The following is a 57,671-nucleotide window of genomic DNA, read 5'->3' as shown; positions in this document are numbered from 1 at the left end:
CACCTAAACTATTTATAATTAACATAATTGATAACCAACCAAATTAAGTAAAAATGAGAACCAATCAACCAAAATGGCTCAACGGCTTACTGTTGGGTTTATGCGTAGTTTTTTTAGCATCGTGTAACAAAGGAGGGAACCTTGTTGAATACAATCCGGTAGACCTTTCCCAGCATAAGTTAACGCCAAAACTTGCCGAAAAGTTAAGTAAACGTTATGTAAAGGACATGGACGAGCTCTTTGCCCAGTCCGATTCGTTGGAATATTACAAGGCACTGGTAAAGCAATTGCAAGAGCAGCAAGCAAATACGGGTAGCGGAAGAAGTATAAAACAAAGCGAACCGGTTACCTTTAAGCCCAAAAAACCAAAGTTTGAACTTTCTGTTTCCAGCTGGTATTCTGTAGATGAATTAATGACATACATTGACAATTCTATGGAAACCGTAGAAAAAAGTGGCGGGAAAGTAGATGGTTTTAGAATATATATTGGGGTGTTCCCCAAAGTGGGGGACGACCGAAAGAAAAATACCCTTACCACTTTTATTACCCCTACCGGACATATGGGCAGTGGAAAAGAGGAGGGAAGCGTACTGCCCAACTTGGCAATACCGTTGTATGCTGCACAAGATATAACGGGTGTGGATCCGTTGGATTATAGTGGAACTGGCGAACCACCATCAAGAACATATCCTCAATAGTAGTAGTGGGAATATAAATGACAGATTTTGAATTCTACCTAAAGAGATCAGTATTGCTTTTAGAAGTAATATCTGTCATTTATGCTTTTATCTTATATAATTTAAATAGAAATAGGGCTTATTTTATTATTTTATTATTACTCTGTATTACAGTTATATCAGAAATTATACAGATGGTGCCAATTATAATATGGAGGTTTCCTAATACCGTTTTTGGCCAATTTTTAAATAATGAGCTACCAAAAACGTCTATATTTAGAGGGAATATATGGATTTCGAACATTCATTCAGTATTAATATTTTATTGCTATTTGTTATTCTATAAAATTGTAAATGACCACAAAAGGGTAAAAAGGACTTTAAATGTTTTTATTATCCTATATAGTGTGTTTGTAGTAATAGAAATATTTGATTTCAAAAACATTTTACAATCTTGGTTACAACCCCATATGTATGCAGGTGTAATATTGACATTATTGGCTATTTTTTTGTATTTAATGACCATATTGAAAAGCGATAAAATATTAACCTTTCATAAAACCTTACCATTTTGGATTACTATGGGGATATTGTTTTTCAATTTGGTAACCATGCCCATATTTATTTTTGCAAAGCAGCTCAATTTTTCGGCATCGGTATATGTGTATATTTTGGTTATTTCCAATTATGTAATGTACGGCAGTTTTATTATCGGGTTTATCATCAATGCCCGGGAACAACGTAAATTGGAGTGAAAGGTTTCAACTCATATTAAGCGGGGTAAAACACTAACCCTAAACTTATATAAATAGATATTTTAATCAATCTTTATGATATTTTAATCTTCAACATTTTTTTTATAACCTACAAACATGTATTTTTATACTATAACCATAAAAATTCATAAATAATGAAAAAACTTTATTACGTTTAAATTTTCTTATGTTGGGTATGATATGTGCTATCATGTTCTGAAGAAGTTTCACCTTCTGAAGCAGAAAAACCAATAAAAAGCAATGCCGAAATTGCTATTGTGAAAGTTGGAGACTACACAACAACGGTGAATAAAGTAGACATTTCTAAAAAGAAGATGTCTTCTGATTTTGCAGAAAATCTAAGCAAGCGATACGTTGGTGAAGTCGAAGATTTATTTTTGGCTAAAGATTCTTTACGTTATCACAAGCTATTGGTAAAAGAATTATTAAAACAAAAAACTCCTGATTTAAAAAAGGCGCAGGCAGCCATAAAAGAGATTCAATTTAAAGAAGAACCGGATTTTAATTTGTCCGTATCGAGTTGGTATTCCAAAGAAGAATTATTCACATATATGACAGAATCAATTGCAACTGTAGAAGAAAACGGAGGCTATGTAGATGGATTTAGGTTTTATATGGCGGCATTTCCAAAAGATGAACAATATGGAGAGAAAAACAATGCATTAACCATATTTATAACACCAACTGGAAGTATGAATGCAACATACGAGCGTGCTTCTGTGTTACCCAACCTTGCAATACCGCTTTATGCCACGCAAGATATAACAGGCGTAGATCCGTTGGAGTATGGAAGCTCTGGAGAACCACCTTCAAGATCATATCCTCAATAAGAAAATCATGACTGATTTTGAATTTTATTTAAAACGGTCAATATTAATAATACGATTGCCAAACTATTAAATGCAAAAATTATAAAGGCTCACATGTGTGGGTCTTTATGCCTTTTTATGGTTTGCTTTTTTGACAACTTGAAACTTGAAACTTGAAACCTCGTTTCTAGTTAACTGATTGACTCATTTTGATAAATTACATTATGCGACTTCTCCATACGTCGAAGTGACTAACCGCTACGCTCTACACTTTAAACTTAAAAAACTGACTAATTATAAGCCTTAATGTCTCCCATGTCGATAGTAAAAAACAAAAACTTGTGTTTTGAAGGTAGGTAAGTGGTGGTTTCCATTACTTTCCAATCGTCCCAAGAGGCCTGTAACCCGCCAATGGGGATAATTTTAACCCACATTTTAAAGCTTTCGGGAAAGCCATTGTCTTTTAGTATCCACAAATAAGAATCTCCCGGTGTAGTTCCCCCTTCGGTATAGGTTACCAACAATGCCGGCTTGCCATTTTCCAGGGTCACTAATTTTCTTTCAACCCCTTTGTCCATTATTTTAAACGGTGCAACCAGCCAAAAAGAATCGTTGTTAAAATACTTTACAGCCTTATCTATAAGTTCTTGGCGGGGTTCGGTATGCATTTTTACGCCGTCTATAAAAACTTCGCTTTTTCCGTAATTTTTAAGGTTGAGTTTTACCTGATTATCATCCCACTTTACATCGGCTTGGTGTTCTTGTTTATCCCATTTATAGTGATGCACATTGTTAAAAGACCATTCTAAATACCTAGTTTTTGTATAATTGGAATAGTTAATGGCTTTTAGCATTTTCTGTGCCAATGCTTCAGCTTCGGGGCCTTGCTTTCCAACAGGAACGGGCTTGTTGTACACATAATAAACGGCAACGCTTATTATTATTAGAAATAGCAATATTCCAATAAATAGTTTAAGTATTTTACGTAGTATGTTCATATTTAAAAGTTTTAAATCATCTTTTAGGGGCAAGTTTACGGATTAAAAGCCAATAGCGGTATCATCTCCACGTTTATCGGCACCGCCTTCTAAAGTGCCGTTTTTTAGCACTAAAATTGCATCGACTAAACCAATTATCCTAGCTTTTGATTCGTTGATTTGATACCCCAATGCTTTTAGGGTTTCTACCTTTTCTTTTTCAAAGCCGTTGGGCTCCATTAAAATTTCATCGGGAAGCCATTGGTGGTGAAACCTTGGCTGGTTAACAGCTTCTTGCATCCCCATATTAAATTCATAAACATTTAAAATGGTTTGCAGCACCGAAGTAATAATGGTAGAACCGCCCGGGGTACCTACAACCATTAACAAGTTACCATTTTTTTCAACAATTGTCGGTGTCATGCTGCTCAGCATACGCTTTTCAGGGGTAATACTATTAGCTTCGGCACCAAGAAGGCCAAACATGTTCGGTACACCGGGCTTGGCACTAAAATCGTCCATTTCGTTGTTGAAGAAAAAGCCCAGCTCTTCAGAATACAATTTCGATCCATAGGCACCGTTGAGCGTAGTGGTTACCGATATGGCATTCCCGGAAGTGTCCACAATGGAAAAATGCGTTGTTTGGTTACTTTCCACAATTTCGATTTCTCCGTGCGATACTTCAGAAGAAGGTGTTGCGGCTTTAAAAGAAAAATCATTCATTCTTTCATTTAAATAATCATCGCTAAGTAATTTTTTTTCAGGAACTTCCACAAAATCAGGGTCTCCTAAAAAATAGGCCCGGTCTGCATAGGCCCGTCGTTCGGCTTCTGTAATTAACTGGATGGCCTTTACCGAGTTGTGCCCTAGTTTATCAACTTTGTATGGAGCTATCATTTTCATTATTTCGGCCAAGGTAATTCCGCCACTGCTCGGTGGGCCCATGGAGATTATCTTTAAGTCTTTATAACTGAACACAACCGGATCCCGCCAAACGGCATTGTAACGTGCCAGGTCTTCTTTTGTTATCAATCCACCGTTTTTTTGAATAAAAGCGGCTATTTTTTCGGCAATATCTCCTTTGTAAAATCCAGCTTCTCCTTTTTCTTTAATAATTTCCAAGGTATGTGCCAAGGCCGTGTATTTTATGGTATCTCCTTCTTTAAAATTATGGGCGAACAAAACGGTATCGCCACTTACTTCTTTAATTAATTTTTGATAATGCTTTAAACGATTGGCCTGCTTTTTTGTAACCACAACTCCGCGGTTTGCCATATTTATTGCGGGCTGAATAAGTTTTTCCATGGGGAGGGTGCCAAATTTCTTATGAATTGCAAAAAGACCGGAAACACTCCCGGGAACCCCAACGGCCGTTGCCCCAACAATGCTTTTATTGGGGATTACATTGCCGAGTGAATCCAGATACATGTTTTTTGTGGCCGCCAGGGGGGCTTTTTCCCTAAAATCCAGGGACCCATTTCGACCGTCATTGAGTCTGTAGACCATAAACCCACCACCGCCAAGGTTTCCTGCAAAGGGATACGCTATCGCAAGGGCAAATTTTGTGGCAATCATGGCATCAAAGGCATTACCGCCCTGTTCCATAATATCCGAGCCTATTTTGGAAGCTTCGGCACGTGCCGAAACTACCATGGCGCTTTTGGCAACAAGCCCTTTTTCCGATTTACAACTGATTATAAGTATGGAGAGAAGGAGTAGTAGTTTTTTCATATATTATTTGGTTAAGGCTGGTTTAAAGCGATTTTAACTTATGGACTGCGAATTCTTGCAGTTCTTCAAAAAACGAAGTAAACTCTGCTTCAAATTCAGTATAATATTTTTCCAGGTCCTGGATGGCAAAATTCATTTTAGATTTATTTTTAGTGCGCCGGTTCATCCCGTCCAATACCTTGGAAATGCCTTCAAGCTTGGCATAATTGAGCAACCAGTTGTCGGCAATCATGTACGGCATCATTTTTTTTACGTTCATGGGGAGTATCTCGTAATATTCGCCCAGTAAATCATAAAAACCGTCTACATAAACTTCCAAGGGCACATCCGAATAATCACTCCAATTTTTTGCCAAAAAATGGTCGTAAAAAATATCAACAATAACCCCGCTGTAATGGCCGTAATTTTTGTGCAGTTTTTTGGTGCTCTGCCTTACTGTTGGGTGTGCATCGGTAAAAGTATCTATTTCACGGTGCAACAAAATACCCTTTTTAAAATCGGGGGGATAACGCTCGTAATTTTTCCCCCGAATGCTATCGGCCATGAAATTGGCCACTTTAATTTTTGGATTGTCTCCGGACAAATAAATATGTGCTAGAAAATTCATTTTCTAAAATTACGATTTATAATGAAACTTTTAAGCGATCGTTTTCATTAAAAAAACATGTAGTTAAACTTTACAACTCCATAAACCTTTATATTTGCTGAAAATAGCGTTTTTATATCCGTTTATGGATAATACAGCGTTATCGATAGAACTTTTTTTAATTTTAATTCAATAAAAAGATAATTAATGACACTTATAAAATCAATTTCAGGAATACGTGGGACCATTGGCGGAAAAACAGGAGAAAACTTAACCCCGGTCGATGCAGTAAAATTTGCCGCCGCTTATGGCAGTTGGCTAAAAAAGCAGCTTCAAAAGGAAAATGTAAAAGTGGTTATTGGCCGCGATGCCCGTATTTCAGGAGAAATGATTCAAAATTTGGTTTCTTCAACCTTAACCGGACTTGGAATTGATGTTATTGATCTGGGTTTATCCACAACTCCCACTGTAGAGATTGCTGTTCCGCTGGAAAAAGCCGATGGCGGCATTATTCTTACGGCAAGCCACAATCCTAAACAATGGAACGCCTTGAAATTGCTGAATAATAAAGGTGAATTTTTAAGCGGTAACGATGGAAAAGAAATACTGAAAATAGCCGAAAGTGAAGATTTTTCTTTTGCTGAAGTAGACAATTTAGGTAAAGTAACCGTAAACGATTCTTATATAGACATCCATATTGACGAAGTTTTAAATCTGGATTTAGTTGATGCTGAAAAAATTAAGGCAGCCAAGTTTAAAGTGGTTGTAGATGGCGTAAACTCCACTGGAGGAATTGCCATCCCTAAATTATTAAAGGAGCTGGGGGTAGAGGTCGTAGAATTGTATTGCGACCCGACCGGGCATTTTCCACACAATCCGGAACCTTTAAAAGAGCATTTAACCGACATTTGTGAGTTGGTTGTAAAAGAAAAAGCCCACTTGGGCATTGTAGTAGACCCCGATGTGGACCGTCTAGCATTTATAAGTAACGATGGCGAAATGTTTGGGGAAGAATATACATTGGTGGCCTGCGCCGACTATGTTTTAGGGAAAACCAAAGGGAACACGGTCTCTAATATGTCATCATCTCGTGCCTTGCGAGATATAACCGAAAAACATGGCGGAAATTATGAAGCATCGGCCGTGGGAGAGGTGAACGTGGTTACCTTAATGAAAAAAAACAATGCCGTTATAGGTGGCGAAGGAAATGGAGGTATTATTTACCCAGAAAGTCACTACGGAAGGGATTCTTTGGTAGGCGTTGCTTTGTTTTTAACTCATTTGGCCGAAAAAGGAATATCCGTAAAAGAATTGCGCGATAGTTACCCATCGTATTATATGAGTAAAAAGAAAATTGAATTGACGCCACAACTGGATGTAGATGCCATTTTAAAAACGATGGAGGAGAAGTATGCCAACGAAAATATAAGCGCCATTGATGGTGTAAAAATAGATTTTCCTGAAAATTGGGTGCACTTGAGAAAATCGAACACCGAACCGATTATTAGGATTTACACCGAAGCAAAATCGCAACAAGAAGCTAATGGACTTGCCGATAAGTTTATTGCCGAAATAGGCAAAATAGCTGGGCTGTAGTTTTAATAATAAATATTAAGCAAAAGGGGCTAAATAAGCATAGAAAAACAAGAATGCCGTACTGAGCCCAGACAAATGTTTTTTGGACTGGGCTCAGTTTGACAGTAGCAGATTATTTTTTAGACCTTTTTAACCTTTCTTCACAAAGAGTAGGTTTAATTGGTGGTAAAGCTCCAAAGGCTGCCTATGGTTACACCGCCTTTGTCGTCTTTAACTATAACTCTCCAATAATACGTAGTATTTGGTTCTAAAGTTGCCTGATAATTATTTTGCTTGGCAGACTCTGAAATTATTGGTAATGAATCCATATGCTTTCCAAAATACAAATCGAAGGTAACGGCATCGTTATCGGGATCTGTTCCTTCCCATTTTAAGGTTATCATATTAGAAGAAACCGATGTGTTATTTGCCGGTGCTATAATTACGGGTTGGTTTGGAACTTGGTTTGTTTCGGCATCACGTTCGGTAAAAAAGCGGGAAGCATTTGTGTATTTGCTTTCTCCTTCATTGTTGTCTGTAGCTTTGACCCTCCAATAAAAAATTTTTCCTTTTGGTAAAGCATATGTTTTATTGAGATCGGGTGTTAAATCGTTGTAAGCCGTTGTAGAAAAGTCAGATTTATTGCTTATCTGTATTTGATACATAATTTTATCGCCATCTTTATCTGTAGAAGCTAGCCATTTAAAATTTACTTCACTGTCTATGCAGACCAAATCTTCGGTAGGATAATCCAAATGTGGAATGCTTGGAATGTTGTTAACAGGTTCAGGTTTTGGCTTCGGCTCTGGATCTGGCCCGTCATCTGAACCGCCGCATGCTATGGTAAATAATGCTATTGTAACTATATATAGAAAATTTAATTTTTTCATTTCTTTATTATTTTAATGGTTTCTACTTCATCTGCATATACTTTAACAAAATACAGTCCGGGACTTAGTGTACTCATATTTATTTCTACCTTATTATGGTTTATGGTATAAGAATTATGAATAATGATTTTTCCGGAACTGTCAATTAGTTCTACGAGTATCTCTTTTGTATTTTTTTGCTGAGAGGCCGGAAAAATAATATTGGTATAATTGCTAACCGGATTTGGATACGCATAAGTTGAGCTGTTGGAAATATATTTTTCTATTTTACCTTCGCATGGAAGGCTAGAATATACTTCCACAAGCCCGTCTTCTGCAATAACTGCGTCGAACGATCTATTGGAATAGGTCCCGACGGTTTTTTCATTGGCTACGACCGTATAAGGAGCCGTTCCGTTTGCAATATAAAATGAAACCCTGTTTTTGAGTATTTAATGTTTTATTGCTCTCTATTTTTCCAGCAATTTCTTCTGCACCACCAACTTGAACCTCGAAACATTGCCCGGATTCTTTTTTCCCGGCTATGGACAAGCATACAGAATAGTTGCCCGGCTCCAGATTTTCCAACAAAAGTTCATTGGTAAATGTATGTGCTTCGTTGTTTACAATAGCTTCATAATTTTGCACAATTATAGGGGTTACTTTAATGGTGCCATTGTTTTTATTCAAGCAGGTTTCGTTGGTAAACTCTATTTTGTAATTATCTTCATCTACGGCATATCTTTCAACGGTAGTAAAACTAAAATCGTTTGAAAAATTTTCACCATTATAGTCGTAGTATTTTAACCTGAAATGATAGGTTGTGTTTTCTACTAATAGACTACCTGGAATGACGGCTTTAACAAAACCTCCTTCGTAAATATAGTCGGGTGTTGTAATAAGGGTATTTCCATATTCGGTGGTCAAACCATATTCAAAAACAATATTTGAAACAGAATTATACCCTGGGTATATGTAGCCTTTTAAGAGTACTGAGTTGTCCTCGTTCTCTATGCCTTCTATGTTGCTTATAGATAGCGTTCTATTAAAATTAAAGGCGTTTATTTCGCTATATACATAGGTGTCCCCCTGTAAAGCTTTTAGCCTATAAAAATAGGTTGAATTTGTATCCAGCCCACTTATTTCGGCATTGACATAATTATTGAATTCATCATTTGCTTTTATGATTGAGGGTGAGGTTACTACTGAGTTCATCATTTCCATAGAAGTGCCATATTCAAAACTAATGTTCTTTAAATCGTCTTCATAGGCATATATTTCGGCTTGCAGTTGGGCGGTTCCGGCCTCATATTGAGATGAGTATGTGTAAAAAGTATAATCGGGTTTTGTTTTAAACTCTTTAATAAAATAACCGGAAATTTTCTTTCCATCATAATTGGCCTTAACGTTAACATAATACTGTGTGTCAGGCATTAACCCGGTAAGTTTAGCTCTAACTTGATGCTCACCTGGACCTACCGCAAGTGAATCAGCCGAAATGCTATATACAAGGGAATCTGCTTGCGTACCGTAAACAAATTCAATATTTGTCACTTTTTTATTAAAACTACTTATATTGGCAATTAACTCTACGGTGTCATTGTCCCTTGCATTAGGATAATCGACTTCTATATCATATTCATCGGGTGTATAAAACGAACTTATCTCGCTTTTATAGACCACCTCATTACTTGTGTCGACCAACTGGAAATTGTAATAATTATTGGCTTCCAACCCAGATAACTCGCTAGTTACGTTTATAGATTGGTTGGCCTTGACAGTTGTAGTTGATGCACTTATTTCTTTGTCTAGGTTTGAGTAGTCTGTACCGTACAAAAATTTAATATCGGTAATTTCGTCTCCATTAGAGGTAACATTTCCTTTAAGTATTACGGGTTCTTTTTCTATATTGTAATAGGAACCTGTAAGAGCAATGCTTACAGTATCGTATTCTACGTTGCTTTTCTTTATCTGTCCATTTCTGGTAGTTATATAAATGGCATCATCATATAATTCGAAAATTGCTTTTTCTGAATAAAAGCTATTTGAATAAACATCTTCCCATGAAATGCCTCCATTTTCTGTCTTAAACAAATTTCCATATGTGCCATACAGGTACCCGATGTTATTGTTGTAAAATTTTAATTTATAACCATAGGCATAATTGTTACTTTTAACAAGGTTCCAGTTTTCACCGCCATCTGTTGTTTTGTATAGGTCGGAAGAATTATTTTTAAGATATCCTGTGTCTTTCTTTATCTATAAAATCGAATGTAGAAATTGAATAGTCATCTTCGTAAATAGAGGTCCATGTTTCTCCACCATCGGAAGTTTTGTAGGTGACTGTATCTTCGTAAGATCCTCCACTTATAATACCTGTATTTTCATCTGCAAAGTCAATACAGAGCAAATTGTCCTGAAAATTTGTTGTAATACCATTGTTTTTTTCTTCCCAAGTTACGCCTCCGTCAGTAGTTTTGTATACAGAACTAAGTGTAATTAAATAGCCAGTATTTTCATTTATAAATTTCAGACTTACAATCCGTTTTTCAAAAGTACTAAGGTATTTCCATGTTTGTCCGCTGTCTTCAGTAGTATACACATCTTTTCCAGAAGCCACAAAGGCAAGTGAAGTACTAACGAACTGTAATTGTTTGATGTCGTCATAAAATGTATATCTGTCCCAATTTTGTCCACTATCGGTTGTTCTATATATTTTCCCATATTTACCTATGGTAAATCCATTAGACTCACTTAAAAAAATAGATGTCTGTATACTGTATAATCTGCATTTTCTTGCGTATGTATTACCTGCCATGTTTCTCCGCCATCTTCGGTTTTGTATGTCGCTCCATAATAATCATTCCCATAGCCTATATTTTCATCAACAAAGTATACGGATTTTAAATGCACGGTATTGTTAACGATTGACCATGAAATACCTCCATCAATTGTTTTATAGATGCCATTTTCATTGGAGGCAATCCCGGTTAAACCATTAAAAAAATGTATAAAAGCATCAGAATTATAATAATATTCAACATTTAATGATTGTGTCCATGTAGCACCTCCATCCTCAGTCATGTATATATCTCCGTTATATAATATTACATAGCCGGAAAGTGCATCTATAAAGTCAAGACCTTGTATGGATACATAATCATCATTTATAGAAAAACTTTCCCATGTATTGCCACTGTTGGTCGTTTTATAAATATAATTTTCTCCTGCAATTACAATGTTATTTTCATCAATGATATCAATTTCGGTAAGACTTTGCCCCGAATTAATATTAATTTTATTCCAGGTAACACCGCTATCGATTATTTTTAATACATAACCATAATCACCTACAATATAACCTGTAGTATTGTAAAAAGCTATGTCGTTACCACTGTCGATATTTTGTTTTAAATTCCACGTAGTGCCACTGTCTTCTGTATATAACAGCTCGCTTTGGTTTATAATAAACCCATCATTATCTGAAGAAAAGGCAATTGCCCTTCCGTCTAGAATGGAAGGCTTTGGATTTAAAAGCTCCCATGTAGACTGGGCAGATAAAAAGTTTGTAGTTGGAATAGACTGAGAATGAGTAGTTTTTTAATCATAAAATTCGTATTACATAGTATATGGGCTAAAATAATAAAATATTTTATATAGACTAAAAATTATATAAGTATTTTTTAATGAATTTAAAATACAGTCTTTTTTTGATTGAATTTTGTAATTTTAGTATTAGAAATATATTTCTTGGATGCAAACAGAGTACATCAATAGCGTAAAAAAACAATTTGCCTATTACAAAAAACTGGGCGAGTTAACCTTTGGGCAAGTGCAGGAAAAGGACTTGTTCTGGAAATACAATGGTGAAAGCAATTCTATTGCCATTATTGTTAATCATTTATGGGGGAATATGTTGTCGCGGTGGACAAATTTCCTTACCGAAGATGGTGAAAAAGAATGGCGGGAGCGTGATTTGGAGTTTGAAGATGTAATAGCTTCAAAAGAAGAAATGTTGCAAAAATGGGATGCCGGCTGGCGCTGTTTGTTCAACGCCCTTGACAGTCTGGACGAAACTAATTTCCATCAGCAAATTTATATCCGCAATCAAGGTCATAGTGTAATGGAGGCCATAAACAGGCAACTGGCGCATTATTCTTATCATATTGGTCAGATTGTATTTCTGGGAACATTGCTAAAAGGCGCCGAATGGAAAAGTTTGTCAATCCCAAAAGGCGCTTCTAAATCTTATAACGATAAAAAATTTTCGAAAGAAAAACACGCAGCACATTTTACAGATGAATATTTAAAGCCCGGTAAGGATAATTAATTCCGACGATGAACAGCTAACTAATCCTTTGGGGCCTTGTCTTTGTGTTTAAAGCGGTTGTGCGTCCATAAATAGTATTCGGGCTGGTTACTTATCTCTTTTTCTAAGTATTCCCAATAAATATCGGTTATTTTATAATCGGGAAAATCCTTGGAACTATCGGTTATGTTTACGATGGTGGTTTCGTAATACCCTCGTTTAACTTTCTTTATGCAAAAGAAAACCACGGCCATGTCGAATTTCTTTGCTAAGGTCTCGGCGGCAGTAAAAACAGGCACTTTTACACCAAAAAATTCCCGCCAGTATTTTGTATGCTGTACCTGCGGGGATTGATCGTTTACAAAACCATACAACGACAAATGGTTTTCTCGTTGATGCTTTAAAATTACCTTGGCTGTATTGTACCTGGAAACGAGCTCGCCGCCATTTTTTTTCCGGGTTTTTTTTATTAGCCTGTCAAAATACTTATTTGTTAAAGGTGAATAAATGCCATAACCATTATGTTTTATGTGGTTCCCAAGAGAGAGCACCCATTCGTAATTGGCATAATGGCCACAAAGCAGGGCAACGCTTTTATTTTCCTCGGCATATTTGTCGAGCAATTCCAAATTGTGGAATACCGCCCTTTTGTCCATTTCTTTGCGCGACATGGTCAACGATTTTATCATCTCCAAGAAAAGATCGCACATATGTTGGTAAAATTTCTTTCTGATAACCAGTAGTTCGGCTTCACTTTTTTCGGGAAAGCAAAGTTCTAAGTTTTTTAAAACCAGTTTTTTTCTATATCCAATTACATGGTACAAAAGCATAAAAATACCATCTGAAACCTTGTAAAATATAGGGAACGGAAGAATAGATATACACCATAAAATGGGGTAGGTAAGCAAATAAATCAGTAATTGCATCCAGTAAGTATTTTGGCAAATGTAAACAAATTTTTTTCGTGGGAAATTTATTAAAAAAATTGGCAGGAAAATTACAGTTCTACTTTTTAGATGAAACCCGGATTTATATTTTTCGCATCAAAATCTCATCCGTTAAAGAGGAAATATAGCTATATTTGATGCTAAACCTTTTTGTTGTTTATGAATTTAAGTATTGCAACCATTGTTATTATTGCCGCCAACGTATTGGTTTCCATAAAAGGCTTTAATGATTTCTCTTTTTTCGAACGTTACAAATTCAACATAGGCGCCATTCGCCGTGGGGAGCACATAAGGGCATTAACCTCGGGGTTTCTGCATGTAGATTTTACGCACCTGCTGTTTAACATGTTGACGCTTTATTTTTTTGCCCCCATTGTAGTCCGCCATTTTGGCGACCCCAAATTTCTGGTAATCTACTTTGTTAGTTTGCTTACGGGTAGTTTATTGTCGCTTAATTTCCATAAAGAAGAATACCATTACAGTGCAGTTGGCGCAAGTGGTGCAGTAACAGGCGTGCTTTATGCCGCTATTTTATTGCAACCCGGCATGCGGTTGGCGTTTTTCTTTATACCCATTCCCATACCGGCCTATATTTTTGGAATTGGCTATTTGCTATATTCTATCTACGGGATGAAGGCGCGCATAGGGAACATAGGTCATACGGCACATTTTGGCGGCGCCATTGGCGGTTATGTAATGACACTTATCTTTAGTCCGTCGCTCGTTACGCAAGAACCTTTAATGGTTGCCTTGCTCGCCATACCGATTATTGTTTTGTTTATACTGGAAAAAACCGGAAAAATATAGTTTGGCACCGTGTTTGGTATGGTATGCTATTATAAAAAGAAACCAAATAATTTATAGTAAAAATCAAAAAGCAAGATTTATGAAAAAAATAATCATTTTAGCAATCGCAATTATGGGTATTACAAATTTACAAGCACAGCAAATGGCAACACCTTCTATTTCTGTTGAAGGGGAAGGCACCATAAAAGTTGTTCCAGATCAAGTATTGATAAAAGTCCGTGTGGAAAGCGAAGGTAATTCGGCACAAAAGGTTAAGACCGATAACGATGCTGCTATTGACAAAGTTTTGAAATATACAAAGTCGATGAAAATCGACGATAAAGATGTAAAGACCGAATATATCAACCTGAACAAAAACTACGATTACCAAACCAAGGAATATAAATACGTGGCCAACCAGTCCATTTCCATTTTATTGAAGGATTTAAGCAAATATGCCGAGTTTACACAAGGGCTCTTGAATGCCGGTATTAATAGGATCGATGGCGTGACTTTCAAGTCCACTAAAATAGATGAACTGAACTCCCAGGCCCGCATTGCCGCGATTAAAGATGCAAAAGAAAAGGCAAATGAATATGCTGCGGCCATTGGCCAGAGCATTGGAAAGGCCATGAATATATCCGAATCGGGATCTATCGCGCCGCCACAGCCTGTATACAGAATGGAAATGATGAAGGCTTCAGACAGTGGCTCGGCCGAAAACACAATAGCAATCGGGGAAATGGTCGTAAAAGCTACCATAAATGCTTCCTTTGAGCTGAAATAACATCAGCTTCATATATAAAAAATAGAAAAGGGATTGCCATTAGGGTAATCCTTTTTTTATTGTGGTGAAGAGTAATCATGTTAAAAAACAGAAATCAGGACATATTCCATTAAAAAACACACTTTTTTAATATCTTAGGCCCTTCTTTTTAAAAATACCAAATGGAATTTGTTTTTCAATATTTCCGCAAAGCGGAGATTTTGCAATACATGTTCTTTAGTAATGTGCAATGGGGCTAAAAATAATATATTTCTTGATGCTTTTGGTGGTGGGATATGGTTATTGCCAAAGTCCGCAAAGCAAATTGATAGACAGTTTAAACCTTACGGAAAACCTTGAGAGAAGAATTGAGCTAAGCCAGCAAATCGCTTTGCAATTTATGGGCACAGACTGGGAAAGGGCCATTACGTATTTGGAACTGGCCGAAAACGAAGCGAAGAAATCCAACGACCCCGAAGCCTTTTTGGCACCTATTTATATTACGGCCGCCAAAATGTATTCATCAAAAGATGTTTTGGATGTAACCTTGGATTATTACCAAAAAGCCTATGCCATTTATAAAAAGCAGGGCAACCATACCGAAATGGCCAAAATGGAAAACAACCTGGCCATTATTTATGCCCAAGGCAACGACAAAGACAGGGCAATGGAATATTTTATGCACGTTTATGCGTATCAGGCAAAGAAAAACGATTCGGTGCAATTGGTAAAGATCCTTAACAATAGGGGACCCTTTATTTAAGCAACGATATTGATTCTTCTTTGTATTACTTCAAAAAAAGCACATTCAATTTCCAAAAAGCTTAAAAACAATACCCTAAATGTGTATGTATATACCAATTTGGCGCGTGCTTATTATTTAAAAAGCGATAGCCTGCAAACAAAATAGTACTTCGAAAAAGCATTGGCCAATACCAAACTCCCTATTGACAGTTCTACCAAAGCATTTGTATATAGCTCCCTTTCTCAATATTATTACATGAGGAACCAAAACGATTCTGCCATCGTGTACGCCGCTAAAACACTCAATTTGGACAAGGATAATTTTTATAGCTTCACCAATGAAAAAGTAACTAATATTTTATACAAATCCTATATTAGTAAAGAAGATTATAAAAAGGCCGCCCAGTATTACGAGCGCTATAATGCCATAAGGGACAGCTTGAACATAGAAGAGAAAGCCGTAAATGTAGAACGGTTAAAATTGGAGCAGGAATACAAAACCCGGTCGCAGATACAAGCCCTGAACGAAGAAAAAAAACGTTTTAAGTATTATGTGGTCGGACTTATACTGGTAGTGGGTATTCTTGTTTTGGCAATACTGCTTATTAGGTAGAGAAACAAAAATGTAAAAAGCCGTCTGGAGCGGGAAATACTAAAGGCTAAACAGCAGGAGCTAAAACAAAACCTCGACGCAAAAAACAAGGTTTTAATAGGGAAGGCGCCTATTATAAAGTTAGGGAGACCGGAAAGGAAGTTGCGGCATTTGGTACCATAACAGAAAATATCCAGCCATTAAGCAGTAGCCCTTCCATTGGCGCAGAAACCGCTTTAAATAAAGCATTGGCGATGGTAAGTGCAAAAAAATATATTTGGGAAAGCACCAAAATGGCTTCAATGCTCGACAAAAAAATAGGCAGTAAGCCTAAAGGAGAGCTGGTGTATGTAGGACCAGAATTTTCTTCGCAGTTAAAAAGCCATCATTTGGCATGGAAATACAACATATATGCGCTACAGCCCCAATCCAGTCAAACAATTTATGTAGATGCCAACTCTGGCAATGTCATTTTAAAACTAGACTTGCAAATGGATACCGATTATTACAGAGGTACGGGTGCTGGTCGTTATTCTGGAAATGTGGAATTTTCAACCCACCGCTTTGAAGAAGGGTTTAAATTAGGCGGAATTACGGGAAAATTCGATACAGAAGTAGTTACATGGAACATGAACAATGCACCGTACCCTTCTGATGAGATCATCACTGAATTTGTTGACGGAGACAACTTATGGAACCTTAACAATCCCTCGCATGATGAAGTCGCTATTGATATTCAATGGGGGCTGGAACAATCTATAAACTATTATGCCGACAAGTTTAACAGAAATAGTGTAGACGATAACGGAATGACCATAATTGGGCTTGCTCATTTAGGCAATAGATACAGCAATGCATCATGGACCGGTGGATGGGCCCAATTTGGAGATGGAAGCAACAACAACCCCTTTACATCATTAGGGATTGTAGGCCACGAGTTAACGCATGCCGTTACACAATTTTCTGCCGGACTAATTTATCAAGGAGAATCAGGGGCGTTAAACGAGGCCTTTAGCGATATGTTTGGTATCGCAATAGAGTTTAATGTAGGAAAAGATACCCCAGAAGACATATGGCAGTTAGGTAATGAAATCTATCAATATGGATCGATGAGAAGTATGTCGAATCCAAACGACTTTAATCAACCGGATACCTACGGAGGCATGAACTGGGCAAATCCCGACGATATGGCCACAGACAATGGAGGAGTACACATAAATAGTGGTATAGCAAACTTTTGGTTTTATTTACTTACTGAAGGTGGGGAAGATGTAAACGATAATGGCGAAAATTACAGCGTAACAGGCATAGGTATAGAGAAAGCAGAAAAAATAGCTTATAAAACCCTTACGGAATACTTAACCCCTTCTTCTCAATTTATCGAAGCCAGGATTGCTTCCTTGCTGGCTACAGAAGATTTGTATGGTATAGGGTCAGAAGAATATATCCAGGTAAGTAATGCATGGCATGCAGTCGGGGTAGGCGGGCCTTACTCTAAAAAGCAAATAAATTTAGTATCCTATGAAGGCCCAACAGCCCAATGTGGAAATTTAAGAGGAATTGTTCGATTTAAATCAACGTAACCGTGTTATTCAATTCTCGATAGGATATTTCTTTAAATAATAAAAAATTGGATTAGCAAGCAAAAACGGGCTACCGATTAAAATTGGCAACCCGTTTTTTTGTTTGAGTATATTCCGTATTACGGTTATTGCAATAAACTTGCTATTTTTTCATTTAAAGCTTCACCGCGAAGGTCTTTTGCTATAATTTTTCCGTCTTCGTCCAAAATATAGGTAGCTGGAATAGAGCGAATATTGTATAACTGGGCTATTGGATCTTGCCAAAATTTTAAATTAGACATGTGCTTCCAAGGTAATTGATCTTCTTCAATGGCCTTTTTCCAATCTTCGGCTTTTCTATCCAGAGAAACCCCAACTACATTTAATCCTTTATCATGGTATTCTTTGTACAATGCTACCAAATTGGGGTTTTCGGCCCGGCAAGGTTTGCACCATGCAGCCCAAAAATCAAGGATGGTAACTTTTCCCAAAGACTCTTTTAAAGAAATTGTTTCTCCGTCGGGGGTGGGCGCAGAAAAATCGGGAGCTATGGCTCCAATGGCCAATTTATCTATATCGCCAAGTTCTTTTGCAATGGATTTTCCCATTTCGGTATTTCGTATGTCTTCTGACAAACCTTTGAACAGCGTGTTTACTTCTTCCGGGGTTTTAGACTTGGTTCGCATCATTTGTTGTATAACTAACAATGAGATGTACGAATCTTTGTTGTTTGCCACAAAATCCTGTTCGTAATCTTTAGCTTCCTGCTGTACTTCTTCAAATGTTTCTTTTAAAGTGTTCAAGGTAACGGTGTCGCCTTTTTGTTGCGCTTCCATGCCTTGTTTTTGAATATCCATCATTTTTTTGCGGATATTTCTTGAGTTTTGTATAAAGGCCGTAAAATCTTCATTAGACGGGGTTCCTTCAATTTTAGAGAAATTAAGGCTGTCTTTGTATGCCGTAACAGAAATATTTCCTTCTTCTAAAATAATAGGCAGAACACCCCGAATGCCTTCAAAATATAAGTAATGCATTTCCGGGCCTTCTGTTTCTCCAGAAAACTCAAAAGAACCTTCTTTAACTTCCAATGTATCAAGAACCTCTGGGCGTTGGCCATCTACCGGTTTTTGTAAATACACTTTCTTTCCGTCTTCAACACCATCTACGTTTACGGTTACTTTGTATGTGTTATCCTTTGTTTTATTACAAGCTACTAATGCAACGAATAATAAAAGAATACTTCCAATTTTTCTCATTAATTTCTATTTATACTGTTTTATTCCCTACAAAGTTAAAATTTCATTCCAATCCTTAAAGACAATTAACAAATAAAAAGCCCTGAACTTTGTATTTTCAGGGCTCTTTGGCTTTTTTTTATTATGTTTTTAGAATTGGTATCGGATACCCAATGCAATATCAAAATCAAAATCATCATCGAAATCTCCAAAGCCAAGTTCAGGCCTAAAGTCCAACGACAATAATAACGGAATATTAAAATTGTATTCCACGCCGACATCCCCGGCCAAAAAACCAAACATTCCGCTGTCATCATAGTCATTACCATCAATATAATCATCGTCATGATCATATCCGCCTAAACCACCACCGGCACCAACGTACCAGTTAAAGTCGCCTTCAATAGGGAATACCCATTGGTACAAGCCCGTAACTTTAAAAGCATCGTAATGGCTATTGTCTTTCCATCCCAAATCAAATTCCAACCGGTTGCTGGCCGCAATGGCTCTTTGATACGAAATTTCCGCACCAAAACCGTCGCCTTGTCCTAAACGGAGACCGAGCGCATTTTTTGAAATTTCCTGGGAAAACCCACTTGTTGCAAATCCTATTGCTAAAACACTAAAAAATATTAGCTTTTTCATAAATTTAGTTTTTGATTTGTAATAAATACGGTACTAATTTAACTTAAAGTTGACACAGTCTTGTTAAATATTCCTAAAAATATGTTAACCGATTTAGAATCAAAGCTTAACGGAAAGCTTTTTTTCGATAAGCTTCACAGAACAATTTATGCAACCGATGCATCGGTATACCGTGCTATTCCTTTTGGAGTGGCTTACCCGGCAAACCTTGAAGACATCAAGCTACTTGTTACGTTTTGCAATGGTAATAATTTGCCAATTATACCGCGTACAGCAGGAACTTCACTGGCGGGACAATGTGTAGGCGAGGGCCTTGTGGTGGATGTTTCCAAATTTTTTACCAAAATCCTTGCAGTCGACGAAAAACAAAAGACCGTTACCGTTGAGCCAGGCGTGATCCGCGATGAGCTCAACTTGTACTTAAAACCCTACGGCTTTTTCTTTGGGCCCAATACATCAACTTCCAATAGATGCATGATAGGGGGTATGACCGGTAATAACTCCAGTGGCACAACATCAATAAAATATGGTGTTACCCGCGATAAGGTTTTAGAAATCGAGGCTGTTTTAAGTGATGGGAGCGAGGCTGTTTTTAAATCTTTGTCCGCAGAAGAATTTCAGCAAAAGCTTGGGCTAAAAACATTGGAAGGAGATATCTACAGAAAAATATATGATGAATTATCTGCTGAAGGCATTAAGGAACAAATACACGAAAATTTCCCGAAACCGGAAATTCACAGAAGAAATACAGGATATGCAGTCGATGAATTGTTGAAACTACAGCCTTTTAGTTCCAATGGCGGTCAGTTTAATATGTGTAAACTCATTGCCGGAAGCGAAGGAACCTTGGTTTTTATCACCAAGCTTAAATTACAGCTCGATGCACCCATGCCCGAAAAGGCGGTAATGATTGCGGCTCATTACAAAAGCGTGTCCGATTGTTGCGGTTCTGTTTACGAAGTAATGCAGCACGACCTATTTACTTGCGAAATGATGGACAAGGTGATTTTGGACTGTACAAAAAACAACAAATCGCAATTGCCCAACCGGTTTTTTATTGAAGGCGACCCACAGGCCATTTTAATGTTGGAATTAAGGGATGATGATAAAAATAAACTGGAAGAAAAAACCGCGGCATTGCTGAAAACACTCGACAATAGCCTAAGTTATGCACATCCGTTGCTTTATGGTGCCGAGATTGACCAGGCACTGGAATTGCGAAAAGCGGGACTGGGTTTGTTGGGTAATATCGTGGGCGATAAAAAAGCAGTTGCCTGTATTGAAGATACCGCCGTAAATATTGAAGATTTAAGCGCTTACATCACAGAATTTTCGGCCATCATGGAAAAATACAAACAAAATGCAGTGTATTATGCACATGCGGGGGCAGGAGAATTGCATTTACGACCCATTTTGGACCTGAAAAAAAGCGAAGATATACAGCTTTTTAGGCAAATTACTACCGATGTTGCCCATTTGGTAAAAAAATATGGAGGATCCATGAGCGGAGAACATGGCGATGGAAGGGTGCGGGCCGAATTTGTGGAGTTGATGATAGGCGAGGGGAACTACCAATTGTTGAAGCGTATTAAAAAGGCTTTTGACCCCAATAATATATTCAATCCGGGGAAAATTGTGGATGCAGCCCCCATGGATACATCTTTGCGTTATGAAGCGGACAGGGAAGAGCCCGAAGTTGAGACCTTGATAGATTTCTCTGATTCCCTTGGGATTCTACGGGCGGCCGAAAAATGTAATGGAAGTGGAGATTGTAGGAAAACACACCTGTCCAACGGGGTGATGTGCCCAAGTTACCACGCTACCAAAAATGAAAAAGATACCACTCGTGCACGCGCCAATGCATTGCGCGAGTACTTAACAACTTCTACCAAACAGAATAAGTTTAACAGCAAAGAGCTAAAAGAAGTTTTTGACTTATGCATAAGCTGTAAGGCCTGTGGAAGCGAATGTCCCAGCAATGTTGATGTGGCCACGTTAAAAGCCGAATTTTTATACCAATATTACAAAGATAATCCGCCGTCTTTGCGCGACAAAGCCTTTGCCTTTAATACGCGTTTGAATAAATTGGGAAGTAGCTTTTCTCTATTGGCAAACAGCAAATTTTCTAGCGTACTGTTAAAAAATATGTTGAATATCGCTCCCGAAAGAACATTACCTGAAATTAAAAGTTTTAATTTCAATAAACACATTCAAAATACTAAAAATAAGATAGTTAAAAATAATAAAGTTATTCTTTATATTGATGAATTCACCAATTATTTGGACGCAGATGTTGGTAAAGATGCCATTGACTTATTAACAGCTTTGGGATATAACGTGAGTTTGTTTTATGGAGAAAGCGGACGCACATTTATCTCCAAAGGTTTTTTGAAGCAGGCCAAAAAACTGGCCAATGAAAATATAGCCAAATTAAAAGTGTTGATTGGCAAAGATTGTCCTGTTATTGGCATTGAACCGTCGGCTATTTTATCATTTAGAGACGAATACTTAAGGTTGGCCGATAATGAACCTGATGCAAAAAAGGTAGTACTAAACAGTTTTATTATCGAAGAATTCCTTTCAGAAGAAATAAAAAGAGGAAATATTACCGCAGACCTGTTTACCGAAGAAGCAAAAACCATTAAATACCATGCACATTGCCATCAAAAATCGCAATCCAATACCAAAGTTACTTTTGATGTGCTCAACCTTCCAAAGAATTACAGCGTTACCATGATTAATTCTGGGTGTTGCGGGATGGCAGGTTCTTTTGGGTATGAAAAGGAGCATTACAACGTAAGCATGCAAATAGGGGAGTTACGGCTTTTTCCGGCCGTGCGCAATGCAGACCCAGATACAATTATTGTTGCCAATGGCACCAGTTGCCGACACCAAATAAAAGACGGCACCAAAAGAGAGGCCATACACCCGGTTACATTGTTGAAAAATGCATTAAAGGATGCTTAAAAACGATTTCATTAAACATAACTTTTTAGCAGTTTTATCAAGTCGTTTTTAGAAACTACTCCAGAGCCGCGCCATACCGATGCCCCGTTTTTAAAAACCATAAAAGTAGGCACCCCGCGTACTTGAAATTTGCTGGCCAGTTCTTTGTTTTTGTCTACGTTTATTTTAATAATGTTGATATGCTCGCCCAAGCTCTCTTTTACTTCGGTTAAAATAGGCATCATTGTTTGGCACGGGCCGCACCAATCTGCATAAAAATCTATTAATACAGGTTTATTTACGTTTATTATATCTTTAAAACTACTTTGCATCTTGTTTATAATTATTTGTTATAGGGTAAACAATTGTTGGTCAACAACTTGTAAAAATAAGTTTGTTCCGCACAAAATATGTACGAAAAATTAGAGGATTTTGGTTGTCCGGAAAAAAGTCTTTTTTCTTTATGCGGGGCGTAAATAGCGACGTTCCATCCAAAATGTACCGAACGGAACAACAGAACACATTAAAATGATGAACAAGGTAGCATACGACCAGTTTTGCTTGCGTTGAAGTACCAAAGCCATTGCTACATATGTAATGAAAAGGATTCCATGAATCATTCCGATAATTTTATTCGGACCATGAAAATCGGCCATGTACTTGAGTGGCATGGTTACGCCGAAGAGTAATAAATAAGAAATTCCTTCTAATATGCTGATGAGTCTAAAATTCTTGATGTTCATAACATTTAATTTTCACGCAAAAATAAAGCACCGAATTGATTTTCGATGCTTTATAATTGTTAAAGGTATGTTTAAATCCCTTTTTGTATGTAAAACGTACTTAGCTTACATTATCTGCTTCAGTTGTACCTTCGGCTTCGGCCTGGATTTTTTTACCAATGGCTTCAACTTCATCCAGAACGCGTAAGAGGTTTCCGCTCCATAATTTTTCAATTTCTTCTTCGGTATAGCCTCTTTTAACCAGTTCTTTAGTTACGTTTATGGTTTCAGAAGCATCGTTCCAACCGTAAATTCCACCACCACCATCAAAATCGGAGCTAATACCAACATGGTCTATGCCAATTTTTTCAACTAAATAATCAATATGGTCCACAAAATCGGCAACATTTACCGGGTCTGCAACTTCACTCAGGGAGTCCAGTTTTGGTTTTGCAGCGGTTCGCATGGCTATATATTTTTCGTAATAGGCTTTGCGTTGATCTCCCGGCATTTTCATAACGCTGTCACGTTCTAAAAGTGGAAAACCTGCCTTTTCGGCTTCCATAGCAAGTACCTTTTTAACTTCTTCATCAAAAACACTGTCTTTTTTAACGTTTACATATGGCGAAAAAGCCACGGTTTGTATTACGCCACCGTTTTCTTTTAACCATTCCAGTTGCTCGTCGTCCAGGTTCCTGCTGTGGTTGCTCAATGCTCGGGCAGAGGAGTGGGAAGCAATGATCGGGGCTTTGGTAAGCTCTATAATTTGGCGCATGGATTCTTTGGAAGGGTGCGAAACATCGATCATCATACCGTATTTGTTCATTTCGGCAATTACCTGTTTGCCAAGTTCGCTCAAGCCATTGTTTAGCCAAATACTGTCTTTTTCCCCGGTATTGGAGTCGGCCAGTTGGCTATGGCCCTGATGCGCCAACGACATGTAACGGCCGCCAAGGTCGTAGAATTTTTTAACATTGCCAATGTCTGTCCCGATCGGGTACCCGTTTTCAACACCGATCATTGCCACTTTTTTGCCTTCGGAATGAATTCTCCGCACATCATCGGAGGTTAATGCCAGACCGATTTTATCTGGGGCTATTTCTTCGCAAAGTTTATGGATGGCCTCGAATTTGGAAATGGCATTTTCATAAGCCTTTTTGTAGCCTTCGGCATTTAACGAATCCTGCCCCGTGTATACAATAAGCCAGGCAACATCCAAACCGCCTTCTTCCATTTTAGGGAGTGTTATTTGTGTATCCAGGTCTTGAGTGTAGTTAATGGAGTCGGTAAAATTGTCAACATTAATGTCGCAATGCGTGTCGAGCGTAATAATGTGTTGCTGAATTTCTTTTGCCTTAGCAATAAGCTGGTCGTTGGTTAAAGAAACTTCTGCAATTTCTTTTTTTTCGGTTTGTTTACAGGAGAACATGGCCACTGCTGTAATAGCGAGCAGGCCGAATTTAATTTTTTGCATGGGTTTGAGTTATAGATTAGAAATTAGTTCTTGTAATTTATAACTATTAAGCTGATTCTACAAAAACTTGCATTAATTTTAAGTGAATGCCAATTTTGATGCCCCATAAATATAAAAGTTGAAGTTTATGCACATAAAAATTATGCATCTTGTATTACCCCGGAATCATTTTCCCCAAAAGGAGGGAAGCAGTAACCCAAAGGATTATGGACAGTATACCGCCAATAATTAAAAAGTGCTTAAACTTATAAAGCCCCAAACCGTAAATAAGCGTATTGGTTTGATACCCCAAAGGAGTGAAAAAACTAAAGTTTGCCGAAAACAAAACTGCCAAAATAAACGGTTTTAGCGGTAAATTGCTGGCCGTTGCGAGCGATATGGCAATGGGTGTCATAATAATTGCGGTAGCATTATTGGATATAATCCCGCTTAGCAACATGGTAAACAAAAATAAGAGCGCAATAATAATTACGGGCTGTTTTCCCGAAATAAGCTCCAGTAAATGCGATGAAACCCAAGCATCGGCACCGCTGTTGTTCATGGCTATCCCGAGCGGGATCATCCCGGCAAGCAAGAAAATGATTTCCCAGTTAATATTTTGGTAAACCTTGCTAAGTTCTATACAGTTAAAGAACAACAACAAAAAGCATCCGGTAAGCGAGCTGGCAAGAATAGAAAGTACACCGGAAGCCGCAAGGCCAATTACCGCCAGCATGATACAAAAAGTAAGCATTTTTTTTGTTTTGGACACCTGAGCATACGATGTATGTTCCTGCAAAACGGTCATATTTTCGGTGGTAGAGAGCTCGCTTAGCTTTCCTTCGGGAATTTCCACCAACAAGCGGTCGCCAACACGGAGCTTTATTTTATCTACGCTTATGTTAAGCAATTTATCCTTTACATTGGTAATATTTTTACGCCGTTTAATGGCCAAGGGCAAGGCACCGTTTATAGTGCGCCCTTTAAGCTCGTCTATAGAATATTGCAATAATGGTGCACCGGGAAGCATCAACAGTTCTACAATGGTATTCTGTTGAGGGTCTATTTCAATATCATCATCAACAGAAACATCAGAAACATCGTACTCGTTTATAACCAGTCCTTCGGTACCTTTTATTTTTACCAGGTTCTCCATATCGCAAGAGAGTAGGAGCTTATCGTTTTTTTTAAGGGTGATGTATTTTCCGGGGGATTTATTGGAAATGCCGTTCCTGGTAAGCTTTAACAGCGTAATGCCCAAATCGTTGTACAGAAAGGTATCTACAATTTTTTTATCGATCAGGCTGGAATTGTCGCCAATTTCGACATTGGTGAGGTATTGATCCAGTTCGTATTCAGAGTTTAAGTTTTTAGAAGTATCCCACGGAAGTAAAAAAGATGTAAGGGTAATAAAAACAATACCAATGCCCAGAAAAATAAGCCCGTAAAGAGAAAATTCGAAAAAAGTAAAGCGCTCGGCACCAAATTTGGCAGCTACCGAGTTAACAATCAGGTTGGTAGAAGTACCCATTAACGTACAGCTACCGCCCAAAATACCGGCAAAAGAAATGGGCAACAGCAATTTGGAGCGCGGGATATTGTATTTGGCAGACAATTCTGTCAAGATTTTAATAAAAACAATAACTACCGCCGTGGTACTTATAAAAGCCGAAATACTGCCCGAAATAACCATAAATGCAGGAATAAGCAATAAAATGGGCAATACTTTAAGCTTTTTTAGGCCATTTGCCAAAATATTTATAATTCCGTTCTGTTCCAGTGCAATGGCTATAATCATGAGGCAGAGCACCGTAATGGTAGCGCTGTTGGAAAAGCCGCTAACGGCTTCTTCGGGAGATACCACGCCAAACAACAACAAGCTTACAATAATAAAGAATGCAATTTTATCTACCGGAAAAACCTCGAGCGCAAAAAATAGTACGACCAAGAATAAAACGGAAAATACATATATAATTTCTACAGACATGGCAACGGGCTGGTAAAGAATGCAATTTTATCTACCGGAAAAACCTCGAGCGCAAAAAATAGTACGACCAAGAATAAAACGGAAAATACATATATAATTTCTACAGACATGGCAACGGGCTGGTTTTGATATACATTCTAATATATTTAGAATTTTTAGTATCTGTTTTGTATTTGTATGTAATTTAACATGTAACGGCATAAAACCAACATTACCATATGGACAGGAGGGGTTTTAAAATATTATATTTTACATAATATAAATTATAGTGCAAATCATTACTATAAAAATACTTTAGAAATTAACGCCTTTTCCTTGACCTCTCTCAGTCCGTCAATATTAAGCTAAAAGCTTGTCGCACTCCGAGCAGACACCTTTATAAAAGTTTTTAACGTATTATTGTAGCGTAAAAACCTTTTCTATTTATGAATATAAAATGGAGCAATAGAGCTGTTGCGGATAATCTTGAAAATATATCTTTTTTATTTGATGAATGGGGTTTGGACGTAGTTCTTAATTATGAAAAAAAAATAATTCAAGTCGAAGAGTTGTTGCTTAAACATCCAAATGCAGGTGTATACATCGAAAGTATTGGTTATAGAAAAATAGCAGTTGCAAAACAAATAAGCATACTATACGATATAGCGGGAAGTACTGTTTTAATTGTGCGTTTGGAATAATTATAAAAAACCTTATTGGTAGTTTTTAATTTGATTCCTCATCATTTCCCGCATTTCTGCACTACTTACCGTTTTACCTTCTTCAAGTTCTTTATATGCATCTTGTAGACTTTCCATCAGTTCTTGTTTATAGGTTTCTTTAGGAAAAAGTATTTTTGTGAGTACAGTAACTTCTTTGGGCGTGAATGAGTTCTCTCTTAATTTTCTATAATAGGTAGCTTGTGAAATTCCTAAAGCCCTTACAAAATACTCGGCCTTGTAATAAGTTTTATTAATAAGCTCTGGTAGTTTTTCAAGATAATTATTATATTCCGTAACTATATCTATCATTTTTAAGAGTATTATTATTAATTTTAAACAAAGATATGTAAAAAAATCGAAAAAAAGCCCACCCCTCCTCCACCTAGCAATCCAACAATCTAATACTCTATATCGTAATCATTTTAAAAAATATCACGTAAAATTCTTATTATTCGGTATCCGACGGGGTTCCGGACGTGTCCAGATACGTTAGTGGACGTATCCCGAGCAGTATATTACCTATACAGATGGTTATTCTACGTATGCGGTTAAGCCCGTAACGTATCTACCGGGCTTTTGAGCCCCAAAAAAAGCTGTCCAAACGGGCAGCTTTCCTTTCATTAAATGTGCAGTTACTATAAACAAGATATTTTGTACATAACTGCTAACTATTTGTCTGCTGTAAAGATACTACTGTTTTATAGTGAAACTATACACAAATCAAACCATAAACTACAGTATTCAAACATTCGTGTTGTTTTTACATTAAATAATCCTTATCGCTTACTTTTTCCATCCAAGTTACTACTGTTCCATTTACTTCTTCTTGAATAGCAATATGGCTCATTCCTTTGGTTGCCGAAGCTCCATGCCAGTGCTTTTCGTTAGGCTCAAACCAAATTACATCGCCAGGTTTAATTTTCTCGATCTCCCCTCCTTCTCGCTGTACACATCCTACGCCGGCTGTAACTATAAGTGTTTGCCCTGCCGGATGTGTATGCCATGCAGTTCGTGCACCGGGCTCGAAAGTTACCAGCGCTCCGGCTGCTTTGGTTACATTTGTTTTAGAGAACAAAGGGTCTATTCTTACAGCTCCGGTAAACCAATCTTCGGGGCCTTTTGCCGATGGTTGTTCGCCATTTTTAATAATTTTCATACACCTTATTTTTAATTCATAGCTAAGTTAGCCTTTAAGCTTTCAACAAAAAATGCCTCTAATTTATCAAAAGGAATCACATTTATTTTGTCGTATAAATCTGTATGCACAGCTTTGGGTATTATTAGCAGTTCTTTAGGTTCTTTTGCATTTTTATAAGCATCTTCGCTAAAATATTTAGAGTGTGCTTCTGCTCCTGCTATAATTAATACCGGGCGTGGCGAAATTTCATCTATATAGGTTAAAAGTGGCATGTTCATAAAAGATAATGTGTTTGTAGCTGTCCAGGCTGCATTAGAATTTATGGAGCGTTCATGAAATCCTCGTTCGGTCTTGTAGTAATCGAAATATTCTTTTACAAACTGTGGTGAGTTATCGTTGGTTTGTGCCAATCCGTTTTCTGGATATTTTGGCGTCCCGTTCTTTGCATCTTCCCAACGTTGAAGGCTCATTTCTTCCAGCATTTTTGTACGCTGTTCTGGTGTTGTAGTACCAAAATATCCTTCGGCATTAACCCGAGACATATCGTACATACTGGTAGTGGCTACTGCTTTTACACGTTTGTCTACAGCTGTAGCATTTAAGGCAAAGCCACCAAAGCCACATATGCCAATAATACCAAGCTTATTTCTGTCGACATTTTTGTGCAACCCAAGAAAGTCTATGGCTGCACTAAAATCTTCGGTATTAATATCGGGCGATGCTACATTGCGGGGTTCTCCGCTACTCTCTCCAGTATAAGAGGGATCGAAAGCTAAAGTTATAAAGCCTCGCGCTGCCATTTGGTTGGCATACAATCCAGAGGCTTGCTCTTTTACAGCTCCAAATGGGCCACTTATAGCAATTGCTGCTAAACGATTGTTGTTGCTATTTTTTGGAAGGTACAAATCGCCTACCAATGTAATTCCGTAACGATTTTTAAAACTTACTTTTTTACGGGTAACATTGTCGCTCAATTTAAAAGTGTAATCTTTTTCTTGAGCTATACTTACAGTGCTCATAATGAATGCTATTATTATTGTTAAACATTTACTTTTTATCGACATATCTTTTTAAAGTTATTGGTTATACACCTCGTTGGTTACTGTTTCCATCCAATTAACAATTCCCTTTTCGGTATTTGGAACGATGTATAGTTGTTGCAAACCTACCTTGGGACTGGCACCATGCCAATGCCTAACATTGGACGGGCACTTTACAACATCACCCTTTTTAAGTGTTTGTTTTGGTTGCCCCTCTATTTGATGGTACCCAATACCATCGGTAATTATTAAGATTTGTCCAGCCGGGTGTGTGTGCCAGTTGCTTCGGGCTTCGGGTTCAAAATACACATTACCTACTACTGTGGTAAGTGTAGTATCGTTGGCAACTAAACCTGTATTATAGGCATTGCCTGTAAAATATTTAGCAGCTCCTTTTGTTCCTTCCGGAAAAATGCTTGTTAATGGTGTGGGTTTTTGCTCTTTACAGCCCATTATTACTAATGAAAGCGTAAATGTTACCAATAGTGTTCTCATAATGTATTGTTTATTGTATGGTTTTAATAACTTTTGCAGGGATACCGCCAACAACAGTGTTGGGTGGTACATCTTTATTTACTACAGCACCGGCAGCAACTACTGCATTTGTTCCAACAGTAACGCCGGGAAGTATGGTAGCTCCTGCTCCAATCCACGCGTTTTGTTTAATAATTACTTTGCTTGGAATTAATGTTTTTCGATTGTTTATGGTTACCGGATGATTCTCTGATGTTATGTTTACCCGCGGGCCTATCATTACGTTGTCTTCTATAACAATACCTCCCAAGTCTAAAAAGCTACATGCATGATTTACAAATACATTTTTACCCAAAATTATTTGATTGCCCAAATTGGTATAAAAAGGTGTAAAAACAGTAGTACTTTCATCTATGGGAGCACCTATAATTTCGCTAAGGTATTTACGGGCATCGGCTACATTGTTGCTAGTATTGAGTTTATTAGAAAGCTGCATGGTTTTATTTACCGTGGCACTAATTACACTGTATTCAGGATCGTCCATAGGAATGGGAATGCCTGCTTGTAGTCGCTTAAAAATAGTTTCGTTATAAGTATTTTTGGATGTTGGTGCTTTCATGCTCTTTTAGTTTGTTAATACAAGCAAAGGTAGTTACCATTATTGCTGTACTGTTAAAGATTATCGAACTAAAAGATAAGAAATTCAAACCTATAAGGGCTACGCTCTAATGGTTTTAGGGGTTGTATTGGTGTGTTTTTTAATAAAATTATTAAAATAAGTAGTGTACTCAAAACCAAGCGAATAAGCAATTTCGCCAATATTCCAGTTTGTATGTTGTAATAAGGCTTTGGCTTCTTGTACAATACGCTCCGATATGTGTGTAGATGTGGGCTTTCCGGTAACTTCTTTTACAGCACGATTTAAGTAATTGGCATGCACCGATAATGCTGTAGCATAATCTTTGGCTGTTCTTAATTTTAAAGGATGATCTGCACTTTCAATAGGGAATTGTCTTTCTAAAAGTTCCAAAAAAACTGCTGCCAATCGAGAAGCAGCATTCCCATGATGATTTACATTTTTGGAGGGTTCCATTTTTAAGGCTTCATGAATAATTAAATGAATGTAATTGCGTATTAAATCGTCTTTAAAAGTATAATCGGAAGCCTGCTCATCGATCATTTTTTTAAATATTTCGTTAAGAAAGTCTCGTTGTTCAACCGTTATTTTTAGAATTGGTGTTCCATCGATTTTAAATAAAGGCGATTGTAATATGCTTTCAGAACGGTCGGACAGTTTTAAAAACTCTTCAGAAAATAGACAGGTATAGCCCACATAAGTGGTAGAAATGGTTTCCCATGAGTATGGAATGTGTGGATTGCCAAAAAACAATACTGTACCTTCTTGTTCGTAAGTTCGGTTGGCGTAGTGTATTCTACTTTTACCTGTTGTTAAGCATATTTTGTAGAAGTCTTTTCTGCTATATATTTTAGTGGCATTACCGTCTTTTTCTATCTGAAAAACATTAAACCCTTTTAATTTAAGCTCATTATTATATACTGAAACCGAACGAACACTTTTACTTTTCATACTGCAAAGTTAAGAAATTCAAATATTTTGCAATGTTCTTTTGAAGCTAAAAACAAACATCCATCAAACAATAACATACAACATTCAAACATTTTCTAAAACCCTGTGGCGTTATACGGGCATGTTTCTTGAAAAAATTGCTGAAATGTGTGGCTTCTTTAAAGCCCAGAGCATATGCAATCTCGGCAATGTTCCAATGTTTTTCTTTTAATAGGTATTTGGCTTCTTTTAAAACCTTTTCTTTTATTAATTGACTGGTTGTTTTTTGTGCCGTCTGTTTTAATACGCGGTTTAAATGGTTTACATGGATGTTTAGTTGTTTTGCAAAATCGCCAGGGGTCTTTAACCGAGGGCTGTTTTTAAGCTCCTTGTTAGAAAACTCATTGTTTAAAAGGACAAAGAAGCTATTCGAAATACGCTGGTTTGCTATGCTTGTGCCTGTATGGTAATTACTGCCCTTCATCTAGTATAACTTTAGTTGCCGTAACCATTTTATAACTTCTTCTTCGACTTTTGTTTTCTTGGCGCCCTCCATTACAAAATAAATGCCGTCCCTTTCAATCCCCCCTTTAGTCGAAAACCCTTTTAAGATTGTTGCATTTGGGCACATGCTGTATACAGTTTCAAAACTATTGCCAAAGCCATAACCGGCATTGGTATTGAAAGGAATTACGGTTTTACCACTCATATCATATTGATGTAAAAAACTCTTTATTGGCGGTGGTAGCTGCATGCCCCAAGTAGGAAATCCTACAAATACAGTGTTGTATGCGTTAAAATTGTCTATTTGCGTTTTTAATGGCGGCAGGTAACCCGATTGGTTTTCTTCTGCTACTTGTGCCACTATGGCTTTATAGTCTTCTGGGTAAGGTTTTTCCAGATCAATGGCCACCAGCTCCCCTCCTACTTTTTTTTGAATGATTTCTGCCAGTGCCTTGGTGTTATTGGTACGCGAGAGGTAAACAATTAAAGTGTTTTCTTTTTTTGATTCTTGGGCATTACAACTACAATAAAACACAGGAGTGATTATTATTAGTAAAAGAAAATATATTTTGAATGTTTTATTCATTATTTGTAAGTAGTTTAACAAAAGATAAATTGGCCAATTTCCAGCTGCCATTTTGCTTTTTATAAACCTCGGTTACCATAAAAGGATTGGTTACTTCGTTACCCCCTACTTCTGCCAACAGGGTAATGCGGTTTAAAAGAATTGCCGTATCTCCTATTACATCCACGTTTACTTCATGGATGTCTGCCTTTTTATACCATATACCGCCACTTTCTATAATGGCAAGTTCTCTATCTGTTCCCCAAGCGCCTCCCATGTGTACAAATTGTGCGTCTTTATGGAAAAGTTTGGTTAATTCCTTTACATTTTTATCGGCCATCCATTGCCATTTCTTTTTAGAAAGTTCTTTGATTTCTTCTCTGGAAACCGAGGTGACATTTATATTTTGATACGTTTCTTCGGAAATACTTTCCAACCATTGTGTAGGTTGATTGGCCGTTACAGCCAAATATGCAAAAGATGTGGTTGGGGTTGACGCATGCCAGTGTTCTACCCCTGGATCGCAATTAATTACATCGCCTTGTTTTACTATTTGCACTGGTTTGTTTCGCTCCTGATAATATCCGGTTCCTTCGGTAATTAACAACTGTTGTCCGCCCGGATGCACATGCCAGTCCAATTTGGCATTGGACGCAAAAGTGGCAACAACTACATTGTAGTTATGGGTATTGTTGGCACTGCTTATATGATTGAGCCATACATCTCCCGTATGGTGCACATTGGGGGCTTTTTCTCCTTTTGAAAAAATAGGGGTTTCTTGAGCTCTTATTTGAGTGGTTGAAGCAATACACATTGCTATTAATAATAAATGTTTCATCTGTTTCAATTGTTAGTTAATTATTTTCCTACGCGTTCTTGTAAATGTTTGGGGTAGCGCTCGCCCTGTACTTTTATTTTTGCAAAGGCACTATCTATTTCCAATAATTCTGTAAGCGATAAATTAATAGATGCCGCACCTATGTTTTCTGTTAACCTATGTAGTTTTGTGGTTCCGGGAATGGGAGCTATCCATGGCTTTTGCGCCAACAGCCAACCTAAGGCTATTTGTGCTGGCGTGGCATTTTTATGGGCTGCTATTTCTCCCAATACATTTACCAGTGCCTGATTTGCTTTGCGGTTTTCTTCGCTAAAGCGCGGAACGATATTTCTAAAATCGGTTTTATCAAATTCGGTATCCGCATTGATTTTCCCTGTTAAAAACCCTTTTCCAAGCGGACTAAAGGGTACAAAACCAATGCCCAGTTCTTCCAATGTTGGTATAATTTCTTTTTCGGGTTCGCGCCACCATAACGAATACTCGCTTTGCAATGCCGTTACCGGTTGTACGGCGTGTGCTTTGCGTATGGAATTTACTCCGGCTTCCGAAAGCCCAAAGTGTTTTACCTTCCTTCTTTAATAAGGTCTTTTACAGTTCCGGCAACATCTTCCATAGGCACATTGGTGTCTACCCGGTGTTGGTAAAATAAATCGATAACATCTGTTTTTAAATGTTTGAGCGATTTTTCGGCTACCTCGCGAATCCGTTCCGGACGGCTGTCCTGGCCTTGACCGGAATCGCCGTTTTTAAATCCGAATTTAGTAGCTATCACCACCTCTTTTCGAAAAGGTTCCAATGCCTCCCCTACCAATTGTTCATTGGCGGCGCCATAAGCTTCAGCGGTGTCAAAAAAAGTAACTCCCTGTTCGTAAGCTTCGCGTATAAGCTTAATTGCTTGTTTTTTATCGGTAGCCGGATCATATCCAAAAGTTAACCCCATACAACCCAGTCCTAATGCAGACACTTCTAACCTGCTATTTCCCAACATTCTTTTTTTCATCGTTTTATATTTTAATTATTTATTGCCAGTTGCATATTCTTCATCGGTAACAGGTTTCAACCATTTCGTGGGGCCTTTTTCCCTTCCAGTAATAGCAATTTGTACAAACTCATTTTCTGCACTTGCACCGTGCCAATGCGGAATATTGGCAGGACATTTTACAACATCTCCTTTGCGTAATATTCGTTTGGGGCTTCCTTTTTCCTGATAATACCCAACACCTCCGGTTGCCAACAAAATTTGTCCACTTGGATGCATGTGCCAATTAGATCGGGCACCGGGTTCAAAAGTTACATTTCCAACACTGTTTTTATTAATGCTATCTGCCATTACCAAGCCTGTTTAAATAAGCAGTCCCGACAAAGTTGCTATTGTTTATTTTTTCTCCTTTTGGATAGAGCGATAATGTGTTTTTTGAATTTTTATTTTTTGTATCCGTACAGGATCTTAACCCTATTAAAAAACTTATAATTAAAACGAATTGGACTTTCATGGTTCTATAATTTTTGGGTTGCTGATGAATGGCAATAAACCCGTTTACTGCTTATTTTTTGATTGTAATAATTCATTCAATACAGTTTGGGCATCATTTCCTTCTTGCTTTCCAACACGATGCTTAATTACTTTAGTAAAATCATGAAGCTGAGCTTCTGTCCAGCCTTGTATCAAACAGATATTCATGTGCGAGCGCAACATGGGCTCGGCCTTTTGTATACTTGCAATAACAGAGATGGTTACCAATTCCCTTTCTTTATAGGTAAGCACATCACGCTCAAAAATATCGGCAAACAAATGTTCTTTTAAAAATACTTCAATTTCTGGAGAAAACTGGGCATATCCCTTTTTTGGCCCATCCAGTTTTGTGCCCACCAATTTGTCAAGGTTTGCTTTTCCCCTGTCGTATTTAGCTCGTTCATCTTTTATTGGGGATGCTTTCGGCCCCCATACATCTTTAATCCCTTTTGCCTTTCTGTCGTCAAGCACGATAATAAAAGTTTGAAGGCCTCTTATGCTACGCGGAAACCCACAATATGCATATAAATGTACAATGGCCTCCTTTAGCTCATTTACGGTCCATCCATTATCAAGTCCATCATTTAGAGCGCTTTCTAGTTTTTTTAAGTTGCCATTGGCCGTGTAGGATGCTACCAATATCAACGATTTATCTTTTTCGGTAAGTGTTTCTCGAAACCACATTCCTTCTGAAGCATTTACAGGGTTTATAACCCCTACTGTAAAAAATAAAAAAGAAAAGGCTGAGAAAACTATAGGTATGTGCATGATTTATTTAATTTATGTTTGTACTTTAAAACTAATTCTTAGTACTTGTTACAAATATCCGAAGTCATGAAGGCTATTCATGTATACCAATTACTGTTATACTAATACAGATTACTTTTTAAGGTATATATTTGATTTTTAATGAATAACAAGTATTATATTTAACAAAAAATTACAAAAAAATGGACGGTATTATCACTTTCGACACCATAAAACAATACTGCGATTTTAACAATAACGAAGCACTGCATCCGCTTGTGGGTATTATTGACCTATCGAAAGCTGAACCGAGACAATTTACCCGTTTTCGTTATAATTTTTATGTAATTTTCTTCAAGGAAATAAAATGTGGCGATCTTCGCTATGGCTGCAATTATTACGATTATGAAGAAGGAACACTTGTTTTTCTTGCCCCTGGACAGGTAATTGGCGAAAACAAAGCCGAGTATTATCAACCTAAAGGAATTGCTTTGGTTTTCCATCCCGATTTTATTCTTGGAACCGCCCTTGGACAGCGTATACAGGAATATACATTTTTTAATTATGAAGTAAGCGAGGCTTTGCATCTTTCGGTGCCCGAAAGAGACATGATTAAAGATATATTTACAAAAATCAACCATGAATTGAAGCAACTTATAGACAAACATACCAAGAGTCTGGTTATTTCTAATATGGAATTATTCTTAAATTATTGTGTGCGGTTTTACGACAGGCAGTTTATTACCCGAACCAATGCAAACCAAGATATTATAGTCCGTTTTGAAAAGTTACTTAATGATTATTTCCATTCGGAGAAGCCTGAAAAGCTGGGATTGCCGTCTGTAGCTTATTATGCTGAACAACTATTTATTTCTCCTAATTATTTGGGGATATGATTAAAAAAGAAACAGGTAAGTCACCGCAGGAGCATATTCAATTAAAGCTAATTAGTATTGCCAAGGAGCGTATTTTCGATCCATCTAAAAGTATTTCTGAAATAGCCTATGAACTTGGTTTTAAGTACCCGCAACACTTTAGTAAAATGTTTAAGAAAATTACAGGGGCTTCACCTAATGATTACCGGTTGATGAATTGAATATTCTAGAAATTGCCTCCCCATTTTTAAAACACTGGCCTAGTTATTATTGAAAGACCAATTATAAGTAGTCATTAGTTCATTTATTTTCTCGGTGGTGGTACTATTTATGGTATTAGAACCAGGGTTGTTGTTAAAATCTATATAACCATCAAAAATTGAATTTAAGACTGCTCGGTCATAAACTAGGGATATTAATTCATCAAGTTGAGTGTCGCTAAATTGATTTCCGCCAATATGAAGATCAAAAATTTTAGGATTATTGGTGATATCTAACGCTGTAAGATTATTATTCTCAATAATTAAACGGTTTATCTCTGGATTTTTAGATAAATCTATGTCATTTAAAAGATTGTTGTCTATATATAGGTTTTTTAATTTAACATTTAGCGATAAATCAATAGCAGCTATTTGATTTCCATATAAATCAATACGTATAAGCCCCGTATTCTTTGAAACATCAATGCCGGTCAGTAAATTTCTCCCAATGTTTATTTCTTCTAAACTTGTGTTTTTTGAAATATCTAACTCTTTTAATTTATTATCAGATAGATCAATTCTTTTTAAGCTTAAATTTTTTGATAGGTCTAAAGTGTTTAATTGATTTTCGCGAGCTAATAATACTTTTAAGTTTGTATTATTAGAAATGTTTAAACTGGAAATAGAATTTCCGGTTACCCATAAAAACTCTAAGTCTAAATTTTTAGAAACATCAATATCAGCTAATTGATTATACCTTAGGAACACATTTTTTAATTTAAGATTGTTCTCAAAGTTCAAATTGGTTATTTGATTGTATCCTAACGATAATTGTTCTAGAGCAGGATTCTTCGAGGTATTTAAGGTGGTAAGTTTGCCGGCATAAAATTCACAATAATTAAGCAAGCTTAACTTACTTATGTCTGCCGAAATTAAATTACTTTGATAATCGTTTTGCCTGTCATTGCAATTAAATCTTAACTCTTGTATGGCTTCTAGCGGCCCACTTATTTTTATGGTATAAACCCCCTTGGTTGTATAGGTATGGTTTTGTTCACTATCTTCTGTAGTATTGCTTATTACAGAAAAATAATCATCAGTAGTTCCATCTCCCCAATCTATTTTAAAATTTGAATTTACAATTGATTTTATAACAATAGTCTTTGTCGTGGTTGTGATTGATTCATCAACAATCAGGCTGAAAAAATCTGTAGCTTCCGGGAAGTCTATATCTAACTTTTCATATCCAAAATCTGCCTCAGTATACCCCTCCGTACTTATATTTTCTGTAGATGTAATAGTCAGTTTTTCTTCTTTTACATTAAAACTAAATGGCAATGTATTTTGAGCTGATTTAGACAAAGCCGAATTTGCCTTGGGAGTCATGGCAATTACTATATTATCGGCATTAGTCAAGATAAATTCAGTTAAGTTGTAACTTCCTGATTTAAGTATTATTTCTTCGGTTATATATTTTTCCTCTTGCTCAAAAACTTCAACTTTTTCCCTTGTAAAAACTGCGTCGCCGTTAGCATCGTTAATGCTGATCAATGCAAAGAAAGTATCGGGGCTGCTTGTTGCTTTTTTTGATTCATTTTTTTGATTGAAAGTCGTAAAGTCAATTTGAAATACTTGCCTCCCTTCTACTTTTGTAGTTATTTCAGGCTATTAATTTCTTCGTTGTCCTTATTACATGAAATAGTAACGATGGCTGTAAATAGTAGGTAGAAAAAGATTCTCATAGTTAGTTGGTTGAAAAGTAATTTATTGTTTAGGCTATGTGAATATACTATAAATAATTATATATTTTCAATATCTTCCTTTTTTAGTGTGAAACATTTTTGAAATAGCATCCAAACTCGGTTTTAAGTACCCGTAATGTTTTAGCCGCATGTATATAAAAGTACCGGATACAGCCCAAAAGAACGCCGGTTGATGAATTGATTTTTAATTGTCCCTTCCTAATTACTTATTTGAAGCAATATGTATTGACTATTGAGCCAATAACATTTCTTTTTTTCAACAATTGCCCATTGCCCATCTTTTTAACTAATAAAATTACAAACCATACTTGCTTCCCTTTTACCACTTAAAATCGTAACTTTGTGGTTTTGCATTTTGTATGACAAATTTTGAGGAAAATATAGAGGTTAAAGGCGCCAGGGTCCATAACCTTAAAAATATAGATGTTACAATTCCCAGGGAAAAATTGGTGGTTATCACGGGGCTTTCCGGAAGCGGGAAATCCTCTTTGGCCTTCGATACCATTTACGCCGAGGGGCAACGCCGCTATATTGAAACCTTTTCGGCTTATGCCCGGCAGTTTCTGGGCGGTTTGGAGCGCCCAGACGTAGATAAAATAGACGGGCTCTCCCCTGTTATTGCCATCGAGCAAAAAACTACTTCCAAGTCGCCACGGTCTACTGTTGGCACCATTACCGAGATTTACGACTTTTTAAGATTGTTGTTTGCACGCGCCGCCGATGCGTATAGCTATAACACCGGAGAAAAAATGGTGAGCTATAGCGACGAACAGATACGAGATTTAATCCTTGCCGATTTTAAGGATAAGCGCATTAATGTTTTGGCACCCATAATACGCAGTAGAAAGGGGCATTACAGGGAGCTGTTTGAACAAATTTCCAAACAGGGCTTTGTTAAGGTTCGGGTAGATGGCGAAATAAAGGACCTGGAAAAAGGCATGAAACTGGACCGTTACAAAACACACGATATTGAAATTGTAATAGACAGGCTACAGGTAGACAATAGCGAAAATACGGCCAAGCGTTTGGGCGAGACCATCAATACCGCCATGTACCACGGCGACGACGTTTTAATGGTGATCGATAATGACAATGGCGATGTACGCTTTTTTAGTCGGAATTTAATGTGTCCTACGTCGGGGATTTCGTACCCCAACCCAGAGCCCAATACGTTTTCGTTCAACTCCCCCAAGGGCATGTGCCCAACATGCAGTGGCTTAGGGCGTATTTATGAAGTAAACCTGGAAAAAATTATTCCCAATGAAAATTCAAGTATAAAATCGGGCGGGATCTCCCCTTTGGGAGAATATAAAAAGTCATGGATTTTCAAGCAACTGGAGGTAATAGCCCAACGGTTTGATTTTAAATTGACCGATGCCATTAAGGATATTCCAAAGGAAGCAATGGAAGTCATTCTTCACGGTGGAAATGAAAAATTCTCGATAGAATCCAAAACACTGGGCATTACCCGCGATTATAAAATAGATTTTGAAGGGATTATAAGCTTTATAAAAAATCAGTTCGATGAAAGTGGCTCCAGTTCCATCCGCCGTTGGGCAAAGGGCTATATGGACAAGGTAGATTGCCCAACTTGTAACGGCACCCGTTTGCGGAAAGAATCGCTTTATTTTAAGGTGAACGAAAAAAACATTGCTCAACTGGCCTCTTTGGACATGATAGAGCTGGCAACTTTTTTTAAGGAGCTTCCAAAAAGTCTTTCAGAAAAACAATTAAAAATAGCCGAAGAAATTTTAAAGGAAATCAATGCTCGCATCAGTTTTTTACTGGATGTTGGCCTGGATTACCTGTCGCTTAACAGAAGTTCTAAATCCTTATCGGGGGGCGAGGCACAGCGTATACGTCTGGCCACGCAAATAGGTTCTCAACTGGTAGGGGTTTTGTATATTTTGGACGAACCGAGCATTGGGCTCCACCAACGGGATAACGACCGGTTGATTAAATCGTTGGAATCTTTAAGGGATATCGGGAATTCCGTTATCGTGGTAGAACACGACAAGGATATGATAGAACGAGCCGACCATGTAATAGACATTGGTCCGAAAGCGGGAAAAATGGGCGGCGAGATCATCTCAGAAGGCCCACCGGCTGCATTGAAACAATACCATACCCTTACCGCAGATTACATTACCGGGAAAAAAGAAATTGAAGTCCCCAAAAAACGTAGGAAGGGAAACAAAAAATCCATTGTTTTAAAAGGATGTACGGGCAATAACCTAAAAAAGGTAAACGTAGAGTTTCCACTTGGCAAAATGATTGGTGTTACCGGGGTCTCGGGAAGCGGCAAATCTACTTTAATCAACGAGACGCTCTACCCCATTTTAAACGCACATTTTTTTAATGCAGTAAAAGTGCCAATGCCATACAAAAGCATTAAGGGGCTGGAGCATATAGACAAGGTTATAGACATTAATCAATCGCCCATTGGCCGCACGCCACGGTCCAACCCGGCTACATACACCGGCGTATTCAGTGAAATACGCACGTTGTTCACGCAAACCCCAGAAGCCATGATACGCGGGTACAAGCCGGGAAGGTTTAGCTTTAACGTAAAAGGCGGCCGTTGCGAAACCTGCCAAGGTGCCGGCGTTAGGGTTATAGAAATGAATTTTTTACCCGATGTTACCGTGGCTTGCGAAACTTGCAATGGAAAGCGCTTTAACAGAGAGACCCTTGAAATACGCTACAAAGGAAAATCTATTGCCGATGTGCTGGAAATGACAATTAACGAGGCTGTTAATTTCTTTGAGAACATTCCTAAAATACACCGCAAATTGGCTACATTGCAAGATGTTGGTTTGGGCTACATTACGCTTGGGCAACAGTCTACTACTCTTTCCGGAGGCGAGGCGCAACGCGTAAAATTGGCTACCGAGCTATCCAAAAAAGATACGGGAAATACTTTTTACATCTTGGACGAGCCTACAACAGGGCTTCATTTTGAAGATATCAACGTATTAATGGGCGTATTGAACACCCTTACCGATAAAGGAAATACGGTACTTATTATTGAGCATAACCTGGATGTAATAAAAATGGTAGACCATATTATTGATATTGGCCCCGAAGGCGGTAAAAGTGGTGGAAAGGTTATTGCAACGGGTACACCCGAAGAGATTGCCAACAACAAAAAAAGCTATACGGCCACCTATTTAAAGAAAGAGCTCATGGCCAATAGTATGCAAGAAGGCTAAAAATGTTCCTGCACCCAAAACATGCAGGAAAATAGAATGAACAAACAAAATATTTTGATATATGAGAAAAGAACAACACAGCAAGGGTTGGAACGAGATTAAAACAAACGACTCATGGGCCATATTTAAAATAATGGGCGAGTTTGTTAGCGGGTATGAAAAACTAAGTCGGATTGGCCCCTGTGTATCTATCTTTGGATCGGCCCGTACAAAACCCGATCATGCATATTATCAACTAGCAGAAAATATAGCAAAGAAAATTGTAGAAGCCGGTTATGGCGTTATTACTGGTGGCGGACCGGGAATTATGGAAGCCGGAAACAAAGGGGCACACCTTGCCGGGGGAACTTCTGTGGGGCTAAATATAGAACTCCCTTTTGAACAGCACGACAACCCGTATATTGACAGTGATAAAAATCTGGACTTTGATTATTTTTTCGTGCGGAAGGTCATGTTTGTAAAGTATTCTCAAGGCTTCGTGGTCATGCCCGGTGGCTTTGGTACCTTGGACGAACTTTTTGAGGCCATTACACTTATACAGACCAAAAAAATAGCCATGTTCCCTATAATTTTAGTGGGAAGCGATTTTTGGGGCGGATTGATGGACTGGGTAAAAACAACTTTATTGGAGGCAAACAACAATGTAAGCCCTAAAGACCTCGATTTGGTCAAAGTCGTAGATACCGAAGATGAAGTGGTAGAAGTGCTCAATGCATTTTATAAAAAATACAATTTGAGTCCGAATTTCTAACTCAAAACGGTCAAAAAAATTATACCTGTTCTTGCCCTACGGCCGGAACAGGTTTCTTTTTGTTTTTTTGGTGCTCGGAATACACCATGGTAAATTCTGCCCCCATAAAAAATATCAATCCCGTATAGTATACCCATAATAATATAAGCACCACAGAGCTTGCGCCACCATATACCGAGGCCGGGGCTGTCTGCCCGAAATAGTACCCCAATAATGTTTTTCCCAGTAAAAACAACAATGTTGTTATAATGGCCCCAATAAAAGCGGTTTTCCAACGTACCCTCCTATTTGGCAAAAACCTGTATACAGCTGCGAATAAAACGGTTATTATGGTCAAGGAAATTATAAAATTGAAGAAGGAGACCAATGCTACAGTTATTTCGGGATAATAATTTTTAAGGTAGTTGTTCAATACCGAAATGCCGGCCGATATTATCAAGGAAATTATCAGTAGGAAACCAATGGCCATAATCATACCGAAAGAAATAAGCCTGTCTACCACCATCTTTTTAAAATTGGTATTGTCTTCTGCTGCTTCAAAAATAATATTGAGGGTTTTTTGAAGTTGATAAAATACGCCCGTTGCACCAAAAAGAAGCGTACTGGCACTTATAACAATATTCAGCGTAGAATTGCTGTTGATGCTGGCACTGGTAATCATGCTTTCTATTGCTTCAGCGGGACCACTGCCTATTAGACCGGAAAATTCAGAAGTAATATGGCCCTGTACGGCTTCCCTTCCAAAAAATATACTGCTCAACCAGATTACAATCAGTAATAAAGAAGGCAGGGAAAACAAGGCATAATAGGCAATTATGGCACTTTTTGCAAAGGGGTCAAGGTCCAACCAATGCTTGAATGTTTTTTTTATGATGGAAAAGCCCGTTTTTAATTTCATAAAAAGACAATTTAATTTGCCCACCAAGATGAGCCCTGAATAATTAATGTTTGCCTGCCCGGTATTGGTATAATGAACTACGGACAATCTGATTTTAAATATATCTTTTATATAAGAAAAAAGCTGTTAAATTATCCACAAAAGATATTTAACAGCTTTTAAAATATTCAAGCTTTGTCAAAAACGCTTTTAAGCCGAGTTCCTACTCGCGTTAATGTTACCAAACAAAGAGCGGGTAACCATGCGTTCGTATATTTCCAACAATTCTGGGTCTACTTCTTTTTTGGATGCCTGTAATTCTTGGATCTGCCTTAGCGCAAACTGCTGAATGGTAAGCAAAGGTAATACTATTTTCTCCCTTACCTGAATAGAAGCCCGCATGGAACGCGTGTCTTCCATCAGTTCGGAATATCCGGTTACCTTGAGCAACATTTTTTTGCTTCGCTCGTATTCTTCATGGATAATTTTCCAGAAAGCACCAAACTCCTTGTCTTTTTCCATATAGGCCGTAAGCTTAAAGAAAGATTTGGTTAAACTCATCATACTGTTCTCCAAAAGGGTCCTGAAGAATGCCGAATTGTTGTATAACGATTGTACTTTGTCGAATTCCTTATTATCGACAAATGCCTGTATGGCAATGCCCACACCGTAGAATCCGGGTACATTTTGTTTTAATTGGCTCCAGCTTCCCACAAATGGAATTGCCCTTAAATCGGAAAAGACCAACTTATCGGACTTCCCTCTTTTGGAAGGCCTACTTCCTATATTGGTTTTGGCATAATATTTCAAGGTGCTCATCCGCTCTAAATAAGGTAAAAACTTAGGATGCTTTTTAAAGTCAACATAAGCTTTGTAACTTATTTCGGCCAAACGGTTCATGGTATCGCGGTCTGCATCGCTCAATCTGTCTTTTTCATCTGCAAAAACGTTGTTGGCAATACCAGAGCTTATAAGTTGCTCCATATTGTACTGGCAGGAATCCAATGTTCCAAAATTAGAACTAATGGTCTGGCCCTGAATGGTTAATTGTACTTCTTCGTTTTCAATAGTTGGCCCCAACGAAGCATAAAACTGGTGTGTTTTTCCGCCTCCACGTGCTGGTGGGCCTCCCCTACCATCAAAGAACACTACTTTTACATTATATTTACGGGAAATTGCCGTAAGTGCTTCTTTGGCTCTGTAAATACTCCAATTGGCCATTAAATAACCGCCATCTTTAGTTCCATCGGAAAAACCGAGCATAATGGTCTGTTTGTTCCCGCGTCTTTTTAAGTGTGCCGCATACGATTTGTTGGTATACAGGGTCTCCATAACATTATGGGCATCTTCTAAATCGTCTACGGTTTCGAACAATGGAATAACATCTGCCGTTGGCTGTTCCCAATCGCACATGCGTATCATGGCAAATGCTTCCATAACATTGAGAACGCTTCCGTTGTTGCTTATAATGTAGCGGTTACAGCCCAGCTCTCCATTATTTTGCTGAATGGTTTTCATTGCATAAATGGATTCTAGCGTAACGCGGCTCATTTCGTGCTTAAAAAGGCTCGGGTTTACTTTCCCAACAACTTTTCCAAGGGCTTTTATTTGCTGTTCTTCCGAAAGCTTTTCGTAGTTTTTAGGGAAGATATCCAGCCCCATTTCAAGCGATTCTTTAACTATGTTGGATAATACATTGTGATGTACCCTGGAATCCTGACGTATGTCCAAACTTGCAAAATGGAACCCAAAGAGTTTCATTTTATTAATAAGGTCGTTAATTTCTTCTACAAACAACGATTGGTGTTTGGCCACAAGAATCTCCCTTATTTCGAGCAGGGTATTCATGGTTTCTTCCGCAGAAATGGTAGTTCTGCCACTCTCTAAAAAGATATTTTCGTACAGTTTAGACTCCAGATCTGTTATAAGTTTGTCCACAAACTCAAAAGTAATCCTCCTGCGGAGCCTTCTTACGTCCCTGTAGTAATTTTTTAGAACGGTACTACGGAGCCTGTCGGCAACTTTCAGGGTAATGTCTGTTGTTACAAACGGGTTCCCGTCCCTGTCGCCACCTGGCCAAAAACCTAAGTTTAGTACTTGGTTGTTGAGTTCTTCATCGCTAAAAATATTGTTTTGTATATAATTAAATATCTGGCTTGAAGATTGGTAGAACACATGTTCTAAATACCAGATTAAACTAACGGCTTCATCAAAAGGGGTTGGTTTTTCCTTTTTAAAGAAAGGAGTTTTCCCCAGCTGCGCCAGTAATTTTTTTATGTAATTAAGGTCGTTGTTGCGAATGGCTTCGGCCAGATCGGTTATAATTCCCAAAACAGAACCCGGGTAAAATTGAGTAGGGTGTGCCGTTAAAACGGGACGTACTTTAAAATGTTTTAAGTACGACTTTAACTCGCCCATTTTGTTTTTGGCCTCGGCTTCTTCTTTTACATTTCGCAGGGTTCCCCTGCCATCCATATTGTTTACCACCGGAAAGGTTGCGTCTTCAATGGCATCAAATAATACAACCTGTCGTTCTATGTATTGAATAAACCTAAAAAGGAGGTCGAATTTATCAGCATCCGAAGGCTTTTCGTAATATTTATCAAAAAAACGACTTACAATTTCTGAAGGGTTTTTGTTTTCCTCATAGCCTTTTTCACATGTTTCAGAAAATAACGGCAACAAAACCCCAGTATTTGTTATTTCATCAAATGGGAGGGTGATGAAAATACTGTTGTAAATTTGATATCTGGATAATACACTTTCATTAAATCGGTCTATTTTCGGTTTTCTTAGCATATACTATTTTTGTAATATTTTGGTTTCACGTAAAAGTACAAAAAACCCTCTCAAAATAAGTATTGAGAGGGCTTGATTATAGATTTTAAACAGATATTTTACAAATCGTTAAAAATAGTGTGCATTAACCTACGTTTATCATTGATACTTTCTTCCAATGAAATCATGGTCTCTGTTCGGGATACACCGTCAATATCGTCTACCTTGAAAATTATCTCTTTGGCATGTTTTGTATCTTTTGCCCTTATTTTACAGAAAATATTGAATTTCCCTGTGGTAATATGCGCCACTGTTATGTAAGGAATTTGGTTTAGCCGTTCTAAAACAAACTTGGTCTGATGTGTTTTCTCTAAGAAAATTCCAACATATGCTATAAAAGAATACCCTAATTTAACATAATCAAGAGTTAGTGAGGAGCCTTTAATAATGCCGGCATCCTCCATTTTCTTCACCCTAACATGAACTGTACCCGCCGATATCAAAAGTTTTTTTGCAATATCCGTAAAGGGGGTTCGGGTATTTTCAATCAACATGTCAAGAATTTGATGGTCTACCTCGTCTAATTTAAATTTCGCCATAGTTATTTTATTATCTTTAAAGAATAAGCAAAAAAAATAAAAAAAATTGAATAATCCATAATCGTTTGCTGAATATTTTTTTAACAAAACCTTAATTTCTTTAAATTTTCTTTAAAAATTCTGTTAAATAACTATTGTTTAACCTGTCAATTTCAATAGGCGCTACTTCTATTTTACTCATAGTTAATTCCTTATGCCCATAAAAGTGTAAATGTGGCTCTATATGCTCCACAGAAGGGATAAACTCTATTTTATCATTTAATAATGTTTCCTTAAAGAACACTGCTATGTCATTATATTCAATACCATTTTTAGTTTTGACAGGAAATTTCCTTAAAATAACATCATAAAACAGCTTATCGTTTTCAGGGATTTCAAAATAACCATGATATTTTTTGCCGGTTATTTCGGTTTCACCAATATAATTAATAGCTGCAACCAATGCATATGCTATGTATTTTCGGGTTTCTTCCCGTTCGTAATCGTCTGGGAAATGGCCAGATTCAAATAAAATGGTTGGAACACCCATCGATTGAAACGTATCCCCCACGCAATTAAGGTTAAAACCGTCGTCGTACCTTCCTACTTGTTTTGGAATAAATTTTTGCAACATTTTATCAATGGCTGCAATGACTTCCATACTTTTCTTTCTGTTGGCGGTAACCTTTCTTTCTTTGTCTTCAGCAGGCGTTAAAAAAGAAACCGTTGCCGGGTGCCTAGATTTTCCTGCACTAAATATGGTACGCTGATCGTGCAGATTAAAGCAGAAATGAGGCTTGAACTCATTAAAAACGTTGCGCAAAAGCCTGCTTTCGGGTTGCGACAAGTTTTGTGCATCCCTGTTAAGGTCCACTTCATTGCTATTTACCCGTGTATATGCAGCAGCTCCATCTGGATTGAGCATCGGGATAATGCACAAGGTAAAGTTGTTTATAATATAGGTGCGAAAAGCTTCATTGTTTTGTATAAAGTATAGCAAATCCAACACGGCTTTTGTTGTGGTCGATTCGTTTCCGTGCATTTGCGACCACATTAAAATCCTTTTTTTACCATTGCCTATATATATGGTGTGAATGGGTTTTTGTAAAACAGAATTGCCAATATGCGAGATTTTAAAAGCCGCCTCATATTTTTTTAAAATAGGTTCAATATCCTGTTTGGTAAGATATCTACCGGTAATTTTTGTCTCTTTATAAGTTGAATATGCTGTTGTGTAAAAGGTAATTAAATCCATAGCTACTTTTAAGGTTTACAAATGTAAAATTATATTAGTTCACAAATGTAAACTGCATAAAATAACAAATGTAAATTATTTTTATATCATTTCAATGGCAATTTGTTTCCATTTGTATACGGATTAACATGTACATTTCATGATTTTTATATAGTTAGTTTAATTTACTGTATTTCAATTACTTAAATGTAACTATCTAAATATAAAATTGAGTATAAATAGACTAATATTGCATTAATTATTGGATAACTCAGCTATAATGTTTACATTTGTAACATTCACTACTATCAAAACGTGGTTTACAATGGTAAACAAGGAAGATTTTATAGAACGGCTGGAAAAAGTGTTGGATTATTACGATTTATCAGCTTCGGCTTTTGCAGATAAAATTGGGGTGCAACGTTCCTCTATTTCACATTTGTTATCGGGAAGGAACAATCCTAGTTTGGATTTTATCATGAGAATTCTTCATAATTTTCCAGAAGTAGAGCTTTACTGGCTCCTTAACGGAAAAGGAAGTTTTCCTGCTGAAGTTGAAGAAAAGGGAGTTTCGTCCACTGCATCAAACTTGTTTGCAGGTACTGAGGACGAAAATACTGAAATAGATAACCAACAATCCGCAAATGAAGCACCGATTGATACAATATCAGGTCCTGTGCAAAAAAATGAAATTGCCCGCATTGTAGTCTTTTATAAGAATGGTACCTTTGAAGAATATAAAAATTCAAATTAAATGAAGTATCCTGTATTGTTTTTATTGTGCTTTTTAATGTTTTCTTCATGCTACCAGACCGAAAGAAATTGCAGCGATTTTAAAACCGGTGAATTCGAATTTACCTATAAAATTAACGGCGAAGAAAAAACAAGCAGGTTTGTTAGAAACGATTCTATTGAAGTGGATTATTATGAAAGCGAAATAGACTCCAACACAGTGCGGTGGATCAACGATTGCGAGTTTATTGTGAAAAAAATAAATCCAAAATCGAGAAACGATGCCAAGGCGATACACATGAAAATCCTTACGACCAATAAGAATACCTATCTTTTTGAGTATTCTGCCGTTGGGGATAAAAAAAACAAACAAAAAGGTACTGCTACCAAAATTAACGACCTTTAATAGCCTTCACAGACCTAGGTAATTTCTTCATAAAAACAATTTTGTGCGTATTTAAAGATATGAATATTAAGAATTTTCATATTTTTAAGTATGATTGGTATTGAATTGATAACGGAGAGCATAAATGCACCCAATTTTATCCTTAAAACAACAGCCGCCACTATATCGGGGCTGCTTATTGGTTTGGAAAGGGAGTACAAAGGAAAAAGTGCCGGTTTAAAAACAAATACTTTGGTGGCCATTGGCGCCTGTACTTTTGTAATTATTTCCTTGCAGTACGAGCATCAGTTCGGGGTGGATATTACCAGGGTATTAAGCCAGGTAATTGTCGGGATTGGCTTTTTGGGTGCTGGCGTGATACTTCAAAAAGAAGATAAAATAAAAGGGCTTACAACTGCCGCCACCATATGGTGCAGTGCTGCTGCCGGTTGCTTGGCGGCCGCGGGACTTTATGTGGAACTTGCCCTCATGACAATCTTGGTGGTGCTTATAAATGTAGTTTTTGGGTATGTCGACACAAAAATTGAAAAAAATAAAAAAAGAACCGACGATTAATCAAATAATGTTGGGCCATCGTCCCCTTTTTTTGAAGCGTTATTTTCATTGTCGTTTTCGGCACTAACGTTTTCTTCATCATTTACTTCCATATCTTTTGGCTCGACTTCTTCGGGTTCTTCAAATGGTAATGAATCTAGAATGTTTATTTGGTTTATTTTTTCTTTAGTTAACTGATTTCCAATAGCATTAATACCTTTTATTGAAATAAATTCTTCAATATTAACTTCCATGTTTGGTTTACGCTCTTTACCTCTTTCCTTGGTAAATTCCACATCAACCACGGGCCTCCAATCTGTAGAGACAATCTCCAATTGAGAGTCTGGGTGTTCCGATATAAAAGATTCTTCCCTCCCTTCGTTTTCAATTAAAAACCGTTTTACGTAAAACAATTCTTTTTCGCCGTTGTAATAAATGGCCGAGACAGGCTTTTTAGGGTTCCATTTTTCCAAAACAATCATATTGCTTTCAAAATGCATGGTTAATTCCGGGGTCACCGTTTTTGCTATTCCATTTTGGGTGATTATAAGCAATTTATCTTCTCCTTTAAACGCCCCTAAAAGGTCGCCTCGCCCATCTACATTTAGCCTTTGCACGGTTTCGTCGTACCATATTTTGCGCGGTTTTAAGGTAGAAACCCCTTTTTCTTTAAGCTCGATGCGTTTAACGGCATATTTGCTTACGATATTACCTTTGGAGTTTCGTCCTTTTATCATAATATCGGCAAAATCCACATCCCATTTTAATTTTTTAATGCTTCCTACCTGACGCAAGAAAACGGTAACAACTTCTGCTTCGCCGTTCGGGTTAGCCGAAAAGTAATGCACATAAGAACCCGACTTGCCATTTGTTAGGTCGTATTCCTTGTCGCGGGTAGTGCTCGACACATAAAAACGTTTAATATAAGTAGCGCCACCTTTACCATCTTTGTAGATCATGTTGTAAATGGTGCGCTTGTCTTTTTTCTTGAACACGGCAACATGGATAATGTCTTTCCCGATAAACGTTTTGGTGTCTACCTTGGTTACCATCATGATCCCGGTAGCGGTAAATACAATAATGTCGTCTATATCGCTGCAATCGCAAACATATTCGTCCCGTTTTAGGGAAGTGCCAATAAAGCCTTCTTTTCGGTTTACGTAGAGTTTTGTGTTTCTTATAACAACCTTTGACGCTTCAATATCGTCGAAAATCCTTATTTCTGTTTTACGCTCCCGTCCTTCACCGTAAGTTTTTTTCAGATGAGTGAAATAATCAATTGCAAAATCAATAAGATGTCCCAAATGATGCTTCACCTTTGCAATATCTTCTTCAAGGGCGTCAATTTTTTGCTGGGCTTTATCGATATCAAATTTAGAAATACGCTTGATCCTTATTTCGGTCAGCCTAACAATATCTTCTTCCGTTACGGGTCTTTTTAAATGTTTTATATGAGGTTTTAAGCCGTTATCGATAGCACTGATGACCCCTTCCCATGTTTCCTCTTCTTCGATATCGCGGTAAATCCTGTTCTCGATAAAGATACGTTCCAGTGATGCAAAATGCCATTGTTCTTCTAACTCGTTTAATTGAATTTCAAGCTCCTGTTTTAGTAATTGTACCGTATTGTCGGTAGAGCGCCTTAGCATTTCGCTCACCCCGATAAACAAGGGCTTGTTATCTTCAATTACACATGCCAATGGAGAAATTGATGTTTCGCAGGCCGTAAAGGCATAAAGTGCATCAATGGTTTTATCGGGGGAGATCCCCGATGGCAAATGCACTAGAATTTCTACTTCGGCAGCAGTGTTGTCTTCAATTTTCTTTATTTTAATCTTCCCTTTGTCGTTTGCTTTTAAAATGGAATCTATCAGACTGGAAGTATTGGTGCCAAATGGAATCTCGTTGATTACAAGCGTGTTTTTATCGTATTGAGAGATTTTGGCGCGAACACGTACTTTTCCGCCCCTATTCCCGTCGTTATAATTGGTAACGTCCATAATGCCGGCCGTTGGGAAATCTGGGTAAATAGTAAAGCGTTTTCCTTTTAAGTGCTTAATGGAGGCGTCTATAAGTTCTACAAAGTTGTGCGGCAGGATTTTTGTGGAGAGCCCAACAGCAATTCCTTCTGCGCCCTGGGCCAATAAAAGCGGGAATTTTACCGGAAGGTTGATGGGTTCTTTTTTTCTTCCGTCGTAGCTAAGTTGCCATTCCGTAATTTTTGGGCTATAAACTACTTCGAGCCCAAATTTAGAAATACGGGCTTCAATATATCGCGGTGCTGCGGCGCTATCGCCGGTTAATATGTTGCCCCAGTTTCCTTGGGTGTCTATTAACAGGTCTTTTTGGCCGATCTGTACCATGGCGTCCCCAATACTGGCATCGCCATGCGGGTGGTACTGCATGGTATGCCCGACAATATTGGCCACTTTGTTGTAACGGCCATCGTCCAGTTCTTTCAAAGAATGCATAATTCTGCGCTGTACCGGTTTAAAACCATCTTCTATGGCGGGTACTGCACGCTCTAAAATTACATATGATGCATAATCCAGAAACCAGTCTTGGTACATTCCGCCTACACGCGTTATTGTTTCCTGATTGTTATTTTCTTCCGGATTGAGTTCTGTATTTTCTTCCATACAAAATTAGCAGGTTCTTTGTTTTATTTTATGAACTATTGATTTTTAATACTTAATCTTCAACTACATCAAGTTCTACTCGAAGATTATTTATGATAAATTTTTGCCGGTCAGGGGTGTTCTTGCCCATGTAAAATTCCAATAGGCTTTCTATGGACATGGCTTTGTCCAGCATTACGGGGTCCAAACGGATATCATCGCCGATAAAATGCTTGAACTCATCCGGAGATATTTCACCCAGCCCCTTAAATCGGGTTATTTCGGGTTTCCCCTTTAGCTTTTCAATGGCCGCTTTTCTTTCATCCTCGCTATAGCAATAAATAGTTTCTTTTTTGTTTCGCACTCTAAAAAGCGGAGTTTGGAGTATGTATAAATGTCCTTCTTTTATCAATTCTGGAAAAAACTGCAAGAAAAAGGTAATTAACAACAAACGTATGTGCATCCCGTCAACATCGGCATCGGTAGCAATTACAATGTTGTTGTACCGCAGGTCCTCCATGGATTCTTCTATGTTCAAAGCTGCTTGGAGAAGATTGAACTCTTCATTTTCATACACAATTTTTTTGGACATTCCGTAGGTATTCAACGGTTTTCCGCGTAAACTAAATACGGCTTGTGTATTGACATCCCTGGATTTTGTAATGGAACCCGAAGCAGAGTCCCCCTCGGTAATGAACAGGGTTGTTTCCAGGGCGCGTTCATTTTTGGTATCTCCCAAATGAACCCGGCAATCCCTGAGTTTTTTATTGTGCAGGCTTGCTTTTTTAGCCCGTTCCTTGGCCAGTTTCCTAATACCGGAAAGTTCTTTTCGCTCGCGCTCCGCAGCCAATATTTTTCGTTGTACCTTATCAGCAACTTCTGGATTTTTATGTAAAAAATTATCCAGTTGCGTGCCAATAAAATCGTTTATGTAGGTTCTTACCGTTGGCAGGTCACCGCCCATATCGGTCGAGCCCAGTTTTGTTTTGGTCTGGCTTTCAAAAACAGGCTCCATTACTTTAATGGAAATAGCCCCTATAATTGATTTTCTGATATCGGAAGCATCGTAATTTTTTCCGTAATAATCGCGCAATGTCTTTACAATAGCCTCCCGGAAAGCTGCCAAGTGCGTTCCCCCTTGCGTGGTGTTTTGTCCATTAACAAACGAATGGTACTCCTCGCTGTATTGAGTCCTACTATGCGTTAAGGCCACTTCTATGTCGTTTCCCCTTAAATGGATAATGGGGTAAAGCATATCGTCTTTATTGGTGGTATCTTCCAATAAATCTTTTAATCCGTTTTCCGAATAAAACTTTTCCCCGTTGAATACAATGGTTAACCCCGGATTGAGGTATACGTAATTACGTACCATTTTCTCGATGTATTCATTGCGGAATTTATAGTTTTTAAAAATGCTCTCGTCGGGCACAAAAGAAACTTTGGTACCCCTCCTCCTACTGGTTTCATCCAGTTCTTCTTCGTTTACAAGGTTTCCCTGTTCGAATTCGGCGGCTTTGGACTTGTTGTCGCGGTTAGACTCGACCCTAAAATAGGTAGATAAGGCATTTACCGCTTTGGTCCCGACCCCATTTAAACCCACCGATTTTTTAAAGGCGCGCGTGTCGTATTTACCACCGGTATTCATTTTAGACACTACATCCACTACTTTCCCCAGCGGGATGCCCCGACCGTAATCCCTTATAATCACTTTGTTTCCCTGAATGGAAACTTCAATGGTTTTGCCGGCCCCCATGACAAATTCGTCTATACAGTTGTCGAGCACCTCTTTTATCAGGATATAAATACCATCGTCTGCAGAAGAACCGTCGCCCAATTTCCCAATGTACATCCCAGGTCGCATACGGATATGCTCCTTCCAATCCAACGAACGTATATTATCTTCTGTATACTTAGTAGTTTCTGACATAAAAATATTAGAAATGGGTTTCGTTGCTAATATAATGTTTCATCGTTTAATATGAAACCCCTTACTGCTAAAGTAATTAACAAGCTTTTTACTGAAATTGTTAAGAACCTGACTTTTTGTAAGTTGATTTGTTTAATGATATGGCTATTATTCCTACAATTACCAATAATGTCCCTCCCAATTGAAGCATTGTTAAATGTTCGCCCAAAAATATGGAAGCCAAAATTATGGTAGAAATGGGTCCCAATCCACCTAAAATCGCAAAATTTGAAGCTCCTATTTCCTTTATGCAGTACGATACCAAATACGAAGGGATAACCGTGGAGAGCAAGGCCATCCCCAACCCCAGCCAATATACGTTTGCGTTGTAACCCAATAAAGTTGTATGCTCAAAAATAAGGTAGTGCAAAACCACGGCACCGCAAGATATTATCATGGCATACGAGGTAAAGCGGGTTACCCCGAATTTTGGGATCAGCCAATCGCTTCCGGTTAAATAAGATGCATATGTTAATGCGCTTAAAAATATAAACGTAGCCCCTAATAAAAATTGCGAGCCTTCTATGCCCAATTCGTCCCAAAAAGAAACCACAACCCCAAAATAAGTAAGCAATATGGCCATTAACTGGACTTTGGTGATGGGTCTTTTTAGAAAAATGCGCGATAACAGGACCACTATCGTTGGATAGATAAACAAAATGATACGTTCTATGCTTGCTTTTATATATTGAAGTCCGATAAAATCGAAATAACTGGCCAGATAATAGCCTATTATTCCAAAAACAACAAGCCAGAGATATTCTTTTTTTCCCTGTTTTTGTTCGCTTTTTTTGGTAAAGAGCAAAACCAGCACATAAAACGGCAACGAAAACAACATTCTGAACATAAGTAAATTAACAGCAGTTACATTGTACTGATATGCCAATTTTACCATTACTGCTTTGGCCGAAAAAAGAATTACGCCCAAAATGCCGATTGCAATGACGATCCACGTAAAGCCCTTTTTGTTTTTTATCATTGGTTTATAAATTTTTGGTAAGCGATCTATTAAATTACTGGTAAAATTATAATTTCTTCTTTTTTTTATCCGTAAACGAAAAATAATCCTACAATATTCAATTCAGCTTAAAACTCATAATCGATTAAAAAACAATAGATTAAAATAGGTTTGAGTTGATGCCTTAAAAAAAGAGGCTTGAACTGCACCTACAGTTCAAACCTCTTTTATGTGCTTTTTTGGATGTTTTATACATTAAACCTAAAATGCATTACATCGCCGTCCTTTACAATATATTCTTTGCCTTCTACACGCATTTTACCGGCTTCTTTTACTTTGGCTTCACTTCCGTAGTTTACATAATCATCATAACCGATAACTTCTGCACGGATAAAACCCTTTTCAAAATCGGTATGTATTACGCCCGCAGCCTGTGGTGCGGTAGATCCAATGGGGATTGTCCAAGCCCTAACTTCTTTTACTCCCGCGGTAAAGTATGTTTGAAGGTTAAGCAATTTATATGCAGCACGTATTAATTTTGAAGCGCCCGGTTCGTCAAGGCCTATGTCCTCCAAAAATAATTGTCGTTCTTCATAATCTTCCAGTTCGGCAATATCGGCCTCGGTGGCAACGGCCAAAACAATTACTTCGGCGTTTTCATTTTTTATGGCATCTTTAACCTTGTCTACATGTGCGTTTCCAGACTTTGCCGCACTTTCATCAACATTGCATACATAGAGAATTGGTTTTGCGGTAAGCAACTGGAAGCTTTTCATAAACTCCTCTTCGTCTTCATTAACATCAACGGCACGTGCCGAAATACCACTTTCCAGGGCTGTTTTAAATTTTTGAAGCAATGCTTGCTCCTTCTGTGCATCTTTATCACCTGTTTTGGCGGCCCTGTTTACCTTTTCAAGACGTTTGTCTACTGTTTCCAAATCTTTGAGCTGAAGCTCTATATCTATGGTTTCTTTATCTCTAATAGGATTTACATTGCCGTCCACATGCACAATATTGTCATTGTCAAAACAACGTAGCACATGAATTATAGCGTTGCATTCGCGTATGTTGCCCAAAAACTGGTTTCCAAGCCCCTCGCCTTTGCTGGCTCCTTTTACCAATCCAGCAATGTCCACAATTTCTACGGTAGCGGGCATTACCCGCTCTGGGTTTACAAACGACTCTAATTTTTCCAACCGGCTGTCCGGTACATTTACCACCCCTAAATTGGGCTCTATGGTACAAAACGGAAAGTTGGCACTTTGCGCTTTGGCATTAGATAAGCAGTTAAATAAAGTTGATTTCCCAACATTTGGCAATCCTACAATTCCGGCTTTCATGAATGAGTTTTTGAAATTTGCGAGTGCAAATATAGTCAATAGTTTTAAGAATCTACGCTGGGCATTATCGATAATATTAGAACTTGTACAAGGAACAAAACCGGTAAGGCCAGCGCTATACCATTTGCGTTGCGAGAGCATTTTTTCTTTTTTTGGTTCCATTGATACATAAATCATTTTATGATTATCAAAAAATTGATAATCAATACATTATATTGTTGTTCATTTACATTTAATCGCCCTAGGCTTAACAAATACTTATCATTCATTATGAGGGTATTAACATCCTTTGCAATATAAAACACGTATATTATAGTATATAATCAAAACAAAAAAAGACATGAAAAGTTTAATCTTATCAACAGTATTAATTCTAGCAACTTCTTTTGCCTTTGCGCAAAATAAAGATGTACTGGAAGAAACGGTAACAAAAACTACAACGGTTAAAGACAACAAAGGAGAAGAACAATCACAACAGAGTGTTGTGGTCCGCAAGGAGCAGAACATTAATTTGAGTGAAGCCGATAGAAACAAAATTAATCAGGAAAGAGTAGCTTCTCCGGTAAAAATAACAAAACATGAAACCATTATAGATGGAAATGTGCAAACGGTGCTAGACAACAACGCATCTTTTACCTGTGAAGGGGTTGAGTGCGATTTTTCGCCGAGCAATCAAGGTTTTATTATTGGCGGCAACGACAATACCTTAAAAGCTATCAGTTATAAGTCGTCCAGCAATGATTTTATAGTGGAAACCGAAAAAGGTAACGGAATAGGTTATTTTGATAGTAATGCAAATTTTGTTATCGAGTATTACGACAAAGACCAAAATAAAATAGTTAAGCGCGTATACACAGCTCAACAACAATAGTATAAACATACGTAAATAAGAAAAAGGCGGTCTACAATGGAGGGCACTGAAAAAGATATCCTTTTTGAAGATAGCGATGAAAACAAAACGGTCTTGGAATTCAATTTCCTTGACCGTTTTTCTTTGCGATTTTGTTGAAAAATGACTGGCTACTGGTTTGAAAAGCTAAAATTGGGTTGAAATGGCATCACCTGAGT

55 protein-coding genes and 2 pseudogenes are annotated in these 57,671 nt (G+C 37.7%); 20 read left to right on the top strand and 37 right to left on the bottom strand.

Annotation, left to right across the window (positions count from 1 at the left end; genetic code table 11):
• The first annotated feature begins 53 nt into the window (after window positions 1-53).
• The 3 genes from UXI14_RS10545 to UXI14_RS10535 all read left to right on the top strand — a co-directional run bounded on the left by UXI14_RS10545 (window position 54) and on the right by UXI14_RS10535 (window position 2,283).
• Window positions 54-698 carry a hypothetical protein gene (locus tag UXI14_RS10545; RefSeq protein ID WP_335966107.1) on the top strand — a complete coding sequence of 215 codons (645 nt, stop codon included), beginning with the start codon at window positions 54-56 and terminating at the stop codon, window positions 696-698.
• Window positions 699-1,288: 590 nt separating this feature from the next.
• The gene (locus UXI14_RS10540; protein WP_277899277.1) at window positions 1,289-1,432 is read left to right on the top strand and encodes a hypothetical protein; all 144 of its coding nucleotides are present in this window, start codon (window positions 1,289-1,291) and stop codon (window positions 1,430-1,432) included.
• Window positions 1,433-1,635: 203 nt separating this feature from the next.
• Window positions 1,636-2,283, top strand: a complete 648-nt coding sequence (locus UXI14_RS10535) for a hypothetical protein (RefSeq protein ID WP_335966106.1) — start codon at window positions 1,636-1,638, stop codon at window positions 2,281-2,283.
• A gap of 269 nt (window positions 2,284-2,552) precedes the next feature.
• Here the strand turns inward: UXI14_RS10535 and UXI14_RS10530 are convergent, their stop codons facing one another.
• From UXI14_RS10530 to UXI14_RS10520, 3 genes are read right to left on the bottom strand one after another with little or no spacing between them, the layout of a single operon-like run.
• Entirely contained in the window at window positions 2,553-3,260 is a 708-nt protein-coding gene (locus UXI14_RS10530) for a hypothetical protein (protein ID WP_335966105.1), read from the bottom strand.
• A 42-nt stretch (window positions 3,261-3,302) separates the two neighbouring features.
• Window positions 3,303-4,970, bottom strand: a complete 1,668-nt coding sequence (gene ggt / locus UXI14_RS10525; RefSeq protein WP_335966104.1) for a gamma-glutamyltransferase — start codon at window positions 4,968-4,970, stop codon at window positions 3,303-3,305.
• Between the two features lie 22 nt (window positions 4,971-4,992).
• Window positions 4,993-5,577 (bottom strand): acyl carrier protein phosphodiesterase, encoded by a 585-nt coding sequence (locus UXI14_RS10520; RefSeq protein ID WP_277899280.1) that lies wholly within the window; start codon window positions 5,575-5,577, stop codon window positions 4,993-4,995.
• A gap of 186 nt (window positions 5,578-5,763) precedes the next feature.
• Here UXI14_RS10520 and glmM point away from each other — a divergent pair, with 186 nt between their 5' ends.
• On the top strand, window positions 5,764-7,152 hold the full coding sequence (glmM, locus tag UXI14_RS10515; protein WP_335966103.1) for a phosphoglucosamine mutase: 1,389 nt from the start codon (window positions 5,764-5,766) through the stop codon (window positions 7,150-7,152).
• Window positions 7,153-7,307: 155 nt separating this feature from the next.
• Here the strand turns inward: glmM and UXI14_RS10510 are convergent, their stop codons facing one another.
• The 5 genes from UXI14_RS10510 to UXI14_RS10490 all read right to left on the bottom strand — a co-directional run bounded on the left by UXI14_RS10510 (window position 7,308) and on the right by UXI14_RS10490 (window position 11,084).
• Window positions 7,308-8,021, bottom strand: a complete 714-nt coding sequence (locus tag UXI14_RS10510) for a fibronectin type III domain-containing protein (RefSeq protein ID WP_335966102.1) — start codon at window positions 8,019-8,021, stop codon at window positions 7,308-7,310.
• Entirely contained in the window at window positions 8,018-8,323 is a 306-nt protein-coding gene (locus tag UXI14_RS10505) for a T9SS type A sorting domain-containing protein (RefSeq protein WP_335966101.1), read from the bottom strand. The genes UXI14_RS10510 and UXI14_RS10505 overlap by 4 nt, the downstream gene beginning before the upstream one ends.
• 61 nt (window positions 8,324-8,384) lie before the next feature.
• Window positions 8,385-10,094, bottom strand: coding sequence for a hypothetical protein (locus tag UXI14_RS10500; protein WP_335966100.1), 1,710 nt, complete (start codon window positions 10,092-10,094; stop codon window positions 8,385-8,387).
• A 139-nt stretch (window positions 10,095-10,233) separates the two neighbouring features.
• Window positions 10,234-10,818, bottom strand: a complete 585-nt coding sequence (locus UXI14_RS10495; RefSeq protein ID WP_335966099.1) for a YCF48-related protein — start codon at window positions 10,816-10,818, stop codon at window positions 10,234-10,236.
• Window positions 10,755-11,084, bottom strand: a complete 330-nt coding sequence (locus tag UXI14_RS10490; RefSeq protein WP_335966098.1) for a hypothetical protein — start codon at window positions 11,082-11,084, stop codon at window positions 10,755-10,757. Before UXI14_RS10490 ends, UXI14_RS10495 begins: the two co-directional genes overlap by 64 nt.
• 298 nt (window positions 11,085-11,382) lie before the next feature.
• Here UXI14_RS10490 and UXI14_RS10485 point away from each other — a divergent pair, with 298 nt between their 5' ends.
• Together UXI14_RS10485 and UXI14_RS10480 are read left to right on the top strand one after the other, a co-directional pair.
• The gene (locus UXI14_RS10485) at window positions 11,383-11,586 is read left to right on the top strand and encodes a hypothetical protein (RefSeq protein ID WP_335966097.1); all 204 of its coding nucleotides are present in this window, start codon (window positions 11,383-11,385) and stop codon (window positions 11,584-11,586) included.
• 168 nt (window positions 11,587-11,754) lie between these two features.
• Complete coding sequence (locus UXI14_RS10480) at window positions 11,755-12,330, top strand: DUF1572 family protein (RefSeq protein WP_335966096.1); 576 nt, start codon at window positions 11,755-11,757, stop codon at window positions 12,328-12,330.
• A 20-nt stretch (window positions 12,331-12,350) separates the two neighbouring features.
• Here UXI14_RS10480 and UXI14_RS10475 read toward each other — a convergent pair whose 3' ends face one another.
• A complete protein-coding gene (locus UXI14_RS10475; protein ID WP_335966095.1) occupies window positions 12,351-13,235 on the bottom strand; it encodes a lysophospholipid acyltransferase family protein in 885 nt (294 codons plus the stop codon).
• Between the two features lie 180 nt (window positions 13,236-13,415).
• Here UXI14_RS10475 and UXI14_RS10470 point away from each other — a divergent pair, with 180 nt between their 5' ends.
• From UXI14_RS10470 to UXI14_RS10455, 4 genes are all read left to right on the top strand, one after another.
• Window positions 13,416-14,063, top strand: a complete 648-nt coding sequence (locus tag UXI14_RS10470) for a rhomboid family intramembrane serine protease (protein WP_335966094.1) — start codon at window positions 13,416-13,418, stop codon at window positions 14,061-14,063.
• A gap of 79 nt (window positions 14,064-14,142) precedes the next feature.
• On the top strand, window positions 14,143-14,829 hold the full coding sequence (locus tag UXI14_RS10465; protein ID WP_335966093.1) for an SIMPL domain-containing protein: 687 nt from the start codon (window positions 14,143-14,145) through the stop codon (window positions 14,827-14,829).
• 229 nt (window positions 14,830-15,058) lie between these two features.
• Window positions 15,059-15,571, top strand: coding sequence for a tetratricopeptide repeat protein (locus tag UXI14_RS10460; RefSeq protein ID WP_335966092.1), 513 nt, complete (start codon window positions 15,059-15,061; stop codon window positions 15,569-15,571).
• A gap of 162 nt (window positions 15,572-15,733) precedes the next feature.
• On the top strand, window positions 15,734-16,165 hold the full coding sequence (locus UXI14_RS10455; protein ID WP_335966091.1) for a hypothetical protein: 432 nt from the start codon (window positions 15,734-15,736) through the stop codon (window positions 16,163-16,165).
• A gap of 112 nt (window positions 16,166-16,277) precedes the next feature.
• Here UXI14_RS10455 and UXI14_RS10450 read toward each other — a convergent pair whose 3' ends face one another.
• Window positions 16,278-16,457 (bottom strand): hypothetical protein, encoded by a 180-nt coding sequence (locus UXI14_RS10450; protein ID WP_335966090.1) that lies wholly within the window; start codon window positions 16,455-16,457, stop codon window positions 16,278-16,280.
• Here UXI14_RS10450 and UXI14_RS10445 point away from each other — a divergent pair.
• Complete coding sequence (locus UXI14_RS10445; RefSeq protein ID WP_335966089.1) at window positions 16,447-17,727, top strand: M4 family metallopeptidase; 1,281 nt, start codon at window positions 16,447-16,449, stop codon at window positions 17,725-17,727. The two genes, UXI14_RS10450 and UXI14_RS10445, sit on opposite strands and share 11 nt — an antisense overlap.
• Before the next feature lie 125 nt (window positions 17,728-17,852).
• Here the strand turns inward: UXI14_RS10445 and UXI14_RS10440 are convergent, their stop codons facing one another.
• Window positions 17,853-18,962, bottom strand: coding sequence for a TlpA disulfide reductase family protein (locus tag UXI14_RS10440; RefSeq protein ID WP_335966088.1), 1,110 nt, complete (start codon window positions 18,960-18,962; stop codon window positions 17,853-17,855).
• 129 nt (window positions 18,963-19,091) lie between these two features.
• Window positions 19,092-19,586, bottom strand: coding sequence for a hypothetical protein (locus tag UXI14_RS10435; RefSeq protein WP_335966086.1), 495 nt, complete (start codon window positions 19,584-19,586; stop codon window positions 19,092-19,094).
• An 81-nt stretch (window positions 19,587-19,667) separates the two neighbouring features.
• Between UXI14_RS10435 and UXI14_RS10430 the strand changes: the two genes are divergently transcribed.
• Window positions 19,668-22,553 (top strand): FAD-linked oxidase C-terminal domain-containing protein, encoded by a 2,886-nt coding sequence (locus tag UXI14_RS10430; protein ID WP_335966085.1) that lies wholly within the window; start codon window positions 19,668-19,670, stop codon window positions 22,551-22,553.
• A gap of 11 nt (window positions 22,554-22,564) precedes the next feature.
• Here UXI14_RS10430 and trxA read toward each other — a convergent pair whose 3' ends face one another.
• From trxA to UXI14_RS10410, 4 genes are all read right to left on the bottom strand, one after another.
• A complete protein-coding gene (gene trxA, locus UXI14_RS10425; RefSeq protein ID WP_277899290.1) occupies window positions 22,565-22,864 on the bottom strand; it encodes a thioredoxin in 300 nt (99 codons plus the stop codon).
• Between the two features lie 129 nt (window positions 22,865-22,993).
• A complete protein-coding gene (locus UXI14_RS10420; protein WP_277899291.1) occupies window positions 22,994-23,275 on the bottom strand; it encodes a DUF3817 domain-containing protein in 282 nt (93 codons plus the stop codon).
• 100 nt (window positions 23,276-23,375) lie between these two features.
• Window positions 23,376-24,728, bottom strand: a complete 1,353-nt coding sequence (locus UXI14_RS10415; RefSeq protein WP_335966084.1) for a dipeptidase — start codon at window positions 24,726-24,728, stop codon at window positions 23,376-23,378.
• Between the two features lie 154 nt (window positions 24,729-24,882).
• Window positions 24,883-26,694 (bottom strand): SLC13 family permease, encoded by a 1,812-nt coding sequence (locus tag UXI14_RS10410; protein ID WP_335966083.1) that lies wholly within the window; start codon window positions 26,692-26,694, stop codon window positions 24,883-24,885.
• Window positions 26,695-27,119: 425 nt separating this feature from the next.
• Between UXI14_RS10410 and UXI14_RS10405 the strand changes: the two genes are divergently transcribed.
• A complete protein-coding gene (locus tag UXI14_RS10405) occupies window positions 27,120-27,374 on the top strand; it encodes a type II toxin-antitoxin system RelE/ParE family toxin (protein ID WP_335966082.1) in 255 nt (84 codons plus the stop codon).
• Between the two features lie 12 nt (window positions 27,375-27,386).
• Here the strand turns inward: UXI14_RS10405 and UXI14_RS10400 are convergent, their stop codons facing one another.
• The 12 genes and pseudogenes from UXI14_RS10400 to UXI14_RS10345 form a co-directional block, all read right to left on the bottom strand.
• Complete coding sequence (locus UXI14_RS10400; RefSeq protein WP_335966081.1) at window positions 27,387-27,704, bottom strand: hypothetical protein; 318 nt, start codon at window positions 27,702-27,704, stop codon at window positions 27,387-27,389.
• Window positions 27,705-28,155: 451 nt separating this feature from the next.
• A complete protein-coding gene (locus tag UXI14_RS10395; RefSeq protein WP_335966080.1) occupies window positions 28,156-28,551 on the bottom strand; it encodes a cupin domain-containing protein in 396 nt (131 codons plus the stop codon).
• Between the two features lie 11 nt (window positions 28,552-28,562).
• Window positions 28,563-29,552: an alpha/beta hydrolase gene (locus UXI14_RS10390; RefSeq protein ID WP_335966079.1), complete on the bottom strand. Its 990-nt coding sequence runs from the start codon at window positions 29,550-29,552 to the stop codon at window positions 28,563-28,565.
• Between the two features lie 57 nt (window positions 29,553-29,609).
• On the bottom strand, window positions 29,610-30,068 hold the full coding sequence (locus tag UXI14_RS10385) for a cupin domain-containing protein (protein WP_335966078.1): 459 nt from the start codon (window positions 30,066-30,068) through the stop codon (window positions 29,610-29,612).
• Window positions 30,069-30,078: 10 nt separating this feature from the next.
• Window positions 30,079-30,666 carry a DapH/DapD/GlmU-related protein gene (locus UXI14_RS10380; RefSeq protein WP_335966077.1) on the bottom strand — a complete coding sequence of 196 codons (588 nt, stop codon included), beginning with the start codon at window positions 30,664-30,666 and terminating at the stop codon, window positions 30,079-30,081.
• A gap of 99 nt (window positions 30,667-30,765) precedes the next feature.
• A complete protein-coding gene (locus tag UXI14_RS10375) occupies window positions 30,766-31,635 on the bottom strand; it encodes a helix-turn-helix domain-containing protein (protein WP_335966076.1) in 870 nt (289 codons plus the stop codon).
• Between the two features lie 46 nt (window positions 31,636-31,681).
• Window positions 31,682-32,098, bottom strand: coding sequence for an AraC family transcriptional regulator (locus UXI14_RS10370; RefSeq protein ID WP_335966075.1), 417 nt, complete (start codon window positions 32,096-32,098; stop codon window positions 31,682-31,684).
• Window positions 32,099-32,704 carry a flavodoxin gene (locus tag UXI14_RS10365; protein WP_335966074.1) on the bottom strand — a complete coding sequence of 202 codons (606 nt, stop codon included), beginning with the start codon at window positions 32,702-32,704 and terminating at the stop codon, window positions 32,099-32,101.
• Entirely contained in the window at window positions 32,697-33,521 is an 825-nt protein-coding gene (locus UXI14_RS10360) for a DUF4440 domain-containing protein (protein ID WP_335966073.1), read from the bottom strand. Before UXI14_RS10360 ends, UXI14_RS10365 begins: the two co-directional genes overlap by 8 nt.
• A 20-nt stretch (window positions 33,522-33,541) precedes the next feature.
• Window positions 33,542-34,521, bottom strand: a pseudogene (locus UXI14_RS10355) (aldo/keto reductase).
• A 15-nt stretch (window positions 34,522-34,536) separates the two neighbouring features.
• On the bottom strand, window positions 34,537-34,851 hold the full coding sequence (locus tag UXI14_RS10350; protein ID WP_335966072.1) for a cupin domain-containing protein: 315 nt from the start codon (window positions 34,849-34,851) through the stop codon (window positions 34,537-34,539).
• Window positions 34,852-35,058: 207 nt separating this feature from the next.
• Window positions 35,059-35,802 (bottom strand): carboxymuconolactone decarboxylase family protein, encoded by a 744-nt coding sequence (locus UXI14_RS10345; RefSeq protein ID WP_335966071.1) that lies wholly within the window; start codon window positions 35,800-35,802, stop codon window positions 35,059-35,061.
• Window positions 35,803-35,984: 182 nt separating this feature from the next.
• Here UXI14_RS10345 and UXI14_RS10340 point away from each other — a divergent pair.
• Window positions 35,985-36,877 (top strand): annotated as a pseudogene (locus UXI14_RS10340) (helix-turn-helix domain-containing protein).
• A 39-nt stretch (window positions 36,878-36,916) separates the two neighbouring features.
• Here the strand turns inward: UXI14_RS10340 and UXI14_RS10335 are convergent.
• The gene (locus UXI14_RS10335; RefSeq protein WP_335966070.1) at window positions 36,917-38,407 is read right to left on the bottom strand and encodes a hypothetical protein; all 1,491 of its coding nucleotides are present in this window, start codon (window positions 38,405-38,407) and stop codon (window positions 36,917-36,919) included.
• A gap of 571 nt (window positions 38,408-38,978) precedes the next feature.
• Between UXI14_RS10335 and uvrA the strand changes: the two genes are divergently transcribed.
• A complete protein-coding gene (gene uvrA / locus UXI14_RS10330) occupies window positions 38,979-41,831 on the top strand; it encodes an excinuclease ABC subunit UvrA (RefSeq protein WP_277899302.1) in 2,853 nt (950 codons plus the stop codon).
• A 61-nt stretch (window positions 41,832-41,892) separates the two neighbouring features.
• The gene (locus UXI14_RS10325) at window positions 41,893-42,582 is read left to right on the top strand and encodes a TIGR00730 family Rossman fold protein (protein ID WP_277899303.1); all 690 of its coding nucleotides are present in this window, start codon (window positions 41,893-41,895) and stop codon (window positions 42,580-42,582) included.
• Window positions 42,583-42,601: 19 nt separating this feature from the next.
• Here UXI14_RS10325 and UXI14_RS10320 read toward each other — a convergent pair whose 3' ends face one another.
• The 4 genes from UXI14_RS10320 to UXI14_RS10305 form a co-directional block, all read right to left on the bottom strand.
• Window positions 42,602-43,480, bottom strand: coding sequence for a YihY/virulence factor BrkB family protein (locus tag UXI14_RS10320; protein WP_335966069.1), 879 nt, complete (start codon window positions 43,478-43,480; stop codon window positions 42,602-42,604).
• 189 nt (window positions 43,481-43,669) lie between these two features.
• On the bottom strand, window positions 43,670-46,258 hold the full coding sequence (locus UXI14_RS10315; RefSeq protein WP_335966068.1) for a phosphoenolpyruvate carboxylase: 2,589 nt from the start codon (window positions 46,256-46,258) through the stop codon (window positions 43,670-43,672).
• 98 nt (window positions 46,259-46,356) lie between these two features.
• A complete protein-coding gene (locus tag UXI14_RS10310) occupies window positions 46,357-46,836 on the bottom strand; it encodes a winged helix-turn-helix transcriptional regulator (protein WP_277899306.1) in 480 nt (159 codons plus the stop codon).
• A 100-nt stretch (window positions 46,837-46,936) separates the two neighbouring features.
• A complete protein-coding gene (locus UXI14_RS10305) occupies window positions 46,937-48,070 on the bottom strand; it encodes a M14 metallopeptidase family protein (RefSeq protein ID WP_335966067.1) in 1,134 nt (377 codons plus the stop codon).
• A gap of 304 nt (window positions 48,071-48,374) precedes the next feature.
• Between UXI14_RS10305 and UXI14_RS10300 the strand changes: the two genes are divergently transcribed.
• The 3 genes from UXI14_RS10300 to UXI14_RS10290 all read left to right on the top strand — a co-directional run bounded on the left by UXI14_RS10300 (window position 48,375) and on the right by UXI14_RS10290 (window position 49,742).
• Window positions 48,375-48,803 (top strand): helix-turn-helix transcriptional regulator, encoded by a 429-nt coding sequence (locus tag UXI14_RS10300; RefSeq protein WP_335966066.1) that lies wholly within the window; start codon window positions 48,375-48,377, stop codon window positions 48,801-48,803.
• Window positions 48,804-49,187 (top strand): hypothetical protein, encoded by a 384-nt coding sequence (locus tag UXI14_RS10295; protein WP_335966065.1) that lies wholly within the window; start codon window positions 48,804-48,806, stop codon window positions 49,185-49,187.
• A 90-nt stretch (window positions 49,188-49,277) separates the two neighbouring features.
• Complete coding sequence (locus tag UXI14_RS10290) at window positions 49,278-49,742, top strand: MgtC/SapB family protein (RefSeq protein WP_277899310.1); 465 nt, start codon at window positions 49,278-49,280, stop codon at window positions 49,740-49,742.
• Here UXI14_RS10290 and UXI14_RS10285 read toward each other — a convergent pair.
• The 4 genes from UXI14_RS10285 to ychF all read right to left on the bottom strand — a co-directional run bounded on the left by UXI14_RS10285 (window position 49,739) and on the right by ychF (window position 56,603).
• Entirely contained in the window at window positions 49,739-52,360 is a 2,622-nt protein-coding gene (locus UXI14_RS10285; protein WP_335966064.1) for a DNA gyrase/topoisomerase IV subunit A, read from the bottom strand. The two genes, UXI14_RS10290 and UXI14_RS10285, sit on opposite strands and share 4 nt — an antisense overlap.
• A gap of 52 nt (window positions 52,361-52,412) precedes the next feature.
• Window positions 52,413-54,266: a DNA topoisomerase IV subunit B gene (locus UXI14_RS10280; protein WP_277899312.1), complete on the bottom strand. Its 1,854-nt coding sequence runs from the start codon at window positions 54,264-54,266 to the stop codon at window positions 52,413-52,415.
• Window positions 54,267-54,366: 100 nt separating this feature from the next.
• Window positions 54,367-55,284, bottom strand: coding sequence for a DMT family transporter (locus UXI14_RS10275; RefSeq protein ID WP_335966063.1), 918 nt, complete (start codon window positions 55,282-55,284; stop codon window positions 54,367-54,369).
• Between the two features lie 227 nt (window positions 55,285-55,511).
• A complete protein-coding gene (ychF, locus tag UXI14_RS10270) occupies window positions 55,512-56,603 on the bottom strand; it encodes a redox-regulated ATPase YchF (RefSeq protein ID WP_335966150.1) in 1,092 nt (363 codons plus the stop codon).
• 340 nt (window positions 56,604-56,943) lie between these two features.
• Between ychF and UXI14_RS10265 the strand changes: the two genes are divergently transcribed.
• Window positions 56,944-57,474 carry a hypothetical protein gene (locus UXI14_RS10265; protein WP_335966062.1) on the top strand — a complete coding sequence of 177 codons (531 nt, stop codon included), beginning with the start codon at window positions 56,944-56,946 and terminating at the stop codon, window positions 57,472-57,474.
• The last annotated feature ends 197 nt before the right edge of the window (window positions 57,475-57,671 follow it).

The sequence above is a fragment of the Galbibacter sp. PAP.153 genome (genome assembly GCF_037029175.1).
Classification (GTDB): Bacteria; Bacteroidota; Bacteroidia; order Flavobacteriales; family Flavobacteriaceae; genus Galbibacter; species Galbibacter pacificus.
The sequence above is the reverse complement of the archived record's forward strand: the minus strand, read 5'-3'. Positions and strand labels throughout refer to the sequence as shown.

Bases quoted from the DNA above. Each gene is read 5' to 3' on its own strand.
- UXI14_RS10325 (WP_277899303.1), top strand. From the start codon at position 41,893: ATGAGAAAAGAACAACACAGCAAGGGTTGGAACGAGATTAAAACAAAC.
- UXI14_RS10445 (WP_335966089.1), top strand. From the start codon at position 16,447: ATGCTCGACAAAAAAATAGGCAGTAAGCCTAAAGGAGAGCTGGTGTAT.
- trxA (WP_277899290.1), bottom strand. From the start codon at position 22,864: ATGCAAAGTAGTTTTAAAGATATAATAAACGTAAATAAACCTGTATTA.
- UXI14_RS10300 (WP_335966066.1), top strand. From the start codon at position 48,375: ATGGTAAACAAGGAAGATTTTATAGAACGGCTGGAAAAAGTGTTGGAT.
- UXI14_RS10530 (WP_335966105.1), bottom strand. From the start codon at position 3,260: ATGAACATACTACGTAAAATACTTAAACTATTTATTGGAATATTGCTA.
- UXI14_RS10405 (WP_335966082.1), top strand. From the start codon at position 27,120: ATGAATATAAAATGGAGCAATAGAGCTGTTGCGGATAATCTTGAAAAT.
- UXI14_RS10350 (WP_335966072.1), bottom strand. From the start codon at position 34,851: ATGGCAGATAGCATTAATAAAAACAGTGTTGGAAATGTAACTTTTGAA.
- UXI14_RS10435 (WP_335966086.1), bottom strand. From the start codon at position 19,586: ATGAAAAAGCTAATATTTTTTAGTGTTTTAGCAATAGGATTTGCAACA.
- UXI14_RS10390 (WP_335966079.1), bottom strand. From the start codon at position 29,552: ATGAGCACTGTAAGTATAGCTCAAGAAAAAGATTACACTTTTAAATTG.
- UXI14_RS10360 (WP_335966073.1), bottom strand. From the start codon at position 33,521: ATGAAACATTTATTATTAATAGCAATGTGTATTGCTTCAACCACTCAA.
- UXI14_RS10395 (WP_335966080.1), bottom strand. From the start codon at position 28,551: ATGAAAATTATTAAAAATGGCGAACAACCATCGGCAAAAGGCCCCGAA.
- UXI14_RS10460 (WP_335966092.1), top strand. From the start codon at position 15,059: ATGGGGCTAAAAATAATATATTTCTTGATGCTTTTGGTGGTGGGATAT.
- UXI14_RS10465 (WP_335966093.1), top strand. From the start codon at position 14,143: ATGAAAAAAATAATCATTTTAGCAATCGCAATTATGGGTATTACAAAT.
- UXI14_RS10310 (WP_277899306.1), bottom strand. From the start codon at position 46,836: ATGGCGAAATTTAAATTAGACGAGGTAGACCATCAAATTCTTGACATG.
- UXI14_RS10295 (WP_335966065.1), top strand. From the start codon at position 48,804: ATGAAGTATCCTGTATTGTTTTTATTGTGCTTTTTAATGTTTTCTTCA.
- UXI14_RS10540 (WP_277899277.1), top strand. From the start codon at position 1,289: ATGCCCATATTTATTTTTGCAAAGCAGCTCAATTTTTCGGCATCGGTA.
- UXI14_RS10320 (WP_335966069.1), bottom strand. From the start codon at position 43,480: ATGAAATTAAAAACGGGCTTTTCCATCATAAAAAAAACATTCAAGCAT.
- UXI14_RS10275 (WP_335966063.1), bottom strand. From the start codon at position 55,284: ATGATAAAAAACAAAAAGGGCTTTACGTGGATCGTCATTGCAATCGGC.
- UXI14_RS10305 (WP_335966067.1), bottom strand. From the start codon at position 48,070: ATGGATTTAATTACCTTTTACACAACAGCATATTCAACTTATAAAGAG.
- UXI14_RS10345 (WP_335966071.1), bottom strand. From the start codon at position 35,802: ATGCACATACCTATAGTTTTCTCAGCCTTTTCTTTTTTATTTTTTACA.
- UXI14_RS10315 (WP_335966068.1), bottom strand. From the start codon at position 46,258: ATGCTAAGAAAACCGAAAATAGACCGATTTAATGAAAGTGTATTATCC.
- UXI14_RS10365 (WP_335966074.1), bottom strand. From the start codon at position 32,704: ATGAATAAAACATTCAAAATATATTTTCTTTTACTAATAATAATCACT.
- UXI14_RS10285 (WP_335966064.1), bottom strand. From the start codon at position 52,360: ATGGAAGAAAATACAGAACTCAATCCGGAAGAAAATAACAATCAGGAA.
- UXI14_RS10495 (WP_335966099.1), bottom strand. From the start codon at position 10,818: ATGGCAGGTAATACATACGCAAGAAAATGCAGATTATACAGTATACAG.
- UXI14_RS10375 (WP_335966076.1), bottom strand. From the start codon at position 31,635: ATGAAAAGTAAAAGTGTTCGTTCGGTTTCAGTATATAATAATGAGCTT.
- UXI14_RS10480 (WP_335966096.1), top strand. From the start codon at position 11,755: ATGCAAACAGAGTACATCAATAGCGTAAAAAAACAATTTGCCTATTAC.
- ggt (WP_335966104.1), bottom strand. From the start codon at position 4,970: ATGAAAAAACTACTACTCCTTCTCTCCATACTTATAATCAGTTGTAAA.
- UXI14_RS10430 (WP_335966085.1), top strand. From the start codon at position 19,668: ATGTTAACCGATTTAGAATCAAAGCTTAACGGAAAGCTTTTTTTCGAT.
- UXI14_RS10265 (WP_335966062.1), top strand. From the start codon at position 56,944: ATGAAAAGTTTAATCTTATCAACAGTATTAATTCTAGCAACTTCTTTT.
- UXI14_RS10370 (WP_335966075.1), bottom strand. From the start codon at position 32,098: ATGAAGGGCAGTAATTACCATACAGGCACAAGCATAGCAAACCAGCGT.
- glmM (WP_335966103.1), top strand. From the start codon at position 5,764: ATGACACTTATAAAATCAATTTCAGGAATACGTGGGACCATTGGCGGA.
- UXI14_RS10485 (WP_335966097.1), top strand. From the start codon at position 11,383: ATGTCGTTACCACTGTCGATATTTTGTTTTAAATTCCACGTAGTGCCA.
- ychF (WP_335966150.1), bottom strand. From the start codon at position 56,603: ATGAAAGCCGGAATTGTAGGATTGCCAAATGTTGGGAAATCAACTTTA.
- UXI14_RS10545 (WP_335966107.1), top strand. From the start codon at position 54: ATGAGAACCAATCAACCAAAATGGCTCAACGGCTTACTGTTGGGTTTA.
- UXI14_RS10400 (WP_335966081.1), bottom strand. From the start codon at position 27,704: ATGATAGATATAGTTACGGAATATAATAATTATCTTGAAAAACTACCA.
- UXI14_RS10410 (WP_335966083.1), bottom strand. From the start codon at position 26,694: ATGTCTGTAGAAATTATATATGTATTTTCCGTTTTATTCTTGGTCGTA.
- UXI14_RS10380 (WP_335966077.1), bottom strand. From the start codon at position 30,666: ATGAAAGCACCAACATCCAAAAATACTTATAACGAAACTATTTTTAAG.
- UXI14_RS10415 (WP_335966084.1), bottom strand. From the start codon at position 24,728: ATGCAAAAAATTAAATTCGGCCTGCTCGCTATTACAGCAGTGGCCATG.
- UXI14_RS10475 (WP_335966095.1), bottom strand. From the start codon at position 13,235: ATGCAATTACTGATTTATTTGCTTACCTACCCCATTTTATGGTGTATA.
- UXI14_RS10520 (WP_277899280.1), bottom strand. From the start codon at position 5,577: ATGAATTTTCTAGCACATATTTATTTGTCCGGAGACAATCCAAAAATT.
- UXI14_RS10280 (WP_277899312.1), bottom strand. From the start codon at position 54,266: ATGTCAGAAACTACTAAGTATACAGAAGATAATATACGTTCGTTGGAT.
- uvrA (WP_277899302.1), top strand. From the start codon at position 38,979: ATGACAAATTTTGAGGAAAATATAGAGGTTAAAGGCGCCAGGGTCCAT.
- UXI14_RS10490 (WP_335966098.1), bottom strand. From the start codon at position 11,084: ATGACTGAGGATGGAGGTGCTACATGGACACAATCATTAAATGTTGAA.
- UXI14_RS10385 (WP_335966078.1), bottom strand. From the start codon at position 30,068: ATGAGAACACTATTGGTAACATTTACGCTTTCATTAGTAATAATGGGC.
- UXI14_RS10440 (WP_335966088.1), bottom strand. From the start codon at position 18,962: ATGAGAAAAATTGGAAGTATTCTTTTATTATTCGTTGCATTAGTAGCT.
- UXI14_RS10290 (WP_277899310.1), top strand. From the start codon at position 49,278: ATGATTGGTATTGAATTGATAACGGAGAGCATAAATGCACCCAATTTT.
- UXI14_RS10420 (WP_277899291.1), bottom strand. From the start codon at position 23,275: ATGAACATCAAGAATTTTAGACTCATCAGCATATTAGAAGGAATTTCT.
- UXI14_RS10510 (WP_335966102.1), bottom strand. From the start codon at position 8,021: ATGAAAAAATTAAATTTTCTATATATAGTTACAATAGCATTATTTACC.
- UXI14_RS10470 (WP_335966094.1), top strand. From the start codon at position 13,416: ATGAATTTAAGTATTGCAACCATTGTTATTATTGCCGCCAACGTATTG.